Origin of the sequence: Terrabacter aeriphilus (assembly GCF_039542985.1) — a bacterium.
Lineage (GTDB): Bacteria > Actinomycetota > Actinomycetes > Actinomycetales > Dermatophilaceae > Terrabacter > Terrabacter aeriphilus.
On record NZ_BAABIW010000011.1, the window covers coordinates 1 to 56941 of the forward strand.

49 protein-coding genes (1 of these 49 cut by a window edge) are annotated in these 56941 nt (G+C 73.0%); 31 read left to right on the forward strand and 18 right to left on the reverse strand.

Translation table 11 applies throughout. The features are described from left to right. A partial coding sequence (locus ABD979_RS07920; protein ID WP_345507137.1) for an integrase core domain-containing protein occupies positions 1-99 on the forward strand: 99 nt, incomplete at its 5' end. Positions 100-109: 10 nt separating this feature from the next. Here ABD979_RS07920 and ABD979_RS07925 read toward each other — a convergent pair. After that, complete coding sequence (locus ABD979_RS07925) at positions 110-1594, reverse strand: AI-2E family transporter (protein WP_345506921.1); 1485 nt, start codon at positions 1592-1594, stop codon at positions 110-112. A 260-nt stretch (positions 1595-1854) separates the two neighbouring features. Between ABD979_RS07925 and ABD979_RS07930 the strand changes: the two genes are divergently transcribed. After that, on the forward strand, positions 1855-2286 hold the full coding sequence (locus tag ABD979_RS07930) for an SRPBCC family protein (RefSeq protein ID WP_345506922.1): 432 nt from the start codon (positions 1855-1857) through the stop codon (positions 2284-2286). Between the two features lie 65 nt (positions 2287-2351). Here ABD979_RS07930 and ccrA read toward each other — a convergent pair whose 3' ends face one another. After that, entirely contained in the window at positions 2352-3692 is a 1341-nt protein-coding gene (gene ccrA, locus ABD979_RS07935) for a crotonyl-CoA carboxylase/reductase (protein ID WP_345506923.1), read from the reverse strand. Positions 3693-3982: 290 nt separating this feature from the next. On the opposite strand from ccrA, the gene ABD979_RS07940 reads away from it, so the two are divergent. Next, complete coding sequence (locus ABD979_RS07940; protein ID WP_345506924.1) at positions 3983-4654, forward strand: DUF998 domain-containing protein; 672 nt, start codon at positions 3983-3985, stop codon at positions 4652-4654. Positions 4655-4658: 4 nt separating this feature from the next. Continuing rightward, positions 4659-5462: a polysaccharide deacetylase family protein gene (locus ABD979_RS07945; protein WP_345506925.1), complete on the forward strand. Its 804-nt coding sequence runs from the start codon at positions 4659-4661 to the stop codon at positions 5460-5462. A 21-nt stretch (positions 5463-5483) separates the two neighbouring features. Here the strand turns inward: ABD979_RS07945 and mce are convergent, their stop codons facing one another. Beyond that, the gene (mce, locus tag ABD979_RS07950; RefSeq protein WP_345506926.1) at positions 5484-5927 is read right to left on the reverse strand and encodes a methylmalonyl-CoA epimerase; all 444 of its coding nucleotides are present in this window, start codon (positions 5925-5927) and stop codon (positions 5484-5486) included. Between the two features lie 137 nt (positions 5928-6064). On the opposite strand from mce, the gene ABD979_RS07955 reads away from it, so the two are divergent. Beyond that, positions 6065-7270, forward strand: coding sequence for an acetyl-CoA C-acetyltransferase (locus tag ABD979_RS07955; RefSeq protein ID WP_345506927.1), 1206 nt, complete (start codon positions 6065-6067; stop codon positions 7268-7270). A 17-nt stretch (positions 7271-7287) separates the two neighbouring features. After that, complete coding sequence (gene meaB / locus ABD979_RS07960; RefSeq protein WP_345506928.1) at positions 7288-8253, forward strand: methylmalonyl Co-A mutase-associated GTPase MeaB; 966 nt, start codon at positions 7288-7290, stop codon at positions 8251-8253. 55 nt (positions 8254-8308) lie between these two features. On the opposite strand, the gene ABD979_RS07965 is transcribed toward meaB, so the two are convergent. After that, positions 8309-9208 carry a hypothetical protein gene (locus tag ABD979_RS07965; protein ID WP_345506929.1) on the reverse strand — a complete coding sequence of 300 codons (900 nt, stop codon included), beginning with the start codon at positions 9206-9208 and terminating at the stop codon, positions 8309-8311. Between the two features lie 203 nt (positions 9209-9411). Here ABD979_RS07965 and ABD979_RS07970 point away from each other — a divergent pair, with 203 nt between their 5' ends. The 7 genes from ABD979_RS07970 (at position 9412) to ABD979_RS08000 (ending at position 18338) form a co-directional block, all read left to right on the forward strand. After that, positions 9412-10419, forward strand: a complete 1008-nt coding sequence (locus ABD979_RS07970) for a GNAT family N-acetyltransferase (protein WP_345506930.1) — start codon at positions 9412-9414, stop codon at positions 10417-10419. 68 nt (positions 10420-10487) lie between these two features. Then, the gene (locus ABD979_RS07975) at positions 10488-10802 is read left to right on the forward strand and encodes a thiamine-binding protein (protein ID WP_345506931.1); all 315 of its coding nucleotides are present in this window, start codon (positions 10488-10490) and stop codon (positions 10800-10802) included. Further along, positions 10795-11973, forward strand: a complete 1179-nt coding sequence (locus tag ABD979_RS07980; RefSeq protein WP_345506932.1) for a GNAT family N-acetyltransferase — start codon at positions 10795-10797, stop codon at positions 11971-11973. The genes ABD979_RS07975 and ABD979_RS07980 overlap by 8 nt, the downstream gene beginning before the upstream one ends. An 83-nt stretch (positions 11974-12056) precedes the next feature. Next, positions 12057-15221: an FtsX-like permease family protein gene (locus ABD979_RS07985; protein WP_345506933.1), complete on the forward strand. Its 3165-nt coding sequence runs from the start codon at positions 12057-12059 to the stop codon at positions 15219-15221. Continuing rightward, positions 15218-16153: an ABC transporter ATP-binding protein gene (locus ABD979_RS07990; RefSeq protein ID WP_345506934.1), complete on the forward strand. Its 936-nt coding sequence runs from the start codon at positions 15218-15220 to the stop codon at positions 16151-16153. The genes ABD979_RS07985 and ABD979_RS07990 overlap by 4 nt, the downstream gene beginning before the upstream one ends. 230 nt (positions 16154-16383) lie before the next feature. Continuing rightward, positions 16384-17379: a hypothetical protein gene (locus ABD979_RS07995; protein ID WP_345506935.1), complete on the forward strand. Its 996-nt coding sequence runs from the start codon at positions 16384-16386 to the stop codon at positions 17377-17379. A gap of 14 nt (positions 17380-17393) precedes the next feature. Beyond that, positions 17394-18338, forward strand: a complete 945-nt coding sequence (locus ABD979_RS08000) for a tetratricopeptide repeat protein (RefSeq protein ID WP_345506936.1) — start codon at positions 17394-17396, stop codon at positions 18336-18338. A gap of 38 nt (positions 18339-18376) precedes the next feature. On the opposite strand, the gene ABD979_RS08005 is transcribed toward ABD979_RS08000, so the two are convergent. Genes ABD979_RS08005 through ABD979_RS08030 form a run of 6 tightly spaced genes read right to left on the reverse strand, consistent with a single transcriptional unit; the run spans position 18377 to position 28180 of the window. Continuing rightward, a complete protein-coding gene (locus ABD979_RS08005) occupies positions 18377-18868 on the reverse strand; it encodes a hypothetical protein (RefSeq protein WP_345506937.1) in 492 nt (163 codons plus the stop codon). Further along, positions 18865-20511: a phosphoglucomutase (alpha-D-glucose-1,6-bisphosphate-dependent) gene (gene pgm / locus ABD979_RS08010; protein ID WP_345506938.1), complete on the reverse strand. Its 1647-nt coding sequence runs from the start codon at positions 20509-20511 to the stop codon at positions 18865-18867. Before pgm ends, ABD979_RS08005 begins: the two co-directional genes overlap by 4 nt. After that, a complete protein-coding gene (glgB, locus tag ABD979_RS08015; RefSeq protein ID WP_345506939.1) occupies positions 20508-22850 on the reverse strand; it encodes a 1,4-alpha-glucan branching protein GlgB in 2343 nt (780 codons plus the stop codon). The genes pgm and glgB overlap by 4 nt, the downstream gene beginning before the upstream one ends. Continuing rightward, positions 22847-24274: a maltokinase N-terminal cap-like domain-containing protein gene (locus tag ABD979_RS08020; RefSeq protein ID WP_345506940.1), complete on the reverse strand. Its 1428-nt coding sequence runs from the start codon at positions 24272-24274 to the stop codon at positions 22847-22849. The genes glgB and ABD979_RS08020 overlap by 4 nt, the downstream gene beginning before the upstream one ends. After that, positions 24274-25980: a maltose alpha-D-glucosyltransferase gene (gene treS / locus ABD979_RS08025; RefSeq protein ID WP_345506941.1), complete on the reverse strand. Its 1707-nt coding sequence runs from the start codon at positions 25978-25980 to the stop codon at positions 24274-24276. The genes ABD979_RS08020 and treS overlap by 1 nt, the downstream gene beginning before the upstream one ends. 4 nt (positions 25981-25984) lie before the next feature. Continuing rightward, positions 25985-28180: an alpha-1,4-glucan--maltose-1-phosphate maltosyltransferase gene (locus tag ABD979_RS08030; RefSeq protein WP_345506942.1), complete on the reverse strand. Its 2196-nt coding sequence runs from the start codon at positions 28178-28180 to the stop codon at positions 25985-25987. Positions 28181-28313: 133 nt separating this feature from the next. Between ABD979_RS08030 and glgP the strand changes: the two genes are divergently transcribed. Beyond that, the gene (glgP, locus tag ABD979_RS08035; protein ID WP_345506943.1) at positions 28314-30902 is read left to right on the forward strand and encodes an alpha-glucan family phosphorylase; all 2589 of its coding nucleotides are present in this window, start codon (positions 28314-28316) and stop codon (positions 30900-30902) included. Between the two features lie 115 nt (positions 30903-31017). Here glgP and glgX read toward each other — a convergent pair whose 3' ends face one another. Beyond that, positions 31018-33162: a glycogen debranching protein GlgX gene (gene glgX, locus ABD979_RS08040; protein ID WP_345506944.1), complete on the reverse strand. Its 2145-nt coding sequence runs from the start codon at positions 33160-33162 to the stop codon at positions 31018-31020. Between the two features lie 57 nt (positions 33163-33219). On the opposite strand from glgX, the gene ABD979_RS08045 reads away from it, so the two are divergent. The 3 genes from ABD979_RS08045 to ABD979_RS08055 are packed head-to-tail and all read left to right on the forward strand — an operon-like array spanning position 33220 to position 34840. Continuing rightward, complete coding sequence (locus ABD979_RS08045) at positions 33220-33732, forward strand: type III secretion system chaperone family protein (RefSeq protein ID WP_345506945.1); 513 nt, start codon at positions 33220-33222, stop codon at positions 33730-33732. Beyond that, positions 33732-34511: an enoyl-CoA hydratase/isomerase family protein gene (locus tag ABD979_RS08050; protein ID WP_345506946.1), complete on the forward strand. Its 780-nt coding sequence runs from the start codon at positions 33732-33734 to the stop codon at positions 34509-34511. The genes ABD979_RS08045 and ABD979_RS08050 overlap by 1 nt, the downstream gene beginning before the upstream one ends. Then, a complete protein-coding gene (locus ABD979_RS08055; protein WP_345506947.1) occupies positions 34508-34840 on the forward strand; it encodes a YqfO family protein in 333 nt (110 codons plus the stop codon). The genes ABD979_RS08050 and ABD979_RS08055 overlap by 4 nt, the downstream gene beginning before the upstream one ends. A gap of 316 nt (positions 34841-35156) precedes the next feature. On the opposite strand, the gene ABD979_RS08060 is transcribed toward ABD979_RS08055, so the two are convergent. Then, on the reverse strand, positions 35157-35960 hold the full coding sequence (locus ABD979_RS08060) for an SDR family oxidoreductase (RefSeq protein WP_345506948.1): 804 nt from the start codon (positions 35958-35960) through the stop codon (positions 35157-35159). Positions 35961-36220: 260 nt separating this feature from the next. On the opposite strand from ABD979_RS08060, the gene ABD979_RS08065 reads away from it, so the two are divergent. Beyond that, on the forward strand, positions 36221-37003 hold the full coding sequence (locus tag ABD979_RS08065; RefSeq protein ID WP_345506949.1) for an electron transfer flavoprotein subunit beta/FixA family protein: 783 nt from the start codon (positions 36221-36223) through the stop codon (positions 37001-37003). A gap of 43 nt (positions 37004-37046) precedes the next feature. Beyond that, positions 37047-38003, forward strand: coding sequence for an electron transfer flavoprotein subunit alpha/FixB family protein (locus tag ABD979_RS08070; RefSeq protein WP_345506950.1), 957 nt, complete (start codon positions 37047-37049; stop codon positions 38001-38003). Positions 38004-38111: 108 nt separating this feature from the next. On the opposite strand, the gene ABD979_RS08075 is transcribed toward ABD979_RS08070, so the two are convergent. Next, a complete protein-coding gene (locus ABD979_RS08075; RefSeq protein ID WP_345506951.1) occupies positions 38112-38636 on the reverse strand; it encodes a hypothetical protein in 525 nt (174 codons plus the stop codon). Between the two features lie 87 nt (positions 38637-38723). Between ABD979_RS08075 and ABD979_RS08080 the strand changes: the two genes are divergently transcribed. Both ABD979_RS08080 and mnmA read left to right on the forward strand, forming a co-directional pair. Beyond that, positions 38724-39914, forward strand: a complete 1191-nt coding sequence (locus ABD979_RS08080) for a cysteine desulfurase family protein (RefSeq protein WP_345506952.1) — start codon at positions 38724-38726, stop codon at positions 39912-39914. Continuing rightward, positions 39911-41029 (forward strand): tRNA 2-thiouridine(34) synthase MnmA, encoded by a 1119-nt coding sequence (gene mnmA, locus ABD979_RS08085; protein WP_345506953.1) that lies wholly within the window; start codon positions 39911-39913, stop codon positions 41027-41029. The genes ABD979_RS08080 and mnmA overlap by 4 nt, the downstream gene beginning before the upstream one ends. 20 nt (positions 41030-41049) lie before the next feature. Here the strand turns inward: mnmA and ABD979_RS08090 are convergent, their stop codons facing one another. Together ABD979_RS08090 and ABD979_RS08095 are read right to left on the reverse strand one after the other, a co-directional pair. Then, on the reverse strand, positions 41050-41958 hold the full coding sequence (locus tag ABD979_RS08090) for a GNAT family N-acetyltransferase (protein ID WP_345506954.1): 909 nt from the start codon (positions 41956-41958) through the stop codon (positions 41050-41052). Next, complete coding sequence (locus ABD979_RS08095) at positions 41955-42500, reverse strand: MarR family winged helix-turn-helix transcriptional regulator (protein WP_345506955.1); 546 nt, start codon at positions 42498-42500, stop codon at positions 41955-41957. Before ABD979_RS08095 ends, ABD979_RS08090 begins: the two co-directional genes overlap by 4 nt. A 131-nt stretch (positions 42501-42631) precedes the next feature. Between ABD979_RS08095 and ABD979_RS08100 the strand changes: the two genes are divergently transcribed. Together ABD979_RS08100 and ABD979_RS08105 are read left to right on the forward strand one after the other, a co-directional pair. Next, entirely contained in the window at positions 42632-43012 is a 381-nt protein-coding gene (locus ABD979_RS08100) for a DoxX family protein (protein WP_345506956.1), read from the forward strand. A 56-nt stretch (positions 43013-43068) separates the two neighbouring features. Then, a complete protein-coding gene (locus ABD979_RS08105; RefSeq protein ID WP_345506957.1) occupies positions 43069-44049 on the forward strand; it encodes a uroporphyrinogen decarboxylase/cobalamine-independent methonine synthase family protein in 981 nt (326 codons plus the stop codon). Between the two features lie 121 nt (positions 44050-44170). Here ABD979_RS08105 and ABD979_RS08110 read toward each other — a convergent pair whose 3' ends face one another. Together ABD979_RS08110 and ABD979_RS08115 are read right to left on the reverse strand one after the other, a co-directional pair. Continuing rightward, positions 44171-45403: a L,D-transpeptidase gene (locus tag ABD979_RS08110; protein ID WP_345506958.1), complete on the reverse strand. Its 1233-nt coding sequence runs from the start codon at positions 45401-45403 to the stop codon at positions 44171-44173. Between the two features lie 179 nt (positions 45404-45582). Further along, a complete protein-coding gene (locus ABD979_RS08115; protein WP_345506959.1) occupies positions 45583-47091 on the reverse strand; it encodes a long-chain-fatty-acid--CoA ligase in 1509 nt (502 codons plus the stop codon). A gap of 149 nt (positions 47092-47240) precedes the next feature. Between ABD979_RS08115 and ligA the strand changes: the two genes are divergently transcribed. The 6 genes from ligA to ABD979_RS08145 all read left to right on the forward strand — a co-directional run bounded on the left by ligA (position 47241) and on the right by ABD979_RS08145 (position 54660). Further along, positions 47241-49400: an NAD-dependent DNA ligase LigA gene (gene ligA / locus ABD979_RS08120; RefSeq protein WP_345506960.1), complete on the forward strand. Its 2160-nt coding sequence runs from the start codon at positions 47241-47243 to the stop codon at positions 49398-49400. Positions 49401-49772: 372 nt separating this feature from the next. Then, positions 49773-50528 (forward strand): ABC transporter ATP-binding protein, encoded by a 756-nt coding sequence (locus ABD979_RS08125; RefSeq protein ID WP_425583940.1) that lies wholly within the window; start codon positions 49773-49775, stop codon positions 50526-50528. After that, positions 50521-51279: an ABC transporter ATP-binding protein gene (locus ABD979_RS08130; protein WP_345506962.1), complete on the forward strand. Its 759-nt coding sequence runs from the start codon at positions 50521-50523 to the stop codon at positions 51277-51279. The genes ABD979_RS08125 and ABD979_RS08130 overlap by 8 nt, the downstream gene beginning before the upstream one ends. Before the next feature lie 118 nt (positions 51280-51397). Next, positions 51398-52642 carry an ABC transporter substrate-binding protein gene (locus tag ABD979_RS08135; RefSeq protein ID WP_345506963.1) on the forward strand — a complete coding sequence of 415 codons (1245 nt, stop codon included), beginning with the start codon at positions 51398-51400 and terminating at the stop codon, positions 52640-52642. Positions 52643-52774: 132 nt separating this feature from the next. Continuing rightward, positions 52775-53644 carry a branched-chain amino acid ABC transporter permease gene (locus ABD979_RS08140; RefSeq protein ID WP_345506964.1) on the forward strand — a complete coding sequence of 290 codons (870 nt, stop codon included), beginning with the start codon at positions 52775-52777 and terminating at the stop codon, positions 53642-53644. Next, positions 53641-54660, forward strand: coding sequence for a branched-chain amino acid ABC transporter permease (locus ABD979_RS08145; protein ID WP_345506965.1), 1020 nt, complete (start codon positions 53641-53643; stop codon positions 54658-54660). The genes ABD979_RS08140 and ABD979_RS08145 overlap by 4 nt, the downstream gene beginning before the upstream one ends. Before the next feature lie 48 nt (positions 54661-54708). On the opposite strand, the gene ABD979_RS08150 is transcribed toward ABD979_RS08145, so the two are convergent. Then, positions 54709-55242 carry a hypothetical protein gene (locus ABD979_RS08150; RefSeq protein WP_345506966.1) on the reverse strand — a complete coding sequence of 178 codons (534 nt, stop codon included), beginning with the start codon at positions 55240-55242 and terminating at the stop codon, positions 54709-54711. A gap of 101 nt (positions 55243-55343) precedes the next feature. On the opposite strand from ABD979_RS08150, the gene gatC reads away from it, so the two are divergent. After that, the gene (gene gatC, locus ABD979_RS08155) at positions 55344-55640 is read left to right on the forward strand and encodes an Asp-tRNA(Asn)/Glu-tRNA(Gln) amidotransferase subunit GatC (RefSeq protein ID WP_345506967.1); all 297 of its coding nucleotides are present in this window, start codon (positions 55344-55346) and stop codon (positions 55638-55640) included. A gap of 119 nt (positions 55641-55759) precedes the next feature. Then, positions 55760-56941, forward strand: partial view of an Asp-tRNA(Asn)/Glu-tRNA(Gln) amidotransferase subunit GatA gene (gene gatA / locus ABD979_RS08160; RefSeq protein WP_345507138.1) — the 5' portion only. Its footprint extends 348 nt past the window's final position; only the first 1182 of its 1530 coding nucleotides appear in the window; the start codon lies at positions 55760-55762; the stop codon falls past the right edge of the window.

A 56941-nucleotide genomic window follows, 5' to 3' on the forward strand; every position in this document is an offset into this window, starting at 1 on the left:
GCAGCCCTTGCCCCCTGGCTGCAGGCGTACAACACGCGACGACGCCACACCGCCCTGAAGGGACTCCCACCCGTCAGCCGTCTGTCACCAACGTCATGACCTAGTACAGCTAGTGCCGGCGCTGGCGGGGGACGAGGACCTCCTCGTAGAGCAGCAGCGCGCCGGCCGCGAACGGGATGGCGAGGAGCGCGCCCAGCATGCCGAGGAGCGTGCCGCCCGCGAGCGCAGCCACGACGGTGACGGCGCCGGGCACCGCCACGGTGCGCTGCATGACGCGGGGCATCACCGCATAGTTCTCGAGCTGCTGGTAGACGACGAAGTAGATGATGACGATGAGCGCCTTCTTCGGCTCGTCGAAGAAGGCCACGACGGCCACGACGGTGGCCCCGAGCGTCGCACCCACCATCGGCACGAGGCCGAGGAAGCCGACGGCGACGGCGAGCACGGCGGCGAACTTCAGGCCGATGAGGCTCATCATGATCCACGCGAAGCACGCGTTGATGGCCGCGACGGCCACCTGGCCGATCGCGTAGGAGCCGACGCGCCGCATGACCTCCTCGGCGAGCGAGCGCGTGCGGGGCCGGCGGCTCGCGGGCACCAGGGCGTAGGCGGCCTGCTTGACCGCCGGCAGCGAGCTGACGAAGTAGAGGGTGAGCACGAGGACCGTCAGCACGCTGAAGACGCCGGAGGCGATGAGCTTGCCGGCGTCGAGCACGCCGCCGAAGACGCCCGCCCAGAGGTTGCCGTCGGCGACCCGCTTGTTGACCTCCTCGGAGATCCGCTGGACGAGCTGGTAGCGGTGGTCGACGTCCTGCACCCACTGGTTGCGCAGGAGGTCGTCGAGCATGCGCGGGGCGTTGGACGTGAGCTCGCCGGCCTGCTGGGCGACGGGCGGGATGACGACCCACCCGACGAGCGTGAAGACCCCGAGCAGACCGATGAAGACGATGGTGACGGCCCACCCGCGGCGCACGTTGCGCCGGGTCAGCGCCTCGACGAGCGGGTTGAGCGCCAGGGTGAGGAAGAGCGAGATGACGAGCAGGGTGATGACGGTGCTCAGCTGACCGATGGCCTGCACGACGGCGTAGGCCGTCAGCACGCCGATGGCGCCGACGAAGCCGATGTAGAAGGGCGACTGGCGGTTGAACGGGGTGCCGCTCGGCCCGAAGTCGCGCCGACCGGCCTTGCCGCCGCCCGGCTCGGGGTCGGGCACGGGGTCGTCGGGCACGGGGTCGTCGGGCACGGGTTCGTCGGAACCGGGCTCGTCGTCGTGGGCCGTGCGCGTGTCGGTGCCGGTCGTCAGGGCGGGCTCGAGCGGCAGGGCGGTGACCAGCGGGTGCGGCGCCGCGGCCTCGGCCGGGGGGCCGCTCGGCGCGGGCGTCGCCGACGTGGTCGGGGGCTCGTCGCCCGCGGGCGGCTCCGTCGCACCGGTCGGCCGGTTCGTCTCGGTCGCCGGTGCCTCCCCGCCGCGGGGCGCCCGTCCGTAGGCCGCGTGCAGGGCGTCCTCGTCGAAGCCGAGGTCGCGCGCTCGCAGCGCCGCGATCCGCGCGCGCTGGGTGCGGCGGTAGCGCGTCCACCGTCCCCAGATGCTCACCCCGGGGAGCCTACGGCAGCCGCCGGGCGGGCCGGGGCGCGGTGGCCGCGTGTCGGCGACCGGGCGGGCGTGGGCGGGCACCGGGTGGGCGTGGGAGAGGCACCGGGTCGCCCGACGGGTGGGCGGACGGTGGGGGACGAGGAGGTCACGGTTGGGCCCGGTCGGTGCCTCCGGCATACGGCGGGGTGGCAGACGGGTACGACAAGCGACAGCACGACGCCCGCGTCGCCCGTGGGCGCCCGACCACCGAGGAGAGCACCATGCCCAGCGTCTCGCGCACCTTCACCGTCGAAAAGGCCCCGGCCGTCGTCGTCGACTACCTCAAGGACTTCAGCAACGCCGAGGAGTGGGACCCGGGCACCGAGTCCTGCACGCGCATCGGCGACGGTCCCGTCGCCGTCGGCGCGAAGTGGCACAACGTCTCGAAGATCGCCGGCGTGACGACCGAGCTGGAGTACGAGCTCGTCGAGCTGACCGACTCCAAGGTCGTGCTCGTCGGGCGCAACGACAGTGCCACCTCGACCGACACGATCACCGTGGTGCCCTCGGGCACCGGCAGCGAGATCACCTACGACGCCGACCTCGAGATGCACGGCGCGGCCAAGCTGGCGGCGCCGGCGATGAAGCTGATCTTCGAGAAGCTCGCGTCCGACACCGAGGAGCAGCTGACCCGCGCCCTCGAGTCGCGCTGACCGGAGCCCGCCCAGGGCCAACGCCCGCGTGCCCCCGTCGCCCACCGGCGGCGGGGGCACGTCGGCTACTGGTTGCGGAACCGGTTGATCGCGCCCTCGAGGGCGGCCCGCTTGTCGGGGTCGGTGACGCCGAGACCCGCCTCGGGCGCGAGCGTGAGCACGCCGACCTTGCCCTGGTGGGCGTTGCGGTGGACGTCGAGCGCGGCCTGGCCGACCTCGTCGAGCGGGTAGGTCTTGCTGAGGGTCGGCTGGATGAGCCCGCGGTTGATCAGCTCGTTGGCCTCCCACGCCTCGCGGTAGTTGGCGAAGTGCGAGCTGACGATGCGCTTGAGGTTCATCCACAGGTAGCGGTTGTCGTACTCGTGCATGTACCCCGAGGTCGAGGCGCAGGTCACGATGGTGCCGCCCTTGCGCGCGACGTAGACGCTCGCCCCGAAGGTCTCGCGGCCCGGGTGCTCGAAGACGATGTCGACGTCGTAGCCACCGGTCAGCTCGCGGATCCTCTTGCCCAGGCGCTGCCACTCCTTGGGGTCCTGCGCGGTGCCCTCGTCGTTCCAGAAGCGGTAGCCCTCGGCGTTGCGGTCGATGATGAGCTCGGCGCCCATGGCGCGGCAGATCTCGGCCTTCTCCGGGGAGGAGACGACGCAGATCGGCGTCGCGCCGCCCGCGAGGGCCATCTGCGTCGCGTAGGAGCCGAGGCCGCCCGAGGCGCCCCAGATGAGCACGCGGTCGCCGAGCTTCATCGCCGCGCCGTTCTTCGACACGAGCTGGCGGTAGGCGGTGCTGTTGACGAGGCCGGGGGAGGCGGCCTCCTCCCAGGTGAGGTGCCGGGGCTTGGGCATCAGCTGGTTCGCCTTGACGACGGCGAGCTCGGCGAGGCCGCCGAAGTTCGTCTCGAAGCCCCAGATGCGCTGCTGCGGGTCGAGCATCGTGTCGTTGTGGCCCTCGGCGTCCTCGAGCTCGACGGAGAGGCAGTGCGCGACGACCTCGGTGCCCGGCTTCCACTTGGTGACGCCGGGGCCGGTGCGCAGGATGACGCCGGCGAGGTCGGAGCCGACGACGTGGTAGGGCAGGTCGTGGCGCTGGGCGAACTCGGAGGTGCGGCCGTAGCGCTCGAGGAAGCCGAACGTCGAGACGGGCTCGAAGATCGAGGTCCAGACCGTGTTGTAGTTGATGGCGCTCGCCATGACCGCCACGAGCGCCTCGCCGGGGGCGAGCTCGGGCACCGGCACCTCGTCGATGTGCAGCGACCGGCGCGGGTCCTTCTCGCGCGTCGGCAGGCCCTCGAACATGTCGACCTCGTCCTTGTGGACGGTCGCCCCGCGATACGTCGCGGGGATCGCGATGGTCGCGTAGGTCTCCTGGGTTCGGTCGCCGGAGAGGATGGCGTCGCGGATGGCCTGCATTGAAGGTCCTTACGTCGCAGCGTCATTGGTCGGTCGAGGCAGTGCGTGGTGCCACCGAACGTAGCGAGACGTGACCGACGGGTAGCCGGTTGTATGACGGCCACCACAGGTGACCTGGGTCACGAGCCGTTCCGCGGGGTCCCCGGTGTGCCGACCGACCGCCATGAGGCCCTATGCCGTGTGGCCCCCACACCTGGACCGCGCCGCCGCGGCGTGCTCGCGGCGGTCCGTCGGAGCACCGGAAGTCGGGAGCGGGGGAGCGGCGGCGGGAGGGCGGGTAGGTTCTGGGGGTGCGCGGCAGACAGGCGGGGCCCGGGTGCTGGCTCGTGCAGCCGGCATACCTGCTCGTCGAGCTGCTCGTCGCGGCCGCGGCGTCGGTGACCTACTCCCTGCGCGACGACACGATCAGCGCGCTCGGGATGCTCACGTGCGCGCCGGGCCACGGCGGCAGCCCCGTCGACGTGTGCTCGCCGTGGCACGTCGGCATGAACGCGGCGTTCGTCGTCTTCGGCGTGCTCCGTGCGGCCGGCGCCGTGCTGCTGCGGCCGGCGCTCGGGGCCGGGCGGTGGGCGACGGCGGCGGTCGGCCTGTGGGTCGTCTCGGCGCTCGCGGCGGCGGCGGTCGGTCTGGTGCCGGTCGACCAGCAGCCGGGCCTGCACGTCGTGGCGGCGCTGCCCGTCTTCGTGCTGCAGCCGCTTGCCGTCCTCGCGACCGCCGAGGCGCTGCGGCGCTCGGGTGCGGTGGCTCGTGGGGTCGTCGTGGCGGGCTGGGTCGTGGGCGCGGTGACGCTGGCAGCCGCTGCCGGGTTCGGCCTGCGCCTCGGCGGCGCGACGTGGGTCGGGGGCCTGGAGCGCCTGGCCCTGTGGCCGGCCTACCCGTGGCTGGCCGTCGTGGCGGTGGGACTGCTGCGGGTGGGTCGCGGCCGAAACGGCCACGCGCGGGGAGCGGCTGCGCCACACTGACGCCGTGCAGCCGGGGGACGTCGTCGCCGCCGTGTCGCGACGATCGGTCGTGACGGGCGGCCTCGGCCTGTGCGCGCTCGTCGCCTGGCCCCGGGTCGACGAGGCGATGCACCCCGGCGGGCCCGGGCGCGAGACGGACAGCCCGGCCCTGCGGCACGACGTGGACCCGTCCGGTGTGACGAGGGTGCGCACGGCGGAGCGGTGGGTGGCCCTGACGTTCGACGACGGGCCCGACCCCCGCTACACGCCCGCTGTGCTCGACATCCTGCGCGAGTTCGGTTGCCGCGGTACGTTCTTCGCCGTGGGCAGCAACGTCGAGGCCCACCCCGACCTCGCGGCGCGGGTCGTCGCGGAGGGGCACCGGCTCTCGAACCACACCCACGACCACCTGTGGCTCGACCGCCTCGACGGGGCGACGGTGACCGACCAGCTGCGTCGCGGCGGCGCGGCCGTGGCCGCGCACGACCCGGACGGCGCGCGTCTCGTGCGGCCGCCGCGGGGGTGGACGAGCCGGGCGGTCGCCGCGCGCACCCGCGACCTCGGCCTGCGGTCGGTCTTCTGGAGCGCGTGCCTCGAGTCGGCCCTGGCCGACGGGCCCACGCGGGCGGGCGAGGAGGTGGCGGCCCGGCTCCGGCCCGGCGACGTCGTGCTCGCCCACGACGGCGGCCGCATCGCCGGCCCGAACCCGCAGGAGCTGGACCGGTCGCGCACGGTCGAGGCGCTGCCGCGGCTGCTCGAGCAGCTGCGGCGCGACGGCCTCCTCGGGGTGCCGGTGCAGGACCTCGTGGCCTCGGGACGCCCTGCCTGACGGCGTCGTCTCGGTTTCGCGTCAGTGCGTGGCGGTGCCGGCCGGCTCGACGAGCTCGACGAGGACGCCGCCGGCATCCTTGGGGTGGATGAAGTTGACCCGGCTGTCGCTCGTGCCGCGCTTCGGGGTGTCGTAGAGCAGGCGCAGGCCGCGCTCGCGCAGGGTCGCGCAGACGGCGTCGATGTCGGCCACGCGGTAGGCGAGCTGCTGGATGCCGGGTCCGCTGCGGTCGAGGAACTTCGCGATCGTCGACTCGGGGGAGAGGGGCGCGAGCAGCTGGATGCAGGAGCCGGAGCCGCCGACCGCCATCATCGCCTCGCGCACGCCCTGCTCCTCGTTCGTCTCCTCGTGGAGCAGCGTCATGCCGTACGTCTCCGCGTAGAAGGCGATGGCCGCGTCGAGGTCGGGCACGGCGATGCCGACGTGGTCGATGTGCGTGAAGAGGGGCTCGGGAGTGGCGCTCATGGTCCCAACGTAGGGCGGCGACCCGTCCCGCAGCACGGGTATGCCGTGTGCGCTTGGTCATGCACCGCGCTGGGCCGCGGCGGGCCCCGTCTACAGTTGACGGCACATCCCCAATGACGTCGGAAGAGGCTCCACCCATGACTGCTGACCGTCCCACCTCCGTGATCGTCGCCGGAGCGCGCACCCCCATGGGGCGTCTGCTCGGCTCGCTCAAGGACTTCTCCGGATCGGACCTCGGTGGCGTCGCCATCCGGGGCGCCCTCGAGAAGGCGGGCGTCGCCCCGGAGCAGGTCGAGTACGTCATCATGGGCCAGGTGCTGCAGGCCGGCGCCGGCCAGATCCCGGCCCGCCAGGCGGCCCACGCCGCGGGCATCCCGATGACGGTGCCGGCGCTGACGATCAACAAGGTCTGCCTCTCCGGCATCAACGCGATCGCCATGGCCGACCAGCTGATCCGCGCGGGCGAGGTCGACGTCGTCGTCGCCGGTGGCCAGGAGTCGATGACGAACGCGCCGCACCTCATGACGAAGTCGCGCGAGGGCTACAAGTACGGCGACGTGACGATGCGCGACCACATGGCCTTCGACGGGCTCTGGGACGCCTTCACCGACCAGGCCATGGGGCTGCTCACCGAGCAGGCCAACACGGGCGAGCAGGCGTTCACGCGCGAGGAGCAGGACGAGTTCTCGGCGCGCAGCCACCAGCTCGCCGCCAAGGCGTGGAAGGACGGCCTCTTCGACGACGAGGTCGTCCCCGTCAGCATCCCGCAGCGCAAGGGCGACCCGGTCGTCTTCAAGAGCGACGAGGGCATCCGTGCCGACACGACGACCGCCTCGCTCGGCGGCCTGCGCCCCGCCTTCAGCAAGGACGGCACCATCACCGCCGGATCCGCGTCGCAGATCTCCGACGGCGCCGCTGCGGTCGTCGTCATGAGCAGGGCCAAGGCCGAGGAGCTGGGCCTGACGTGGCTCGCCGAGATCGGCGCGCACGGCATGGTCGCCGGCCCCGACTCCACGCTCCAGCAGCAGCCCGCGCGCGCCATCGCCCGGGCCTGCGAGAAGGAGGGCATCACGCCGGCCGACCTCGACCTCGTCGAGATCAACGAGGCGTTCGCGGCCGTCGGGCTGGCCTCGGCCAAGGAGCTCGGCATCGACGTCGACAAGGTGAACGTCAACGGCGGGGCCATCGCGCTCGGCCACCCCATCGGCATGTCGGGCGCGCGCATCGCGCTCCACCTCGCCCTCGAGCTCCAGCGTCGCGGTGGCGGCGTGGGCGCGGCCGCGCTCTGCGGTGGCGGCGGGCAGGGCGACGCCCTGGTCGTGCGAGTGCCCAAGTCCGCCTGAGCGCCGAAACCCTCTCCGTGGCACGCCGATCCGTCGACGTCCCCGCCCTGGTCGAGTCGGCCAGGGCGGGTTCGCCGCGTGCGGTCGCACGCCTCATCTCGCTCGTCGAGGACGGCCACGATGCCCTGCGTGACGTCATGGCCGCGCTGGCCCCCCACGCGGGACGGGCCTGGGTCATCGGGCTCACGGGCTCGCCGGGCGTCGGCAAGTCGACGACGACGACCGCTCTCGTCGGGGCCTTCCGCCAGCGGGGCCTGCGGGTCGGCGTCCTCGCGGTCGACCCGAGCTCACCCTTCTCGGGCGGCGCGCTGCTGGGCGACCGGGTGCGCATGCAGGACCACGCGCTCGACCCCGAGGTCTACATCCGGTCGATGGCCTCCCGCGGCCATCTCGGCGGCCTCTCCTTCACGACGCCCCAGGCGATCCGGGTGCTCGACGCCGCGGGCTGCGACGTCGTGCTCGTCGAGACCGTCGGCGTCGGCCAGTCCGAGGTGGAGGTCGCCGGGCTCGCCGACACCTCGGTCGTGCTGCTCGCGCCCGGCATGGGTGACGGCATCCAGGCGGCCAAGGCCGGCATCCTCGAGATCGGGGACGTCTTCGTCGTCAACAAGGCCGATCGCGACGGCGCCGATGCCACGGTGCGCGACCTCCGGCACATGATCTCGCTCGGTGACCGCACGGAGCCGGGGCTGTGGCGACCGCCCGTCGTCAAGACCGTTGCGGCAGAGCGGATCGGCGTCGACGAGGTCATGGAGGCGCTCGACAAGCACCGGGCGTTCCTCGAGGAGAGCGGCGAGCTGCGCCGCCGCCGGGAGCGCCGGGCGGTGGACGAGATCGAGTCCATCGCGCTCGCGGCGCTGCGGTCGCGGTTCGCGCGCGTCGAGGGCCACGAGGGGGTGGCGGCGCTCGCGCGCGAGGTGCTCGCCGGCCGCTTGGACCCCTACGCGGCGGCGGACCGCCTCGTGGAGCACGTCGGCGCCTGAGCCGACGCCGGGATCGGTCCTCGCCGACACCCGAACCGGCCGGCGCCCGGCCACCTCAGGCGTGGGCCCGTGCCAACGCGACCAGTTCCTGTGTCGCGCGGGCCCGGCGCTCGGCGCGGACGAGCACCGAGCGCACCCACGCCGGCCGGAACATGACCTGGTCCCAGGTGAAACGGTAGACCGCCCAGTCGTCGAGCACGAGCTCGTCGTAGCGCCAGCAGTCGCTCGTCAGCTGCCCTCTGCCCGTGTGGAACTCGTGGCTGTCCGCCTCGACGGCGATGCCCAGCCCGGAGTCCACGAGGTCGGGCACGACACGTGTGCCGTCGGCGAGCGCGATGCCGACCTGCGGCCGCAGGTCGAGTCCGGGCACGTCCAGGGCGATGGCGCGCAGCACGGACTCGAAGGGGTTCGCCGCCTTGCCCGACGCGTGCGACAGGACGCGGAGCACCCGCGGGCGACCGGGTCCTCGGACGTCATGGGCTGCACGGGCCAGGTGGGCGGGGCGGAGGTCCCGGCAGCGCAGCGCCGAGTCGGCGATCGCGAGCGCCTCGTCCAGGGGGAGGTGGCGGGCGCAGTCGACGACGGTGCGCAGCGGTCCGGTCACGCCGGCCACGACGTCCGCGTCCTCGAGCGCCGACGTGAGGACCGACGCCCGCGCTCGGGTCTGCGGGCTGATCTTGCGACCCGGCGGAACGGTGACCTCCGGCTGCGGAGGCACGGTCTTGACCTTCCAGCCGTGGGAGAGGGCGGCGGAGCGCAGCGAGACCACGGCGCTCAGCTCGTGGGCCAGCGCCCGGGTGGTGTCGACCTCGGGGAGCAGGTAGCGCCCGGCCCTCGGGCGCAGCACGACACCGAGCTCGACGGCGCGTCGGAGGCGGCGCTTCGGCACGAGCAGGCGCAGCTCCGCGCGCGTGGCGGTGCCCCCGAGCCTCCGGATCGCTGCCTCCGCCTCCATGCCCGGAAGCGTGCCCGGCTCGGGCGGGCTCGCGAGCGCGTCCTCCACAGGCCGCCCCGACACACCAACCCGTGGGACCCGGCCGTGCGCCTGCACGGCCGGAGTTCGGGGCCCGGCAGGTCCCGTGTCGGGAGGGCCCGGGAGCCGGGTCGCAGCGCGTAAATCGATGGCGCGCCCGGTGAGCGTGGTGCCACCGTCGGGGGATGGACATCCTCCCGCTCGACCGTGACGACGACGTCATGCTCAAGGAGCTGCACGGCCTGGCGGCACGCAGCGAGGCCGTGTCGCGCGTGCAGCCCGTGCGGCGCACCGAGGACGAGTTCCTCAAGATGGTGCGCTTCGAGTTCCCGGGCGAGCGCGAGGAGGCGGCCGTCGCGACCGTCGACGGCGCGCCCGTCGGCTGGGCCCGCCTCTTCGTCCCGGAACGCGACAACCGGGACAAGTGCTGGTCGCACGTCGAGGTCGACCCCGCGCACCGGCGGCAGGGCGTCGGCGCAGCCCTCGCCGACTGGCTGGAGGAGCGCGCCCGGGCTGCCGGCCGAGACATGCTCCTCACCGAGGTGTTCGTCCCGGTCGGCGACCGCGAGACACACGCCAGTCGCGAGTTCGCCCGGCGCAGAGGGTATTCGGTGACGAGCGTCGAGATCGTCCGGTCGCTCCCGCTCCCGGTCGCGCCGGACCTGCTGACGACCGAGCTGCATCGCGCGGCCGAGGCGATGGGCGACGACTACCAGCTCAGCGTGCACGTCGACGGGGTGCCGCCCGAGCTGCGTCAGGGCGTCTGCGACGCGTCCAACCGGCTCATCCTCGACGCCCCCACGGGCGAGGTCGAGTTCGAGCCCGAGTCGATGACGGTCGAGGACTACGAGACGCTCCTCACGCACCTGCGCGACACCGGCCGCACCATGGTGACCGCCGTCGCCGTCCACCGTCCCACGGGCGTCGTCGCGGCCTACACCGACCTCTCCGTGCCGACGGGAGACCCCGACATCGTCTTCCAGTGGGGCACGCTCGTGCTCCCGGAGCACCGCGGCCGCCGCCTCGGCATGGCCGTCAAGGCGGCCAACCTGGCCGAGCTCGCCCGGCTCGCCCCGGGCCGGCGCTCGGTGCAGACGATGAACGACGAGCAGAACCCGTGGATGGTGCAGATCAACGTCGACCTCGGCTTCCGGGTCATCGAGGAGGCCCTGACGGTGCGCAAGCTGCTCTGAGTCGACCGGGTCGACGACGTGGGTGGCCCCGGCCCCACCCGACGGCACCGGCGGCATACGGTGTCGTCATGCTCCTCGCCTTCTCCGTCGCCCCCACCGTCGCGGCCGACGACACCGGTTCCGTGTCCGATGCCGTCGCCCGGGCCATCCGCATCGTGCGCGACTCGGGCCTGCCGCACCGCACCGACGCGATGTTCACGACGATCGAAGGGGAGTGGGACGAGTGCATGGCTGTCGTCAAGCGGTGCTGCGACGTGCTCGCGGAGACCTCGCCGCGTGTCGGGCTCGTGCTCAAGGCCGACATCCGTCCGGGCTTCACGGGCGAGCTCGACGGCAAGCTGGAACGACTCGAGGATGCCCTCGACCGCCAGCGGGATGAGTGAGTCCGACTGGCAGCTGAGGCCGCTCGTCGCCGAGGACTGCGACGAGCTGGCCCGTGTGCACATGGCGGTGTGGCGTGAGGCCTACGCCGACGTCATGCCGGCCGACTACCTCGCGGGCCTGAGCGACGAGCGGTGCGCCGCCGGATGGAGGCGTCGCGTCGACGCAGGCGGGCAGGCCCGCACGCTCGTCGTCGTGGGCCCGGACGGAGGCATCGCCGGCTTCGCGAGCGCCGGGCCGAGCCGCGACGACGACGACGCACCCACGCCGTGGGAGCTCCACGCCATCAACCTGACGTCGGCGGCACGGGGCACGGGCGTCGCCGACCGGCTGCTCGACGAGCTGCTCGGGGACCGGGACTCCAGCCTCTGGGTCGTCGAGGCGAACGCGCGCGCCGTCGCCTTCTACGAACGGCGCGGCTTCGTCGACGAGGGCGGACGCGCGGAGCACGACCCGACCGGGACGGTCGAGATGCGCATGGTGCGTCTCACGCCGCAGGCACTCTCGGCCGGCACCGTCCGCGCCGAGGGGCTCGGGGTCCGCTTCGGAGACGTCGTCGCCCTCGACGACGTGACGGTCGAGGCCGCACCGGGCGGGGTGCTGGCCGTGACCGGTCCGTCCGGCGCGGGCAAGTCCACCCTCCTGTGGGCGCTCGCCGGGGCCCTGGCCGACACGGCGACGTGCGCCGGGCGCGTCACGGTGGGCGAGGAGGAGGTCTCGCCGCAGGCGGCCCGCGACACCACGGTGCGGCTCGGCGTCGCCGTCGTGCCGCAGGGCAACGGCCTGGCCTCGGTGCTCACGGCGGCCGAGAACTGCCTCGTCCCCCTCGTCGCCGCCGGGCTGCCGGCGAGCGAGGCTCGTGACCGGGTCGAGCAGGCGCTGCTCGCCGTGGGCCTCGAGGACTCGGGCAACCACCTCATCGAGGAGCTCTCGGGCGGCCAGCAGCAGCGCGTGGCGGTGGCCCGCGCCCTCGCGTCGCAACCGCTCGTGCTCCTGGCCGACGAGCCCACGTCCGAGCTCGACCACGCGAACCGCGAGCGGGTGCTCGCCCTGCTGCACGACCTCGCCGCCACCGGGAGGACCGTCGTCATGGCGACCCACGACCCGGAGGCGGCCGCCACTGCGGGGCACGAGATCCACCTCGACGAGGGACGGGTGGTGCGGCGCCGGTGAGGATGCGGACGGAAGGAGGCCGGAGCGCCGGTTCGGGCGCGGCGACGAGGACCTCGTCCCGGGCCGCGCGCACGTGGGCGGCCGTGACGCACCGGCGGGCGCAGGCGGTGGCCCTGGTCCTGCTGTCGGCGCTCGTCGTCGGCAGCGCCGTGCTCGGCCCGCTCTATGCCCGCGCCCTCGAGCACGGGCTGCTCCGCGACGCCCTGGCCCGGGCGTCCGTCGTCGACACCGGTCTCGTCGTCGAGCAGGGCAGCACCGAGAGGGCGGTGCCGTCGCCCGCCCAGGTGCAGCGCGTCGTCCCGCAGGCCGTGCGGTCGGCCTTCGACGCCCCGGTGGCGCTCGTGTCGGGGCAGGTCGTGCTCGGCATGTCGCCGGCCCGGGGTGGGCAGGGGGTGCAGACGACGGCCTACGCCCCCCTCGCGGGCTGCGCCGACGTCGAGATCGTCACGGGCCGGTGCCCGACGACGGCCGGCGAGGTGCTCGTCTCGGCCGCCGAGGCGGCGTTCGAGGGCTGGCGCACCGGTGACCGGGTGCCGCTCGTGGCGACGCCCGGCGGCCAGCCGGCGCCGGGTGACGCCGAGCGGCGCGTGCGGATCTCGGGGACCTACGACGCGCTCGACGACGACGGCGCGTGGTTCGGCGTGCGGCTGACCGGGCGGGCGGGCACGCAGGCCGCCGTCGGCCTGGGCTCCGTGCCCCGCGTCGACACCCCCATCGTCGCTCCGGCCTTCTTCGACGTGACGCCGACGGGCAGCACGCTGCGGCTCACCGCGACGCTGCGCCGCGACGACCTCTCCGTCGATTCGCTGCCGGGGCTCGTCGACGCGATCGCCGCCCTGGAGGCGGCGTCCGCGTCGTCGACCGGCGGCTCGACCGCGCCGCGGGTGCAGAGCGGCCTCGACCAGATCGGCCGCACCGTCGTCGCCGGGCAGGCCCAGGCGGCGGTGCTCGTGCCGCTCCTGCTCGGCCAGCTCGCCCTCTTCTCCCTCGTCATCCTCGGCCTCGCGTCGTCGGCGGCCGTCGAGCAGCGTCGCCCCGAGATCGCCCTGGCGCGCCTGCGCGGCGACGGCGTCCGCGGGGCCCGCCGCATGCTCGTCTCGGAGCTCGGCCTCCTCGTGGCCCTCGGCGTGCCGGTCGGCTTCGGCCTCGCCGTCGGAGCCGACCTCGTCGCGAGCCGCGTGTGGCTGCCCGCCGGGGTGCCCTTCGAGGTCCCGTGGACCGCGTATGCCGCCGCCGGGCTCGCGCTCGTCGCCGGGGTGGGTGCCGTCGTCGTCACGTCGCGACCGGTGCTGCGCGAACCGATCCCCTCCCTCCTGCGGCGCATCCCCCCGCGCCAGCGCGGCTTCGCGATCGGGCTGCTCGACGCCGTCATCATCGCCGTCGCGGCCGCCGGCGTGGTCGCCATCGTCACCGGCGACGTGTCGGGGCCGGTCGCCATGGCGACCCCTGCGCTCCTCGCCCTCGCGGTCGGGCTGCTGCTCGCCCTGCTCCTCGTGCCCGTCGCCGGCGGGGTGGGCCGCGTCGCCCTCCGTCGGGGCCGGGCCGTCACGGGACTGACCGCCGTGCAGGTCGCCCGTCGCCCGGCGGTGCGGCGCGTCGTCGCCATCGTCACGGTGGCCACGGCGCTCACCGTCTTCGTCACCGATGCCTACCTCACGGCCGCGCGCAACCGCGACGGGCGGGCCACGCTCGAGGCGGGCGCGCAGGTGGTGCTGCACACCGACTCCGAGGAGCCCGCCCTGCTGCGCTCGACGCTGCGCACGCTCGACCCGTCGTCGAGCTACGCCGTGCCCCTCGCCCGGCTGCTCCCGCCGAACGCGAGCGCCTTCGGCACCGTGGCGGTCGTGCCCAGCGCGATGCCCCGCGTCGCCCTCCCCGCGGGGGGCACGCCCGCGACGCCGGGTGGTGCCGGCTCCTCGGGACCTGCGGGCTCCCCGGCCGGCGCAGCCCCGGACTGGGCGGCCCTCGCGGCGCCTGCCTCACCGTCGACCGTGCTCACCGGCACGTCGGTCGCGGTGACGGTGACGGCCGACGTCGCGGCCGGCGACTCGGGGCTCGACGGCGTGACGCCCGGAGCGCGCCGGCCGCCGGACGCCGTCCCCGTGGCGCTGTCGCTCCAGCGGCCCGACGGCAGCGGGATCACCGTCGCCCTCGGCCTCGTGCCCTTCGACACCTCGCGCCCGCGCACCCTCACCGCACGGGTGCCGTGCGCCGCGAGCCCCTGCACCCTCGTCGGCATCTCCGTCGACCGGCACCCCGACGAGGTGCGCGCCGTCGTCGGACGGCTCACGGTGCTCGGCATCCGGACGGGCACGGCCCCTGCACTGCCGCTCGGCGCGCAGCAGTGGGAGTCGTACGGGTCGCCGTTCGCGCTCGACCGGGCGGACGCCGGCGTGCCCGGCTTCGCGGCGGTCACGGTGAACCCCTCGGCGCCGCAGCGGATGGACCTCCGCTTCGGCTCGACCGGGGGCGTCATCACGGCGACCCTCACCCGACCCCGGCTGCCCGCCGTCGTCGTGCCGGGACCCGGTGGTCCCACCCGGGCGCCCGACGGCGTCACGGGCTTCAGCGGCAACACGGTCCCGGTCGCGGAGAAGGCACGGGCGGCATACGGCCCCCAGGGGGTGACGAACGTCGTCCTCGTCGACTACGACGCGCTCGCCGCCGAGGCCGGGCGTCTCTATGCGACCGGCTCGCTCGACGTCCTCGTCGGCGACCGCTCCCGGGCGCCGGCGGTGACGGCGGCCCTCGAGGGCGCCGGCATCGGTGTGCGCTCGGTGACCGACCGCGCGGAGCTGCTCGACTCCTACGACCGCTCCGCGTCGGCCTGGGGGCTGCGCCTCGGCCTCGTGGTCGGCGGCCTCGCGCTGCTCCTCGCCGCCCTCGTGCTCGTCCTCGTGACCATCACCTCGTGGCGGGGGCGCTCGAAGGACCTCGCCGCGCTGCGGCTGGCGGGCGTGCCCGGGTCGACCGTGCGACGCGTCGGGATCGCCGAGCAGCTCGTCGTCATCGTGCTCGCGGTCGTCGTCGGCGCCCTGTGCGGGGCGCTGGGGTCACGGCTGTCGCTGGGGCTCATCCCGTTCTTCACGACCCCCTCGGACGTGTTCGTCGCCGACCTCACCCCCAACCTCGGGGCCATGGCGCTCGCGGCGCTCGCGACGGTGGTGTGGCTCTCGGTCGTCGCCGTCGTGCTCGGGCTCTGGCTCGCGCGGCGCTCGACCGTCGCGCGCGTGCGGGAGAGCGCATGAGCGCCGCCCGTACGTCGAACCCGCCACGCCCGCCCCGCGACGGGGCCACCCCTTCCGCCGCGGCGGGGCGGGGACTCGACGTGACGACGCGGGGGCTCGTCGTCATCTACCGCTCGGAGGGGCACGACGTCGCCGCGCTCTCCGGCATCGACCTGCGCGTGTCGGCGGGGGAGGTGGTCGGGCTGCTCGGACCGAGCGGGGCCGGCAAGTCGACGCTGCTCACCGTCTTCGGTGGACTGACGGCGCCGAGCGCCGGGGCGGTCCACATCGGCCACCGGGACCTCAAGGCGCTGACGGCCGCACAGCTCGACGACTTCCGCGCGGGCGACGTCGGCCTGCTCCTGCAGGGGGCGGCGCGCAACCTGCTGCCCTACCTCACCCCGCGTCAGAACGTGGAGTTCGCCCAGGCGCGGGCCCGCCGGCTCGGCCGCGACGTGCCGGCCCCCGACGAGGTGCTCGAGCTGCTCGGCATCGGCGGCCTCGCCGGCCGCTCGCTCGCCGGCCTCACCCCCGGCGAGCTGCAGCTGACCGCCATCGCCGTGGCCATCGCCTGCTACCCGGGCCTCGTGCTCGGTGACGAGCCGACGAGCCAGCTCGACCACGAGTCCCGAGACCGGGTGCTCGACGCCCTGCGCGAGGTCAACGAACGGCTCGGCTCCACGGTCGTCGTCGTGACCCACGACCCCGACGTCGCCGCGCGGCTGCCGCGGACCGTGACGATCCGCGACGGACGGGTCGGGGCCGAGGGGCGCCTCGGGGAGGAGTATGCGGTCGTGTCGGCCGACGGGTCCGTGCCGTTGCCGGGGGCGGCGCTCGACGACTTCCCGCCGGGCGCGCTCGTGCGCCTCCGCCACGACGGCACGGGCTGGCGCCTCGAGGCACCCGGGGACGACGGGACGACGGGGACGGGTGAGGACTCCGGGGCCGGGTGAGGACACCGGGGCCGGTGAGGTGGCCGAGGCGCTTGCGGCGACCGACGCCACGCCCGACCGGAGAGTGTGACGCACGCGACATCCGTGCTCGGATCTGTGATCGTTTGTCGGTAAAGTCCGTAATGTCGTTCTCACCTCTCGCGTTCGGTTGGGGAGCCCGGCTACCGGCGCGTATCGTTGACCTGCCGACTGTCATCGGCCATCCCCCTGTGTCATCGAAAGGCCCCTCCATGCCCCGCCCCGCGACCCGACGACGAGTCCTCGCCGCCGCGATCGCCGGCGTCGCGCTCCTCGGTGCGTGCACCGGCAACGCCGACGACGGCGCCGACGGCACGGCCGGCTCCGGTGCCTCGGCGACCCCGGCGGTCGCGCCCGACGCGGCCTCGACCACCTCGACCGGTGTCGTGACCGCTGCTGCGGCGGCCGCCCTGGACGCATCGGCCACCGGTGGCGCGGCCCGCGCCAAGGCGTTCACCGGAGCGGCCCTGCAGTCGGCCAACGCGTACGCGAAGACCCTGCCGGGACGCACCGCCGCGGAGAAGGCCGAGGCCGAGCTCGCGACGACCGGCGTCAAGGTGCTGGCCGTCTCGCGAGCCGGTGACACGCCGCAGCAGATCCTGGCCCAGACGACGCTCAAGAAGACCGGCGCGGCGGTGCTCGTCCTGCTCGTGGGAGACGCTGGAACGTTCAAGGTCGCGGCCGTGACGCCCATGCTCCCCGACGCCAGGCTCGACGCCCTCGACCCGACGAGCGACGGCTCGGCGGCGGTCGCCGACGCCAAGGGCCTCGTGGCGACGCCCGACGACGTCATGGCAGCCTTCGCCGCGTTGGTGCGCTTCCCGACGCCGACGACCTCGAAGCTGCTCGCGGCCGACCCCCTCTCGGAGCAGCTGCGCGCCTCCGCGACGGCGCAGTCGAAGGCCCTGAACAACCAGGGCGCGTTCACCCAGGAGCACCAGCCCAAGGGCGTGCTCGGTGGGCTGCGCCTCAAGGACGGCGCCGGTGCCATCGTCTTCGCCCACCTCGTGCGCAGCGACGCCATCGCCATGCGGACCCCGGTCAAGCTGACGCCGGCCAAGGACCTCACGCTGCTGACCGGCATCAAGACCATCACCACCGAGGCCAACCTGACCTCCAACGAGATCATCGCGTTCGTCATCCCTGCGTCGGGACAGGCTCGCGTCGTCGCGGCCTCCGACCAGCTCGTCGCCGGCTCGGGTCGGTGAGACAGGATTGATCTATGAGTCACCAGCCATTCACCGCAGCAGCACTTCGAGGTGCCGTCGACCTCTCGTCGCTCAAGCGTCCGGCCCCGCCGGCTGGCCCCGCCTCCGGCGCGGCCGGCACCTCGACGGACGGTGCGTCCGTCGTCATCGAGGGCACTGACGCCTCGATCCGCGACGTCATCGCGGCGTCGGCCCAGCACCCCGTCGTCATGGTGCTGTGGTCGCGCCGCCTGCAGGAGTCGGCGGACTTCGTCGCCACGCTCACCACGGTGGCGAACCGGTATGCCGGCCGCTTCCAGCTCGTGACCGTCGACGTCGACGCCAACCCGACCATCCTGCAGGCCTTCCAGGTGCAGGCCGTGCCCGTCAGCTTCGCCTTCGTGCAGGGCCAGCCCGTGCCGCTCTTCGAGGGCGTGCAGCCCGAGGCGCAGGTCACGGCCGTCGTCGACCAGGTGCTCGCGCTGGCGGCCCAGCACGGCGTGACCGGCACGGTCGCGGCCGGCGCCGCGGTCCCGGAGGCCGACGAGGCCGAGGTCGAGCCACCGCTGCCGCCCCTGCACCAGAAGGCGTTCGACGCGATCGAGGCGGGAGACCTCGACGGGGCGGCCGCCGCCTACCGCGAGGCCCTCGCGCAGAGCCCGGCCGACGCCGACGCCAAGCTCGGCCTCGCCCAGGTCGGGCTCATGCAGCGCACGCAGGACGCCGACCTGCAGGCGGCGCGTGCCGCAGCGGCCGCCGACCCGGCCGACGTCGACGCGCAGATCCTCGTCGCCGACCTCGACCTGCTCGGTGGTCACGTCGAGGACGCGTTCGCGCGCCTCGTCGACACGGTGCGGATCACGGCCGACGCCGACCGCAACCGGGCGCGCGAGCACCTCGTCGAGCTCTTCGAGGTCATCGGCACGAGCGACGAGCGCGTCGTCCGGGCCCGCAAGGCCCTGATGAGCGCCCTCTTCTAGGCCGTCCGGGCCCTCCAGGCCGACCAGCCCACTCGGCCTCAGGGCTGGTCGGCGGTGACGACGCGCGCGTCGGGCAGCCGTGCGATCACGTCGTCCGCCACGGCGTCCGTCGGCCGGTCACCGTCGACCCAGACCCCCCAGTGCGGGGTGGCCGGGTCGGCGCCGCCCCGCACGACCACGACGTGCACCGGCTCGGGCGCCGCGAGGTCGAGGAAGTCCTCGAGCCCGTCGCCGAGGGCGTCCTCGACGACGACCGCGTCGAACTCCTCGAGCTGGTAGGTCTCGGCAACGGCCAGCGCGGCCGACCACCGCAGCAGGCGCATCCGCAGCATCGGGCCCGTCGGCGGGCGTGACCACCCGGCGCGGTCGGCAGGGGCGACGACGGCGCGCTCGAGCGCCTCGCCGTCGACGACGACCGCGCGGTCGAGCCGGACCTGCAGCGCCGCGGCGAGCGCACCGCGCTCCTCCGGCGCGGCGGCGGTGACGAGCACGAGCCGGCCGCGGCGCAGGGGCTCCTCGGCCCCGCTCATCCGCCGAGTGCGGCCGAGACGACGTCCTTCGCCTCTGACTGCACGCGCGCGAGGTGCTCGGGCCCCTGGAACGACTCGGCATAGATCTTGTAGACGTCCTCGGTGCCCGACGGGCGAGCCGCGAACCAGGCGCTCTCGGTCGTGACCTTGAGGCCGCCGATCTTGGCGCCGTTGCCCGGCGCTGCAGTGAGCTTGCCCGTGATCGCTTCTCCCGCAAGGGACTCCGCGGTCACGTCGTCGGGCGAGAGCGCGGCGAGCTTCGCCTTCTCCTCGCGCGACGCGGCTGCGTCGATGCGGGCGTATGCCGGGTCGCCGTGTCGCGCCGTCAGCTCGGCGTAGTGCTGGCTGGGGGTCCGGCCCGTGGCCGCGAGGATCTCGGAGGCGAGGAGGGCCAGCAGGATGCCGTCCTTGTCGGTCGACCACACGGTGCCGTCCTGGCGCAGGAAGCTCGCGCCCGCCGACTCCTCGCCGCCGAAACCGACCGAACCGTCGAGCAGCCCGGGCACGAACCACTTGAAGCCGACCGGGACCTCGAGCAGGGTGCGGCCGAGGTCGGCGGCCACGCGGTCGATCATCGAGGAGGAGACGAGCGTCTTGCCGATGGCCGTCGTGGCCGGCCAGCCCGGGCGGGCGCCGCCGTAGAGGTACTGGATCGCGACGGCGAGGTAGTGGTTCGGGTTCATCAGCCCGGCGTCGGGGGTGACGATGCCGTGCCGGTCGGCGTCGGCGTCGTTGCCGGTCGACAGGTCGTAGGAGTCCTTCGCGTGGATGAGCGAGGCCATGGCGGAGGGCGAGCTGCAGTCCATGCGGATCTTGCCGTCCCAGTCGAGCGTCATGAACGCCCACTGCGGGTCGACGCGCGGGTTGACGACCGTGAGGTCGAGCCCGTGGCGCTCGCCGATCTCGCCCCAGTACTGCACCGAGGCGCCGCCCAAGGGGTCGGCGCCGATGCGGACGCCCGCCTCGCGGATCCGTGCGAGGTCGACGACGTGGGGCAGGTCGTCGACGTAGGTACCCATGAAGTCGTAGGAGCCGGCCTCGCCGCGGGCCTGCTCGAACGGCATCCGGCGCACGTCGCGCAGCCCGCCGCGGATGAGGTCGTTGGCCCGCCGGGCGATGACCGAGGTCGCGTCGGTGTCGGCCGGTCCGCCGTGCGGAGGGTTGTACTTGAACCCACCGTCCGCCGGCGGGTTGTGCGACGGCGTGACGACGATGCCGTCCGCGAGGCCGCCGGCGTCGGGGGCCTTCCCGCGGTTGGCCCGCAGGATGGCGTGGGAGACCGCCGGCGTCGGGGTGAAGCCGTCCCGGTCGTCGACGAGCACCTGCACCCCGTTCGCGACGAGCACCTCGAGCGCCGAGCGCCACGCGGGCTCGGAGAGGCCGTGCGTGTCGCGGCCGATGAAGAGCGGGCCGTCGAAGCCCTGCGAGGTGCGGTAGTCGACGATCGCCTGGGTCGTGGCGAGGATGTGGTCCTCGTTGAAGGCCGTGCGCAGGCTCGAGCCGCGGTGGCCCGAGGTGCCGAACGCGACCTGCTGGTCCGGGTCGTCGACGTCCGGGTGCAGGTCGTAGTAGGCGCCGACGAGGGCGTCGACGTCGACGAGGTCCTCGGCCCGGGCGGGCTGACCGGCGCGGGGGTGGGTCATGACGGGTCTCCGTTCGAGGTCGGGGGCACGGTGTCGGGCTGCTCGTCGGTGGGTTCGCCCGGCAGGGCGGGGGCGTGGTCGGGACCGGTGCCGGCCTCCGGTACCACCGTGCCGGCCAGGGCACGGGCCGCAGGCTCGTCGACGGGCACGAGCCACACGGTCGACAGGCGCGGCACCGTCACGTCGACGGCATACGGCTGGTCGTGCCACGCCTCCTCACGTGCCTCGACGACGCGCCCGGTGCTGCTCGGGGCGTCGGGGTGGTAGCCGGCGGTGTCGAGCACGACGGTCCACCGGCCGCCGCGGGGGAGGCCGATGCGGTAGGACTCCTGCGTCTGGCCGCTGAAGTTCATGACGCAGGCGACGACCGGGGCGTCGGTCGCGCGGTCGCCCCGGCCGAGGCGCAGCCACGAGAACGTGTTGTGCGCGGCGTCGTCGGCCTCGAGCCACTCGAAGCCGGCGCGGTCGGCGTCGAGCTCCCAGAGCGCCGGGTGGCTGCGGTAGATGGCGTTGAGGTCCTTGACGAGGTTGTGCACGCGGTAGTGGAGCGGCTGGTCGAGCAGCCACCAGTCGAGGCTGCGGCCCTCCGACCACTCCGACTCCTGCCCGAACTCGCAGCCCATGAAGAGCAGCTGCTTGCCGGGGTGGCACCACAGGTAGGCGAGGAAGGCGCGCAGCGTCGCGACCTGCTCCTCGCGCGGGCCGCGCGACTTGCGCAGCAGCGAGCCCTTGCCGTGCACGACCTCGTCGTGGCTGATCGGCAGCACGAAGTTCTCGTCGAACGCATACACGAGCGAGAAGGTCAGCTTGCCGTGGTGGTGCTTGCGGTAGATGGGCTCCTCGCCGAGGTACTTCAGCGAGTCGTTCATCCAGCCCATGTTCCACTTGAAGCCGAAGCCGAGGCCGCCCTGGTCCGTCGGCTTCGTGACCCCGGGCCACGTCGTCGACTCCTCCGCGATGGTGACGATGCCGCCGACCCGCTTGTAGGCCGTGCCGTTCGTCTCCTTGAGCAGCTCGACGGCCTCGAGGTTCTCGCGTCCGCCGTCCTTGTTCGGCACCCACTCGCCGGCGTTGCGGGCGTAGTCGAGGTAGAGCATCGAGGCGACGCCGTCGACGCGCAGGCCGTCGACGTGGAACTCCTCGAGCCAGTAGATGGCGTTCGCGACGAGGAAGTTGCGCACCTCGGGACGGCCGTAGTCGAAGATGTTCGAGCCCCACTCGGGGTGCCAGCCCTTGCGCGGGTCCGGGTGCTCGTAGAGGGGGAGGCCGTCGAAGCGGGCGAGCGCCCACTCGTCCGTCGCGAAGTGGCCCGGCACCCAGTCGAGCAGGACACCGATGCCGGCCCGGTGGAGCTCGTCGACGAGGAAGCGGAAGTCGTCGGGGGTGCCCCAGCGCGAGCTCACGGCGTAGTAGCCCGTGACGTGGTAGCCCCACGAGGGCACGTAGGGGTGCTCCATGACGGGGAGGAACTCGACGTGCGTGAACCCGAGGTCGCGCACGTAGTTGACGAGGTGCTCGGCCAGGCCCCGGTAGCCGAGCTCCTGGCGCCACGAGCCGAGGTGCACCTCGTAGGTGCTCATCGGCCCCTGGTGGACGTTGCTCGTGCGCCGGTGCTCCATCCAGTCGTCGTCGCGCCACGCGTAGTGGGTCTCGGTGACGATGGCGGCCTGCTTCGGCGCGACCTCCGTCATCCGGGCCATCGGGTCGGTCTTGAGCCGGACGAGCTCGTCGGGCCCGCGGACCGCGAACTGGTAGTTCATGCCCTCCCGGGCGCCGGGGAGGAAGAGCTCCCAGATCCCGCTCTCGCCGAGGGCACGCATCGGGTGCGAGCGCCGGTCCCAGTCGTTGAAGTCGCCGATGACGTGCACGGCCTTGGCCCGGGGGGCCCAGACCGCGAACGAGACGCCCCAGACCTCGCCGAGCGGCCCGGGGTAGTGGCGCACGTGCGCCCCGAGGACCGTCCACAGCTGCTCGTGGCGACCCTCGTTGATGAGGTGCCGGTCGATCTCGCCGAGGGTGGGCGCGAAGCGGTACGGGTCGTCCTGCTCGTGCTCGACGCCGTCGCCGTACTCCACGAGCAGGCGGTAGTCGTGGGCGCGCGTGAAGTCGGGCGAGGTCATCGACCAGATGCCGTCCCGCACGTGCTGCAGCTCGACGCGGTCGCCGGGGTCGAGGCGGGCCGAGACCCGGGTGGCGAAGGGCCGGAACGCGGTGATCGTCAGGCCGCCCGGGCCGAGGTGCTGGCCGAGCAGGTCGTGCGGCTGGCCGTTGCGACCGCCGAGGAACGCGTTGATCGCCGCCTCGTCGAGCGAGGGTGCCTGGCTCGTGTCGGGGGTCATGGGGTGCCTTCCTCGGTGATGAGCCGCTCGACGGCGCCGAGCGGGATCGGCAGCCACGAGGGCCGGTTGCGGGCCTCGTAGACGACCTCGTAGAGCGCCTTGTCGAGCTCGAGGGCCCGCACCAGCGTCGTCGCGTCGGCGTCGGCCGGGCCGGCCACCGAGGCGTAGCCCTCGAGGAAGGCGGCGCGGCAGTCGGCCGCCCAGGCGGTGGCGTCGACCGCCGCGTCGGAGAGGGCCACCGAGCCGGCGGCGTAGTCGAACGAGCGGAGCATGCCGGCCACGTCGCGCGCCGTGAGGTCGGGTCGGACCCGCTCGGCGAGCGGTCGCAGGGGCTCGCCCTCGAAGTCGAGCGCCACCCAGCCGCGCTCGGACACGTCGAGCACCTGCCCGAGGTGGTAGTCGCCGTGGATGCGCTGGAGCGCCGGCCAGGCCGCCGCGCCCACCGAGGCGACGACGCGGTCGACGTCGGCGGCGTGCGAGGCGAGCTCGGGCACGAGGGCCACGGCGGCGGCATACCGCTGCCGCATCGAGGCGGCGACGGCCTCGCGGGCCTCGGGCGTCACGGGGTGGGTGCCGAGGGCGTGGGCCAGGTCGGCGTGGATCTGGGCCGTGACGACGCCGAGGTCGCGGGCCCGCGCCGTGAAGTCCGTGCCGCCCGCCGCGGCGACGAGGGCCACGCGCCAGGCGTCCTCGACGCCGGGGATGAACTCCTGGGCGAAGGCGAGGTGGCCGTGCTGGGCGGCACCGTCCTCGGGGGAGTCCCAGGCCCCCGCGAGGTGGCCGATGGCCATCGGCACCCGGTCGGAGCCCTCGCTCGTCAGGGCCGACTGGACGACGACGTCGGGGTTCTCGCCGTCCTGCAGGGTGCGGAAGACCTTGACGATGATGGGCTCGCCCGGTCCACCGCCGGCGGCCGTCATGCGGCAGATGACGGAGGTGTTGGACTGCTCGCCCGTCAGCACCGTCGAGGAGGACACCGAGCCGGCGACGTGGCCGGTGCTCGAGCCCGTGGCGCGGGCGCTGCTGCCGACGGATGCCTGGGCGTCGTCGGAGACCCCGGCGCTGAGGATCGTCGCGACGAGCTGGGCGACGTAGACCGGGTCGTGGGGCGCGTCGTAGACCCAGCGCGTGCCGAGCACGCTGTGCTCCATCGTGCCGAGCAGCGCGTGCTCGGCCCCCTCGAGCGGTGCCGCGCGGTAGGTGAGCGGTACCTGGTAGACGACGGCCGGGCTGACGGCCTCGTCGGCGAGCAGGAGCGTCTCGCACCCCACCTCGCCCTCGGGGTCCTCGAACCGGAAGCCGCCGACGCGTCGCAGCTGCGGCACGTGGCCCTTGCCGTGGTACCACCGCTGCTGGGGCATCCACGCGGTCACGATCTCGGTCTTCGTCGGCACGATGGACGCGCCGCGGTGGATGGTCGCCATCAGCCGTTGTCCTGCCCGCCGCGCAGCTGGAGCCAGAAGAAGTCGCGTGAGCCCAGGGTCAGGGTCACGCGACCGTCGTCGGCGACCCACGGGAAGCCGCTGCCGCCGAAGAGGTCGATGAGCTGGCGTCCCGAGAGCTGCTCGGGCAGCTGGATCGTCGCCGCCTGCGGCCGGCTCGAGAGGTTGTTGACGCAGAGCACCGCCTCGTCGGGGTGGTCCGGGTCGCCCCGCAGCACGCGGGTGTAGGCGAGCACCGCGTCGTTGTCGGCGCCCACGACGGTGAAGTCACCGAGCCCGAAGACCGGGTGGCGGCTGCGGATCTGGAGCATGCCGCGCACCCAGTGCAGCAGCGAGGCCGACGAGGCCATCTGTGCCTCGACGTTGACGTTGTTGTAGTGGTACACGAGGCTGCTGATGACCGGCAGGTAGAGCTTGCCGGGGTCGGTGCTCGAGAAGCCCGCGTTGCGGTCGGGGGTCCACTGCATCGGCGTGCGCACCGCGTCGCGGTCGTTGAGCCAGATGTTGTCGCCCATGCCGATCTCGTCGCCGTAGTAGAGGCACGGAGAGCCGGGGAGCGAGAGCACGAGCGCATGGATCAGCTCGATCTCGGGCCGCGAGTTGTCGAGCAGGGGCGCGAGCCGGCGCCGGATGCCGACGTTGGCGCGCATGCGCGGGTCGGGGGCGTACCAGCCGTACATCGCGGCGCGCTCCTCCGGCGTCACCATCTCGAGCGTCAGCTCGTCGTGGTTGCGCAGGAAGGTGCCCCACTGGGTGCCGTTCGGGATGGCCGGGGTGTCGGCGAGCACGTCGATGATCGGCTGCGCCTTCTCCTCGCGCAGCGAGTAGTAGAGGCGCGGCATGACGGGGAAGTGGAAGCACATCTGGCACTCGGGCGCGTCGTCGGTGCCGAAGTAGTCGACGACCTCGGCCGGCGGCTGGTTGGCCTCGGCGAGCAGGATGCGGCCGGGGTACTCCGTGTCGACCATGGCCCGCAGCTCGGCGAGGAACTCGTGGGTGCGGGGGAGGTTCTCGCAGTTGGTCCCCTCCTCCTCGAAGAGGTAGGGCACGGCGTCGAGGCGGAAGCCGTCGATGCCGAGGTCCATCCAGAAGCGGACGATGTCGAACATCGCCTCGCGCACGGCCTCGTTCTCGAAGTTGAGGTCGGGCTGGTGGCTGAAGAAGCGGTGCCAGAAGAACTGCCGGCGCACGGGGTCGAAGGTCCAGTTCGACACCTCGGTGTCGACGAAGATGATGCGCGCGTCGTCGTAGGCGTCGTCGGTGTCGGACCACACGTAGAAGTCGCCGTACGGTCCGTCGGGCTCGGCCCGGCTGGCCTGGAACCACGGGTGCTGGTCGCTCGTGTGGTTCATGACGAGGTCGGTGACGATGCGGATGCCGCGGGCATGCGCCTGCGAGACGAGCTCGGTGAACTCCGGCAGCGTGCCGAACTCGGGCAGCACCGCCTTGTAGTCCGAGATGTCGTAGCCGCCGTCGCGCAGCGGCGAGGCGTAGAACGGCGGGAGCCACAGGCAGTCGACGCCGAGCCACTGGAGGTAGTCGAGGCGCTGGATCAGCCCGGTGAAGTCGCCGGCGCCGACGCCCTTGGAGTCGGCGAAGGCCCGCACGAGGACCTCGTAGAAGACGGCCTTCTTGAACCACTTCGGGTCGTGCTTGAGGCCCGGCTGGGAGAGGTTGAGTCCCTGCATGCGGTCAGTGGCTCCTCACGTGGATGATGTGGACGGGCTCGGAGTCCGGGCCGAGCCGCACGAAGTTCTCCGAGCGCCACTCCCACGTCTGGTTGGTGATGTGGTCGTGCGCGTCGAACGTGGACCATGTGGCCATACCCAGCGCCTCCATGTCGAGGTGCACCCAGGTCTCACGCGTCGCGTGCGGGTCGAGGTTGGCGATGACGATGACGGTGTCGCGCTCGCCCGTCGCGTGGTCGACGATCCTCGACTTGCTGAAGACGAGGACGTTCTCGTCGTCGGCCGCGTGGAACCGCAGGTTGCGCAGCCACCGCAGCGCCGGGTGCCACTCGCGGATGTCGTTGAGCCGCTTGAGGTACCACGCGAGCGAGCGGCTCTCGAGCGGGCCGCCGGGCTCGTAGAGGTACCACTGGCGGTCCTTGTACTCGTACTTCTCGTTGTCGACCTGCTCCTCGGCACCGGGGCGCGCGACGTGCTCCATGAGCTCGTAGCCGGCGTAGATGCCGTACGTCGGCGACATGGTCGCGGCCACGGCCGCGCGCAGCTTCCACGCGGTGGGGCCGCCGTACTGCATGTACGGCGTCAGGATGTCGTGCGTCGTGGGCCAGAAGGACGGGCGCATGTAGGCCGAGCCGGTGCCCTCGCCGGCCAGCTCGCGGCCGTACTCCTCGAGCTCCCACTTGGCGTTGCGCCACGCGTAGTAGGTGTAGCTCTGCTGGAAGCCGGCCTTGGCGAGCTGGTGCATCATGGCCGGTTTCGTGAAGGCCTCGGAGAGCCAGATCGTCTCCGGGTGGGTCAGGGCGACGTCGGCGATCAGCCACTGCCAGAAGGCGACCGGCTTGGTGTGCGGGTTGTCGACGCGGAAGATGCGCACGCCGTGGTCGAGCCAGACCTGGATGACGCGCCGCACCTCGGCGTACGCCCCGGCCGGGTCGTTGTCGAAGTTGAGCGGGTAGATGTCCTGGTACTTCTTCGGCGGGTTCTCGGCATACGCGATCGAGCCGTCGGCGCGCGTCGTGAACAGGTCCGGGTGGGTCTGCACCCACGGGTGGTCGGGGGAGGCCTGCAGCGCGATGTCGAGGGCCACCTCGAGGCCGACCCGCCCTGCCTCGGCGACGAAGGCGTCGAAGTCCTCGAAGGTGCCGAGGTCGGGGTGGATGGCGTCGTGCCCGCCGTCGGGCGAGCCGATGGCGTAGGGCGACCCCGGGTCGCCGGGCTCGGCGGTCAGGCTGTTGTTGCGGCCCTTGCGGGCCGTCGTGCCGATCGGGTGGATCGGCGTGAGGTAGACGACGTCGAAACCCATGTCGGCGATGGCCGGCAGGCGCTCGGCGGCGGTGCGGAAGGTGCCCGACACCCACTCGCCGGTCTCCTCGTCGCGGTGCGCGCCCTCGGAGCGCGGGAAGATCTCGTACCAGGCGCCGTAGAGCGCCCGCTCGCGCTCGACGAGGAGCGTGTACGACGGCGAGCTCGACACGAACTCGCGCAGGGGCACGAGCGCGGCGAGCCCGAGGATCTCGGGCGAGGTCGCGGCGCCGAACCGGTGGGCGGCGGGCTCGCGCGTGTCGGCGAGGGCGAGCACGCCCTTGTCGATCTCGCTCGCGTCGACGCCCTGCCCACGCACGGCGGCCGCGAAGCGCTCGAGCACCCGGACCCCCTCGGCGCACATGAGGTCCTCGTCGACGCCCGCGGCGATCTTGATGCCGGCGTCGTGCACCCACGTCGCGTAGGGGTCCGACCAGCCCTCCACCCGGTAGGTCCACCAGCCCGGCCGGTCGGCCGCGACGGTCGCGGACCACTCGGACAGCCCGGGGTTGTCGCTGTGCATGGCGACGTAGTGGTCGCCGCCGTCGGGGTCGGTCAGGACGGCGGTCGCGTTGACGGCGTCGTGGCCCTCGCGGAAGACCTTGGCGCGCACGGTGAACTCCTCGCCGACGACCGACTTGGCCGGCGTCGTGCCGCCGTCGACGAGGGGGCGCACGTCGCTGACGGGGATGCGCCCGAGCGGGAGCGCCCCACCCGGCATCCCGGCCACGGTCGGCGGGGTGCTCACCGGGTGCTCGGGCGCCAGGTGGACGGCACCCGCCTCGGTGTCGTCGACGAATGCCGTGTCTGCGGTCGGGGTGTCGTCGTCGCGTCGGGGTGACGCGCTGCGCACCGGGGTTGGCCTGCTGGAACGGGACTTCTTCGCTGAGCCGGTCACGGGATCGACCGTATCGAAGTTGGCGCGAATCACCAGCGCTCGGCCCACCTCCCGCGCCCGAGGCGTCCGAGGGGCGAAACGTCCCTGCAAGATCTGCAAGAACGCGTCATGGCGCCCCCTATGCTGTCCCCTTGTGAAGGCCATCCGTCGCTTCAGCGTCCGCACCGTCCTGCCCACCCGCATCGAGGGCCTCGGCGTCCTCGCGAGCAACCTGCGCTGGTCGTGGCACCCGCCGACCCGCGACCTGTTCGAGAGCATCAGTCCGCGCAAGTGGGCGCAGGCGGGTGAGGACCCCGTCAAGCTGCTGTCCCGCCTGTCGTCCGACGAGCTGGCGGCGCTCGCCGCCGACGACGACTTCGTCGGCAGCGTCGTGGCCGCGAACGAGGACCTCGAGCACTACCTGACCGACGAGCGCTGGTTCCAGACGTGGAGCCGCGAGCAGGAGGCCGCCGGCAGGGCCGCCCCCGCCGCCGTCGCCTACTTCAGCCCCGAGTTCGGCATCACCTCCGTGCTGCCGCAGTACTCCGGCGGCCTCGGCATCCTCGCCGGCGACCACCTCAAGACGGCCTCGGACCTCGGCGTGCCGATCGTCGGCGTCGGCCTGTTCTACAAGACCGGCTACTTCAAGCAGTCGCTCAACCGCGACGGCTGGCAGGTCGAGACCTACCCGGTGCTCGACCCCGACGGGCTGCCGCTCTCGCTGCTCCGCGAGGCCGACGGCACGCCGGCCGTCGTCACCGTGAGCCTGCCGGCCGGCCGGCTGCTGCACGCCCACGTCTGGAAGGCCCAGGTCGGCCGGGTGCCCCTCCTGCTCCTCGACTCCGACGTGCCCGGCAACGACGAGCAGACCCGCCGGGTCACCGAGTCGCTCTACGGCGGCGGCGGCGACACCCGCCTCGAGCAGGAGCTGCTCCTCGGCATCGGCGGCGTGCGGGCGCTGCGCCTGTGGTCGCGCCTCTCCGGTGCCCCGACGCCGGAGGTCTACCACACGAACGAGGGCCACGCCGGCTTCCTCGGCGTCGAGCGGATCACCGAGCTCGTGCGCGACCACGGCCTCACCTTCGACGAGGCCCTCGAGGCCGTCCGGTCCGCGACCGTCTTCACGACCCACACGCCGGTGCCCGCCGGTATCGACCGCTTCGACGCGGCGAAGATCAACCTCTTCTTCGGGGGCCCGAACGCCATCCCCGGGGTGCCGGTCGAGCGACTGCTCGCCCTCGGCGCCGAGGACTACGAGGGCGGCCAGTCGGGCATCTTCAACATGGCCGTCATGGGCCTGCGCCTCGCCCAGCGGGCCAACGGCGTCTCGCAGCTGCACGGCCTCGTGAGCCGGGAGATGTTCGACGGCCTGTGGCCGGGCTTCGACGACGTCGAGGTGCCGATCTCCAGCATCACCAACGGTGTCCATGCCCCGACGTGGGTCGACCGCTCCGTCTACGAGGTCGCGCGCAAGCACCTCGGCACCGCCGACATCGCCGGCGACGACGCTTGGGAGCGCATCGACGAGGTGCCCGCCGACGCGGTGTGGTCGACGAAGCGCGAGATGCGCGAGAAGCTCGTCGCCGACGCCCGCCGGCGGGTCAAGTCCTCGTGGCAGAAGCGCGGCGCCTCGGACGCCGAGCTCGGCTGGGTCGACGACGTGCTCGACCCCGACGTGCTGACGATCGGCTTCGCCCGCCGCGTGCCGACCTACAAGCGCCTCACGCTGATGCTGCGCGACCCCGAGCGGCTCAAGGCCCTGCTGCTGCACCCCGAGCGCCCCGTGCAGCTCGTCATCGCCGGCAAGTCCCACCCCGCCGACGAGACCGGCAAGCGCCTCATCCAGGAGATGGTGCGCTTCGCCGACGACCCCGCCGTGCGGCACCGCATCGTCTTCCTGCCGAACTACGACATCGCCATGGCCCAGCACCTCTACCCGGGCTGCGACGTGTGGCTCAACAACCCGCTGCGCCCCTTCGAGGCGTGCGGCACGTCGGGCATGAAGGCCGCGCTCAACGGCGGGCTCAACCTCTCCATCCTCGACGGCTGGTGGGACGAGTGGTTCGACGGCCGCAACGGCTGGGCCATCCCGACGGCCGACGGCGTCGAGGACCCCGACCGCCGCGACGACATCGAGGCGGCCGCGCTCTACGACCTCATCGAGCACGACGTGGCGGCCAAGTTCTACGACCGCGACGCCGACGGCCTGCCGCAGGGCTGGATCGCGATGATGACGCACACCCTCAAGACGCTGGGCCCGAAGGTCCTCGCGAGCCGCATGGTCGCCGACTACACCGAGCAGCTCTACAGCCCGGCGGCCGGCGCCGGTCGCGCCGTCGCCGCATCGGACTTCGCCGGTGCCAAGGACGTCGCCGCCTACAAGGCGAAGGTCCGTGAGGCGTGGCCGCGCGTCAAGGTGGAGCACGTCGAGCCCTCCGGCCTGTCGGACTCCCCGCAGATCGGCGACGTGCTCGACCTCAAGGCCTACGTCGCGCTCGACGGTCTCGACCCCGCCGACGTCGACGTGCAGCTCGTGCACGGCCACGTCAACGACGTCGACGAGCTGTGGGGCATGGAGGTCGCGCCGCTCTCGCTCGTCGAGTCCTACGACGACGGCCGCCACCTCTTCGCCGGCTCGCAGCCGCTGCGCCGCACGGGCTCGTTCGGCTACAGCGTGCGCGTCGTGCCGCGCCACGCGTCGCTGGCGAGCGCCGCGGAGATGGGTCTGGCCCGCAACGCCTGAACGGCGCCCCGCGCCCCGGAGGCATCGACGAGAGCCCGGACCCCTGTGCGGGGGTCCGGGCTCTCGGGGTCCGGGGGAGGACGCCGCCGGGCGGGTGCCCGCGGCGGGGCGGGGGTCAGCCGCCCTCGACGACACTCCACACCTGCATCGAGGCGCCCACGGCCGTCACCACGGTCCCGGCGTCCACCGGGCTCCCCGGCGGAGACGGGCGGTCGTCCGCGCTGTCCCAGAGGAGCACGTATGCCGTCGTGCCCGGTGCCGCGGGCAGCGTGACCCCGACCGGGCGCGCCGACCCGTTGAGGGTGATGAGCACGGACTCGTGGTCGAGCCACGCCCCGTTGTAGAGGGCCTGCAGCACCGACACGGCCGGCCCGTCCCACCGGCTGCCCATCGGCTCGCCGTCCGCGCCGAACCAGGCGAGGTCGGTCGAACCGTCCTCGTGGATCTGCCTGCCGGAGAAGAACGCCCGCTGCCGCAGCACCGGGTGTTCGCGCCGCAGTCGCACGAGGTGACGGGTCGTCGCGAGCAGGTCCTCCTGCCACGGCTCGAGGTCCCACGACGTCCAGCTGATCTCGTTGTCCTGCGAGTAGGGGTTGTTGTTGCCCCGCTGGCTGCGCCCGAGCTCGTCACCCGCGTTGATCATCGGCACGCCGGTCGAGAGCAGCAGCGTGCCCAGCAGGTTGCGCATCGACCGGCGGCGCGCGGCCTGGACGTCGCAGGAGTCGGTGCGGCCCTCGACCCCGTGGTTCCACGACCGGTTGTCGTTGGAGCCGTCGGCGCCGGCGTGGCCGTTGGCGCCGTTGTGCTTCGTGTCGTAGGTCGTCAGGTCGGCCAACGTGAAGCCGTCGTGCGCCGTGACGAAGTTGACCGACGCGATGGTGCCGCGGTCGTGCGTGTCGAAGAGGTCCTGCGACCCGGTAAGCCGGGTCGCGAGCTCGCGCACGCCGTGGCCGGCCACCCCGGCCGTCGACGCCGCGAGGTCGCGCAGCCAGAAGGTGCGCGTGGCGTCGCGGTAGCGGTCGTTCCACTCCGAGAAGGGCGGGGGGAACTGGCCGGTGCGCCAACCGTGGATGCCGAGGTCCCACGGCTCGGCCACGAGCTTCGCGCGTGAGAGCACGGGATCGGTGCGCAGCGCGACGAGGAAGGGGTGGTCGCGGTCGAAGCCGTCGTCCTTGCCCCGGCCGAGGGCCACGGCGAGGTCGAAGCGGAAGCCGTCGACGTGGCACTGCTCCACCCAGTAGCGCAGCGAGTCGAGGACCTGGCGGGCGACGACGGGGTGCGTCAGGTCGAGGGTGTTGCCGCACCCCGTGACGTCGATGTCGCGGCCCCGGGCGTCGAGCCGGTAGTAGGCCCGCTGGTCGAGGCCCCGCCACGAGAGCGTCATCCCGTCCCGCTCGTTCTCGGCGGTGTGGTTGTAGACGACGTCGAGCAGCACCTCGATGCCGGCGGCGTGCAGCGCCTTGACCATGCCCTTGAACTCGTCGAGGACGCCCTGCGGGTCGGTCGCCACGGCGTAGGCGGCGTGCGGGGCGAAGAAGCCGAGCGTGTTGTAGCCCCAGTGGTTCGTCAGGCCGCGGAGCACGAGGTCGGGCTCGTGGGTGAAGGTGTGCACGGGCAGCAGCTCGACGGCGGTGACGCCGAGGCCGAGCAGGTGCTCGACGAACGCGGGGTGGGCGAGGCCGGCATACGTCCCGCGGAGCGCCTCGGGCACGCCAGGGTGCAGCTTCGTCGCGTTGACGACGTGCACCTCGTAGATGAGCGACTCGGTCAGCGACCGCCGCGGGAACCGGTCTGTGCCCCAGTCGAACTCGTCATCGACGATGACGCAGCGCGGCATGAACGGCGCCGAGTCGCGGTCGTCGCGCTGCCACAGGTCACCGCGCAGGTCGGGGCCGACGCGGTGGCCGTAGAGCGCGGGGTCGAGGCGCACCTCGCCCTCGATCGCGCGCGCGTAGGGGTCGAGGAGCAGCTTCGCCGGGTTGTGCAGCAGCGCGCGCTCCGGGTCCCAGTCGCCGTCGACGCGGAAGGCGTAGCGCTGCCCGCCGCGCACCCCGGGCACGACGTCGAACCACGTGCCGTGCGCGCGGTGTCGCAGCGGCACGCGCCGCTCGGTCGTCGTGCCGTCCGGGGCGGTGTCGAAGAGGCACACCTCGACCGACCGGGCGTGGCCGGCGTAGACGCTGAACTGCGCGCCGTCCACGGTGAGCCGGGCACCGAGCTCCGGGGGCAGGTCGGGCGTCGGTTCCGGCGGCGGGCACATGTGTCAGAGCGTAGGGGGCGGATCGACCCGCACGCGTGACCTCGTTACGGTTGACGCATGACCGATCCGACTTCGCTGCCCAACTTCATGCCGAGCACGCCCGACGCGGGCCCCAACGGCGCCCCCGTCAGTGACACGCCGGTGCGCGACCGCATCCTGCAGGTCCTCAAGGGACTCGAGCTCGACGCATCCGTCGACGGCGACGGCGACCTCGAGTTCGCCATCGTCGACGACCAGGGCACGAGCACGACCCTCTTCGCGCGCGTCGCCGAGGGTGACCTCGCCCTGGTCCGCTTCTTCGGCCAGTGGCAGCTCGCCGACCCGGTGTCGCCCGACCAGAACGAGCGCCTCGCCCGCTGCAACGACATGACGATGCAGCTCAACATCGTCAAGCTCTCGCTCGTGCAGGAGAGCCTCGTCGTCTCGGCCGAGCACGTCATCACCCCCAACGCCGACCTCGACATCCTCGTGCCGCTCTCGGTCAACCACATCCTGCAGAGCGTCGGGTTCTTCTTCCAGTCCTGGCTGCCGATGGACGACGCGCCCGCGGGCGCGCCCGGCGACGCCTGATGGGCGAGTTCGTCCGGCTCGAGGTCGAGGACGACATCGGCACGATCCGCCTCGACCGGCCGAAGATGAACGCCCTCAACGTCCAGGTCCAGGAGGAGATCCGGGCGGCCGCCGAGGAGGCGACCGCGCGCCCCGACGTCAAGGCGGTCATCGTCTACGGCGGCGAGCGCGTCTTCGCGGCGGGGGCCGACATCAAGGAGATGCAGGGCATGTCGTACACCGACATGGTCGAGCGCTCCGGCCCGCTCATGAGCTCGATCAGCTCGGTGGCCCGCATCCCCAAGCCGGTCATCGCGGCCATCACCGGCTACGCGCTCGGCGGCGGCTGCGAGCTCGCGCTCGCGTGCGACTTCCGGGTCGTCGCCGACGACGCGAAGCTCGGTCAGCCCGAGATCCTGCTGGGCATCATCCCGGGCGCCGGCGGCACGCAGCGCCTCTCGCGCCTCGTCGGCGCCTCGCGGGCCAAGGAGATCATCTTCAGCGGCCGCTTCGTCGACGCGTCCGAGGCGCTCGCGATCGGCCTCGCCGACAAGGTCGTCCCGGCCGTCGACGTCTACACCGCGTCGCGCGAATGGGCCTCGACCTTCGTCGGTGCGGCGTCGTACGCCGTCCGCGCCGCCAAGGAGGCCATCGACCGCGGTCTCGAGGTCGACCTCGAGACGGGGCTCGAGATCGAGCGCCTGCTCTTCGCCTCGCTCTTCGCGACGAAGGACCGCGAGATCGGCATGAGCTCGTTCGTCGAGCAGGGCCCGGGCAAGGCGCAGTTCGAGGGTCGATGACCGAGCCGCTGGACGTCCTCGTGTTCTACTCGCCCGTCGAGTCGACCGAGGACGTCCTCGCGGCGGTCTTCGCCGCAGGCGCCGGAGCCGTGGGCGACTACCGCGACTGCGCCTTCGTCACCGCGGGCACGGGGCGGTTCCGGCCGATGGCCGGCGCCCGCCCCGCGATCGGCTCGGTCGGCGAGCTCGAGCACGTCGCCGAGCACCGGGTCGAGCTCGTGCTGGACCGCTCGCTGCGGGCGGCCGTCGTCGCCGCCCTGAGGTCCGCGCACCCCTACGAGGAGCCCGCCTTCCACCTCCTCGAGACGGCCGACCCCGGCGGCTCCTGACGCGTCGACCGGCCACCCGCGCCACCCGGTCACAGTCCCGCTCGGCTGCAAGTGCGCCACGGCGCGGTTCCGGCCGGCATACGGCCCGGTTCGCGGCTGCAAGTGCGCCACGGCGCGGTTCGGGGGCCCCGCTCGTATGCCGGGTGGCTGCAAGTGCGCCACGGCGCGGTTCCGGCCGGCATACGGCCCGGTTCGCGGCTGCAAGTGCGCCACGGCGCGGTTCGGGGCCCCGCTCGTATGCCGGGTGGCTGCAACTGCGCCACGGCGCGGTTCGGGTTGGAGCTGGGCGGGCGGACGGCGCGGGCCGGCCCCGCGGTCAGGCGGTCTTGAACCCGCCGTTGCTGAGGAGGAGCTGGCCGTTCATCCAGCTGCCCTGCTCCGAGAGCAGGAAGCGGACGAGGTCGGCGGTGTCGCGCGGCGTGCCGAGCCGGCCGGCCGGGGTGTCCGCCACGCCGAGCGCCCGGATCCGGTCGTCCATCCAGCCGGTGTCGATCGGCCCCGGGTTGACGACGTTGGCCCGCAGGCCCCGGTCGGCGAGCTCGACCGCCGCCGCGACGACGATGCGGTCGAGGGCCCCCTTGCTCGAGCCGTAGGGCAGGTTGTGCGCCGTGTGGTCGCTCGTCAGCGCGACGACGTGGGCGGCGGCCGGGCCGCCCGGCGCCACGACGGGCAGGCGCTCGGCGACCGCGCGGATGAGCAGCCACGTCGCGCGGGCGTTGACCGCGTAGTGCCGGTCCCAGCTCTCGAGGGTGGTGTCGAGGATGCTGCTGTCGACCGACTCGCAGTGCGACATCACGAGCCCGGTCACGGGGCCGAGTCGATCGGTCGCGGCCGCGACCAGGGCCTCCGGGGTGGCCGGGTCGGCGAGGTCGCCGGGCAGCAGCTCGACCCGGCTGCCGAGGTCGCGGCACGCCGCGGCGACGGCGGCGGGGTCGTCGGCGCCGCGCTCGTAGCCGAGCCGGTCGTCGTAGGGCTGCCAGTGCGCCAGCGCGAGGTCCCATCCGTCGGTGGCGAGCCCGATCGCGAGCTCGGCCCCGATCGAGCGGCGGCGCCCGACGCCGGTGACGAGCGCCACGCGCGGTCCGGGGGAGCGGGTCGGGCTGGGGGAGGGCTGCGACATGCGCCCATCCTCGGGGGCGGGCTCTCGCGGGGCCAACGCTTTTCGGCCGTGCCGGCCCGCCCGCCCGCCGGCCCGCCGGCACGGTGCGGGCACGGTGCGGGCCGGGTGTCGGTCGCGCCGCCCGCACGCTGGTGGTGAGCGTCACGCCGCCGGCGTACGAACTGAGCGAGCGCTCAGTGAGAGGATGGACGGCAGTGCCGGAGCGACCTCCGGCAGCTCCTTCGAGCACCACCACCAGCAACGGAAGAGAACGTTCACCCATGAACATCGTCGTCTGTGTCAAGTACGTGCCGGACGCCCAGGCCGAGCGCACGTTCAACGCATCTGACAACACGACCGACCGCGAGAACGTCGACGGTCTGCTGTCCGAGCTCGACGAGTACGCGGTCGAGGAGGCCCTCAAGATCGTCGAGGCCGGCGAGGGTGAGGTGACCGTGCTCACGGTCGGCCCCGACGCCGCTGCCGACGCCATCAAGAAGGCCCTGCAGATGGGCGCCGACAAGGGCGTGCACGTCAGCGACGACGCGATCCACGGCTCCGACGCCGTGGCGACCTCGCTCGTGCTCGCCGAGGCCATCCGCAAGATCGGCGACGTCGACCTCGTCGTCACCGGCATGGCCTCGACCGACGGCACCATGGGCGTCGTGCCCGCGATGCTCGCCGAGCGACTCGGCCTGCCGGCCGTCACGTTCGCCTCCGAGCTCACCGTCGAGGGCAGCACGGCGACGATCCGCCGCGACGGCGACGCCTCGACCCAGACCATCACAGCGACGCTGCCGGCGCTCGTCTCGGTGACCGACCAGATCAACGAGCCGCGCTACCCCTCGTTCAAGGGGATCATGGCCGCCAAGAAGAAGCCCGTCGAGCAGTGGTCGCTGGCCGACCTCGGGGTCGACGGCGCACAGGTCGGGCTCGACGCCGCGTGGACGAAGGTCGACGCCTTCGCCGCACGCCCGCCGCGCTCGCAGGGCGAGATCGTCGCCGACGAGGGTGACGGCGGCAGCAAGCTCGCCGCCTTCCTCACCGAGCGCAAGTTCGTCTGACCCGTTCCTGCCCCGACCTTTCCAGCCAGCAAAGGAGATCCCCATGGCTGAAGTACTCGTCCTCGTCGACCACGTCGACGGCAAGGTGCGCAAGACCACGTCCGAGCTGCTGACGATCGCCCGCCGCCTCGGCGAGCCGTCGGCCGTCTTCGTCGGCTCCGGCTTCGACGCCGCCAAGGAGACCCTCGCGCGCTTCGGCGCCGAGAAGGTCTACCGCGTCGAGTCGCCCGAGGTGCTCGAGCACCTCGTCGTGCCGCAGGCCGAGCTGCTCGCGCAGCTCGTCGCCGACAAGGCCCCGGCCGCGGTCCTCGTCCCGTCCTCGCCCGAGGGCAAGGAGATCGCCGCCCGTCTCGCGGTCAAGACCGAGTCGGGCCTCATCACCGACGCCGTCGACGTCCAGGCCGCCGACGGTGGCGTGGCCACGACGCAGTCGGTCTTCGCCGGCTCCTACACCGTGTCGGCCACCGTCACGAAGGGCACGCCCATCGTCGCGGTCAAGCCGAACTCGGCGACGCCCGAGGAGGCCGCGGGCGCGGCCGCCGACGAGGTGCTCGACTTCACCCCGTCCGACGCCGCCAAGGGCGCCAAGATCGTGGAGTCGAAGCCGAAGCAGGCGAGCGGTCGCCCCGAGCTGACCGAGGCGGCCATCGTCGTCTCCGGCGGTCGCGGCACGGCCGGCGACTTCTCCAAGGTCGAGGACTTCGCCGACTCGCTCGGCGCGGCCGTCGGCGCGAGCCGCGCGGCCGTCGACGCCGGGTGGTACCCGCACACCTCGCAGGTCGGCCAGACCGGCAAGCAGGTGAGCCCGCAGCTCTACGTCGCCTGCGGCATCTCCGGCGCGATCCAGCACCGTGCCGGCATGCAGACGAGCAAGACCATCGTGGCCGTCAACAAGGACAACGAGGCCCCGATCTTCGAGCTCGTCGACTTCGGCGTCGTCGGTGACCTCTTCGCGGTGCTCCCGCAGGCCACCGACGCGATCAAGGCCGCCAAGGACTGACCGCACCACACCGCACGCAGGCCGGGTCCCACCAGGGGTCCCGGCCTGTGGCCTGTGCGGGCGAGCCCGTATGCCGTCGGCCCGCTCGCGTCAGGGCGTCGCGTTCGGCTATGTGGCCTCGGCGGGCTCGCCGCCTTCGGTGGGCTCCCCGGCTTCGGTGGGCTCGGCCGGCCGGCGGGGCGTCGACCGTCGCGTCCAGCTCTCGACCCGCTCCCGGTTGTGGGCGTATGCCGACCCCGAAGCCCCGAAGGTCCACCAGGGCGCCGAGAGCGCCTCCGACGGCACCCGCACCGGGCGCCGGTCGCCCCGCAGCCACTCCACCCGCCCCGTCGAGGACACACGCCGCACCGCGGGGCGCTCGATCGTCGTCGTGGCGAGCGTGTTGTGCACCCGCAGGTCGGCCTCGCCGAGCACGACCCGGGCCGACCACGCGCGCCAGCCGAGCAGGAGCGCTGCGGCCAGGCACACGGCATACGGCACGGCGGCGGGCAGGGCGGGGACGAAGCGCACGAGCAGCCGGGCGACGAAGTAGCCGAGCACGGGGCAGGCGAGGGCCGCCAGGGCCCGGTGGACCGTCGGGGCGCGCAGCGTGCCGCGACCGTCGCCCTCGTGCGTGCCGCCCGTGCCGCTCATGGGCCAGATCATAGGTCGGACGTGCGCTGCGGTGCGCGCGACGACGACGGGTTCGGGCGCGTCGCGGGCCCGTCCTAGAATCGGGAGGTGACTGCCTACCTCGACCACGCGGCGACGACCCCGATGCTGCCGGGCGCCCTCGCGGCGATGACCGAGCAGCTCATGGTGGTCGGCAACCCGTCGTCGCTGCACCGCACCGGGCGTGCCGCGCGGCGCGTCGTCGAGGAGTCCCGCGAGAAGATCGCGCGCTGCCTCGGCGCCCGCCCCTCCGAGGTGGTCTTCACCTCGGGAGGCACCGAGTCGGACAACCTCGCCGTCAAGGGCACGTTCCGGGCCCGCCGCGACGCCGACCCCGCGCGGGTGCGCCTGCTCGTCGGCGCGACCGAGCACCACGCCGTGCTCGACTCGGTCGAGCACCTCGTCGCGCACGAGGGTGCCGCCGTCACGTGGCTCGAGCCGACGGCCGAGGGGGTCGTCGAGCCGGCGACCGTGCGCGCGGCGATCGCCGCGGACCCCGGCGCCGTCGCCCTCGTGTCGGTGATGTGGGCCAACAACGAGGTCGGCGCGGTGCAGGACGTCGCGGCGCTGGCCGAGGTGGCCCACGAGTTCGGCGTGCCCTTCCACACCGACGCCGTGCAGGCCGCCGGGCACGTGCCCGTCGACTTCGCCGCGAGCGGCGCGGACCTGATGGCCGTGACCGCGCACAAGCTCGGCGGCCCCATCGGCGTCGGCGCGCTGGTGGCCCGCCGCGAGGCCCGGCTCGTGCCGCTGACGCACGGCGGTGGGCAGGAGCGCCAGGTGCGCTCCGGCACGCTCGACACACCTGCCATCGTCGGCTTCGCCGCGGCCCTCGTCGAGGCGACGGCCACGATGGAGGCCGAGAGCGCCCGGCTCGTGGCCCTGCGTGACGAGCTGATCGAGCGGGCCATGACCGTCGCCCCCGACATCCGACCCACGGGCGTGTGGGAGCGCGGTGACGCGACGCGCCGCCTGCCCGGCAACGCCCACCTGCTCGTGCCCGGCTGCGACGGCGACTCGCTGCTCTACCTGCTCGACGCCGCCGGGGTGTCGTGCTCGACCGGTTCGGCCTGCCAGGCCGGCGTGCCGCAGCCGAGCCACGTGCTCCTCGCCATGGGCATCCCCGAGAGCGACGCGCGCGGTGCGCTGCGGCTCACGCTCGGGCACACCTCGACCCGCGCCGACGTCGACGCCGTCATCGCGGCGCTGCCGGCCGCGGTGGAGCGGGCCCGCCGCGCGCGTGAGGCGACCGCGTCATGAGGGTCGTCGCGGCGATGAGCGGGGGCGTCGACTCGGCCGTCGCGGCCGCCCGGATGATCGACGCCGGTCACGACGTCGTCGGGGTGCACCTCGCGCTGAGCCAGAGCGCCGCCACGCTGCGTGAGTCGGCCCGCGGCTGCTGCACCATCGAGGATGCCGGCGACGCGCGGCGCGTCGCCGACCAGCTCGGCATCCCGTTCTACGTCTGGGACATGGCCTCCCGCTTCTCGCGCGACGTCGTCGACGACTTCCGGGCCGAGTACGCCGCCGGGCGCACCCCCAACCCCTGCCTGCGCTGCAACGAGAAGATCAAGTTCGCGGCCCTGCTCGACAAGGCGCTCGCCCTCGGCTTCGACGCCGTGGCGACCGGCCACTACGCGCAGGTCGTCGAGACCACCGCGCCGGGAGGTGGAGTGGTCCGCGAGCTGCACCGGGCCGTCGACCCCGCCAAGGACCAGAGCTACGTGCTCGGCGTGCTCGACGCCGAGCAGCTGGCCCGCTCGTTCTTCCCGCTCGGCGACACGACGAAGCCGCAGATCCGCGAGGAGGCCGCCGCGCGTGGGTTCTACGTCGCGAAGAAGCCCGACAGCCACGACATCTGCTTCATCGCCGACGGCGACACGCGGGGGTGGCTGACCCGCGAGCTCGGCGAGGCCCCCGGCGAGATCGTCGACACCACGGGCGAGGTGGTGGGCCGACACCGCGGGGCGTTCGCCTACACCGTCGGCCAGCGGCGGGGCCTCGCGCTGTCGCGCCCGGCTCCCGACGGGCAGCCGCGCTACGTGGTCGAGGTGCGGCCCGAGTCGAACCAGGTCGTCGTCGGCACCGCCGACCTGCTCGGCGTGAACGCCATCACCGGCGAGCACGCCCGCTGGTGCGGCCCGGCGCCCGAGGGTGTCGCGGAGGTCGGGGCGCAGGTGCGGGCCCACGGCGAGGAGTACCCGGCCCGGGCGTGGGCGCAGGACGGCCGCGTCGAGGTGCGCCTCGAGGGACGGGTGCGCGGCGTCGCCCCGGGCCAGTCGGTCGTGCTCTACGAGGGCACCCGCGTCATCGGGTCGGCCACCATCACGGCGGCCCGGCTCGAGCGGTCGGACGCGGCCGCCCCGGTCGGCTGAGCCGGTCAGGCGAGCGGGGGTCAGTCGATCGCGCGGGTCCAGGTGACGACGCGGGCGCTGGGACGGAAGCCGATCGAGCGGTAGAGCCGCTGGGGGCCCGGGTAGGCGTCGTCGCCCCGCGGGGTCACCTGCGCCACGACGCCCCCGGCCGCGCGCAGCGCGTGCAGGGCCGAGAGCGTGACCGCCCCGGCGAGCCCCCGGCCCCGGTGCCCGGGCACGCAGCCGACCGGCTCGACGAGGCCGGCACCGGTCGCCGGGTCGAGCCACACGAGGGCCGAGGCGACCATCGCACCGGAGGCGTCGACGGCCACGTGGTCGAGGTCGCAGCGGTAGGGCCACGCGTGGCCGAGCCTCCGGTAGGCGGCCGCGTCGACGCGTGACGGGCCGAGGTCCGACCAGGCGGCCGCGTGGACGGCGGCCCGCTCGGCGGTCTCGTCGGGGCGCACGGCGCGGACGGCGTACCCGGCCAGTTCGGGAACGGCCGGGAGCGACTCGAGGTCCCGCACGTGGTGCGTGAAGAAGGGGTCGTCGGGCCGCTGCTCGAAGCCGGCGTCCGCGAGCGCGGCCTCGACGACGGCGTCACCCTCGACGGCCATCGCCGACTGCTCGTCGGCGTCGCTCCACTCCTCGAACCACTCGAGCACGTCGACGGCCAGCCCGGGGTGGTCGGGGTCGACCTGCAGCTCGAGCCAGTCGGGAGCCTCCGCCCAGCCGAACGCGACGGTGCGGTCACCCACGGTCCACAGCGCGATCGCCTCCGACGCGTCGAGGACGGCGGGGTCGACGGGGCGGTGGTAGCGGCTCCACGCCAGCTGGCCCGGGTGGAAGCGGGTCGTGGGCGACCACACCCGTGAGCAGAGGTCCTGCATGGCGCGCAGGTCGTCCGGTCCGGCGAAGTCGCGGCGTCGGACGGTTCCCGGCTCGCTCATCGCCCGGCGCCCCGGCGCCGACCGCACCCGTCGCCGGGGTCGATGGCGTCGCCGATGCGGTGCCCGATGGTCGCGAGCTGTCGCACCTGGGCGCTGGTGAGCGGGTCGAGCACGAGCCGGCGCACGGTCTCGACGTGCCCGGGGGCGGCCGCGACGACGGTGGCCCACCCCTCGTCGGTGAGCGTCGCGAGCGTGTAGCGCCCGTCCGCCGGGTCGGGCGAGCGCGTCACCCAGCCGCGGCGCTCGAGCTTCGAGACCACCTGCGAGAGCCGCGAGAGCGAGCCGACGGCGAAGGCCGCGAGGACGCTCATCCGCAGGGTGCGCTCGGGAGCCTCGGAGAGACCGGCCATCACCTGGTAGTCGAAGTGGCTCATCCCCGCGTCGCCCTGCAGCTGTGCGTCGAGCGCGGCCGGGAGGCGAATCACGAGGTTTGCCAAGGCCATCCACGTCTCGCGCTCCTCGGCGTCGAGCCAGCGCGGTTCGTCGTCACGCTCGCCGTCGCGCTTCTCGACGCGCTCCTCCGGGGTCGACGACTGCGGCATGGGTTCAGCGTATCCGGCGCGCGCGGCCGTGAGCGCGAGAACCACCTTTCACTTGAACATTGAAGTCACTGGACGTACGCTGACGTCAATCCTCACGTCAATCGCAAGTGAGTCGGAAGGCGTGTGACGCCGTGAACACCGTTCTCTGGATCCTGGCCGGTCTGCTCGCCGTGGCGTTCCTCGCCAGCGGGGGGATGAAGCTCGCCCGCTCCAAGGAGCAGCTCGCCGCCTCCGGCATGGGCTGGACCGAGGGCTTCGGCCAGGGCACGATCCGCCTCATCGGGGTGCTCGAGGTGCTCGCGGCGGTGGGCCTGGTGCTGCCGGCCCTGACGGGGGTGGCCCCCGTGCTCGTGCCCCTCGCGGCGACGGGTCTCGTGCTCGTCATGGTCGGCGCGATCGTGACCCACGCCCGCCGGGGCGAGACGCCCATGATCGTCGTCAACGTCGTGCTCCTCGTCCTCGCCGCCGTCGTCGCATGGGGTCGTTTCGGGCCGTACGCGTTCACCTCCTGAGCGGTCGCCCGCGGGCCGCGGGGCGCGCCGTCCGCACCCACCCCTAGGCTGGCGCGGTGACGCTCGCAACCGGCATCGGCTCCTGGCCCGGCACCTCGGTGCGCGACGCGCTCGCGCAGGTGCGCGAGCTGCTCGACGGGGAGCTGCCCTACCTGCCGGAGCTGCCCGAGCGCGGCCCGGGCGCCGACATGATCGGCCGGACGGCCGGCCTGCTCGTCGAGCTGCCCGTCGACCTCCAGCCGGTCGGCTGGCGCTTCGTCGACCGTCCCGGCCTCGATGCCGCCCGCACCGCCGCGCTGCTCCGGGAGGACCTCGACGAGCTCGCCGAGGCCTTCGACGGGCACACCGGCCCCCTCAAGCTGCAGGTCGTCGGGCCGTGGACGCTCGCCGCGAGCCTCTGGCTCCAGCGGGGCGAGCGCGTCGTCGTCGACGACGGCGCGTGCCGTGACCTCGTCGACTCGCTCGCCGAGGGGGTGCGCCTCCACGTCGCGGCGGTGCGGCGCCTCGTCCCGGGCGCCGAGGTCGTGCTCCAGCTCGACGAGCCGAGCCTGCCGACGGTGCTCGCCGGTCGCCTGCCGACGGCCTCGGGCTTCGGGCGCCTGCCCAGCCTCGACCCGCAGGTCGCTGCCCGCGGGCTCCAGACGGTGCTCCAGGCCCACGACGGCCCGACCGTCGTGCACTGCTGCGCAGGGTCGCCGCCGGTGCCGCTGCTGCGGGCGGCGGGGCCGGGAGCGCTCTCGCTCGACACCTCGCTGCTGCGCCCCCGCGAGTGGGAGGGGGTCGCGGTCGCCGTCGAGGACGGCATCCGGCTGCACGCGGGAGCCGTGCCCACCGGCGGCGGGCGCACCCGGGCGACGCAGCTCGCCGACGACCTCGTCGCGGCCTGGACGCGCGTCGGCCTCCCGCTCGCGCGGCTCGCCGACCTCGTCGTGACGCCGGCGTGCGGCCTCGGGTCGGCCACCCCGCCCGTCGCGCGGGCGGTCCAGCGCGCCGCGGTCGAGACGGCCCGCGAGCTCGAGCAGCGCAGCGCAGCCTGACGCCCAGGGCGCCCAGGCGCCCTGACGCTCTGACGGCATACGTGATCGGGCCCCGAGCGCGACGGAGGCCGGTCACCCGAGGGTGACCGGCCTCCGTCGTACGCCTGGGGCGCTCAGAGGCTCAGAGGGCCGAGCCGGCCTTCCACTTCGCCCAGCTGAGGTTCCAGTCGGAGTAGCCGTTGCCCATCGTCATGGGACGGTCGGTGCCCGTGGTCTCGACGACGTCGCCGATGCGCATCTGACCGAAGAGCCACTCGCCGTTGGCGTCGCTCATGCCGGTGCAGCCGTGGCTGACGTTGCGGCGGCCCTGGTCGGCGACCGACCACGGTGCGGTGTGCAGGAACTCGCCCGAGTTCGTGACCCGCATGGCGTACTTGACCGGGGTGTCGGCGTAGTAGTTCGGGTCGTCCTTCTTCAGGCCGATGGTCTCGGCGCGCATCGTGATGTTCGTCTGCTTGTCCATGATCACCTTGACGCCGGAGCGCGTGGTGAACCCCGGGCGCCCGCCCGTGACGGGGATGCGCTTGACCTTGGACCCGTTGATGTAGACGTCCATCTGGTCGGTCTTGAGGTTGACCTTGGCGATGACCGAGCGGCCGATGGTGAAGTCGGAGGTGCGGCTCATCTGGCCCCATCGGTTGCTGCCGGCGGGGACGCCGTTGAGGTTGGCCTCGACGTGGACCTTGGTGCCGGCCTTCCAGTACGTCTTCGGGCGCCAGTGCGCCTCGCGCGAGCTGAGCCAGTACCACGAGCCGGCCTGGGCAGGGGAGGCCGTGACCGACATGTTCTTCTCGAAGCTCTTCTTGTCGGTGACCGGCAGGTCGAACCGGACGACGACGGGCATGCCGACGCCGACCGTGCCGCCGTCGCGCGGCGAGACGGCCACGTAGACCTGGTCGTCGAGCGTCAGCTTCGCGGTCGAGAAGGTGCGGGTCGACTCGACGGCCTTGCCGTCGGTGTCGGTCGCCTCCATGTCCAGGGTGTAGGTGACACCCGGTTCGAGCAGGTCGCCCGCGGTCCACGTGCCGCCCTCGAGGTCACCCTCGACGTCGACCTTCTTGCCCTTCTTGCTCTCGTAGGAGAGCGAGGCCTTGGTCAGCGTGCCCTTCTCGGCCGCGGCGGTGACGCGCGTGTCGACGGCGACGTCCTCCGCCTGCTCGCCCGGCGTCGTCGTGAAGACGACCGGGTCTGTGGTCGGGGTCGGGGTGGGCGTCTCGGAGGGCGTGCTGTCGGACGACGCGCTCGTGGACGGCTTGCCGTTGTCGGCCGTGGCCGAAGCGTTGCAGGCGCTCGCGCCCAGCACGGCCAGCACGGCCACCCCTGACACTGCGGCAGAACGGATGCTCGACTTCACGCGGAAAACCCTTCGCAGACGTACCGCCGGACGCTCCCGGGCGGGACGGGGCGCGGCACGTCGGTAGTGACCCCACCCCAGTGTCACCCGAAAGGGCCGGATATCCCAAAACCGACGGCGAGTCCAGCCGCCGCGTGTCGCGCCCTCCCGAGGGCGGGTGGCGCGACCGCCGGCGAGCCTCAGGCGTCGACGCCCGGACGCACCTCGCGGCGCAGGATCTTGCCCGTCGGGCCCTTGGGCAGCTCGTCGAGCGACCAGATGCGGCGCGGGTACTTGTAGGCGGCGAGCCGCTCCTTGACGTAGGTCTGCACGTCCTCGAGCGTCGTCGTCGAGCCGGGCCGCAGCACGACCGCCGCGCCCACCTCCTCGCCCATGAGGTCGTCGGGGACACCGACGACCGCGGCCTCGAGCACGTCCGGGTGCGTGTAGAGCACCTCCTCCACCTCGCGCGGGTAGACGTTCAGGCCGCCGCGGATGATCATGTCCTTCTTGCGGTCGACGATGGTGAAGTAGCCCTCGTCGTCGACCGTCGCGAGGTCGCCCGAGCGGAACCACCCGTCGGGGATGGCCTCCTTCGTCGCCTCGGGGCGGTTCCAGTAGCCCTTCATGATGTTCTCGCCGCGGATCGCGATCTCGCCGATCTCGCCGGCCGGGGTGTCGTTGCCCTCGAGGTCGACGAGCTTCATCTCGCACCCGGGGATCGCGCGGCCGATGGTGCCCGGCTTCGTCGGCTTGTCGGGCATGTTGAACGACGCGACGGGAGAGGTCTCCGACAGGCCGTAGCCCTCGAGGATCTGGCAGTGGAACTTCTCCTCGAACGCCTTCATGACGGCCTCGGGCATCGCCGACCCCCCGGACGCACAGGTGCGCAGGCTGCTGGTGTCGGCCTGGTCGGCGTTCGGGTGGTTGAGGATCGCGGCATACATCGTCGGGACGCCCTGGAAGATCGTCACGTGGTCGCGCCCGAGCACCTCGATGGCCTTGGCGGGGTCGAAGCGGGGGATGAGGCTGAGGGTCGACCCGCGCTGCACCGAGGTGTTGAGCCCGCACGTCAGGCCGAAGACGTGGAAGAGCGGCAGGCACCCCATGATGACGTCGTCCTCGGTGATCTGCATGATGTCGGCGGCCGAGCGCTCGGCGTTGCGGTGCAGGTTGAAGTGCGTGAGCTCGGCGCCCTTGGGCTTGCCCGTCGTGCCGCTCGTGTAGAGGATCACCGCCGTGTCGTCGTCGGCGCGCTCGACGGGCTCGAGCACGACCTCGTCGGCGGGCACCTCGGGCAGCTGGCCCTCGGCCGGTCCCGTCGGGCCGCACACGACGATGCGGGTGCCGGTCTGGGCGGCCGCCTTGTGCGCCTCCTCGGCGAAGTCCGGCAACACGAAGCTGACCTTCGCGCCCGAGTCCTCGTAGAAGTACTCGATCTCCCCGGCCTTGAGCAGCGGGTTCATCGGCACGACGACCGCTCCCGCGAGCAGGGTGCCGTAGAAGGCGACGGGGTATGCCGGCACGTTCGGCAGGATGAGCGAGACCCGGTCGCCGGGGGCGACCCCGATCGCCCGCAACTGCGCCGCGACGGCCGCCGCCGCCCGGTGCAGGGCCGACCACGACACCTCGAGCTGGTCGAGGCGGATGCCGACCTTGTCGGGGATCCGCCCGGCGGTGGCGACGAGGTTGGCGGCGAGGTTGGTCATGGGTGCTCCTTTGCAGCGACCTGGGCAGACGACGGCAGCGACGACTGCGGCCATTGTTACCCGTGAGTCGTCCGGTGAACAGGGGAGTGGGCCGGACGTGGCGCACGTCGCCCCGCCCGGGCGTCGGACCCGGCTGGCAGGATGTGCGCGTGAGCGAGAGCAGCGTCCCCGCGCCCGGCCCCACCCCCGTCACCGACGACGTCCCGCCCGAGGTCCACCAGGAGTGGGCCGAGCTCGCCGAGCAGGCCGGCGCCGCGCAGTTCGCCTACCACGTCAAGGACGCACCGACGATCAGCGACGGCGAGTACGACGCGATCATCCGGCGCCTGGGCGAGATCGAGGAGCGGTTCCCCTCGCTGCGCACGCCCGAGAGCCCGACCCAGAACGTCGGCGGGGCCTCGTTCGCGACCGGGTTCGAGACGGTCGACCACGTCGAGCGCATGCTGAGCCTCGACAACGCCTTCTCCTTCGAGGAGCTGCAGACCTGGGCCGAGCGGGTCGAGCGCGAGGTCGGCTCCGGTGCGCACTTCCTGACCGAGCTGAAGATCGACGGGCTCGCCATCAACCTGCTCTACGAGAAGGGCCGCCTCGTACGCGCCCTGACCCGCGGCGACGGCCGCACCGGCGAGGACGTCACCAACAACGTCCGCACCATCGAGGGCATCCCGGACCGCCTCGCCGGCGACGACGTGCCCGAGCTGGTGGAGATCCGCGGCGAGGTCTTCTTCCCGACCGCGGCCTTCGCCGACCTCAACGCGAGCCTCGTCGAGGCCGGCAAGGCGCCCTTCGCCAACCCGCGCAACGCGGCTGCCGGCTCGCTGCGCCAGAAGGACCCGAAGGTGACGGCCACCCGCCCGCTGCGGATGCTCGTGCACGGCATCGGCGCGCGCCGCGGCTTCGACGTCGAGCGCCAGAGCGAGGGGTATGCCGCCCTGCACGGCTGGGGCCTGCCGACCTCCGACGAGGTGCGCGTGCTCGACGACATCGCCGCGGTGCAGGAGTTCGTGACCTACCACGGCGAGCACCGGCACGACCGGGCCCACGAGATCGACGGCATCGTCGTCAAGGTCGACGAGGTGTCGCTCCAGCGCCAGCTCGGAGCCACCTCGAGGGCACCCCGGTGGGCCATCGCCTTCAAGTACCCGCCCGAGGAGGTCAACACCCGGCTGCTCGACATCCGGGTCAACGTCGGGCGCACCGGTCGGGTCACGCCCTACGGGGTGATGGAGCCGGTCGTCGTCGCGGGGTCGACGGTGGAGAACGCGACCCTGCACAACGCGTACGAGGTCGAGCGCAAGGGCGTGCTCATCGGCGACACCGTCGTGCTGCGCAAGGCCGGCGACGTCATCCCCGAGATCGTCGGGCCGGTCGTCGACCTGCGCGACGGCACCGAGCGGGCCTTCGTCATGCCGACGGAGTGCCCCTCGTGCGGCACGACCCTCGCGCCCGAGAAGGAGGGCGACAAGGACATCCGCTGCCCCAACACGCGCTCGTGCCCGAGCCAGCTGCGCGAGCGGGTCTTCGCGCTCGCCTCGCGCAGCGGCCTCGACATCGAGGCCCTCGGCTGGGAGGGCGCGAACGCCCTGCTCGAGTCCGGGGTCGTCACCGACGAGGGCGACCTGTTCGCACCGCCCGAGGGCAGCCCGCACGCGGGGGAGTACGGCATCACCCGCGAGAAGCTGTCGCGCGTGCCGCTCTACACCCGGGCCGCGAAGAAGACCGACCCGGACGACGCCGTCGTCGAGGGTCGGGTGCTGTCGGCCGGCGGGGAGACGCTGCTCGCCGAGCTCGAGAAGGCCAAAAGACAGCCGCTCTGGCGCGTCGTCGTCGCACTGTCGATCCGCCACGTCGGGCCCACGGCGGCGCGGGCGCTCGCGACGCACTTCGGCTCGATGGAGGCCATCCGGACGGCCTCGACGGAGGAGCTCGCCGAGGCCGAGGGGGTCGGCGGGGTGATCGCCGAGGCCGTGACCGCCTGGTTCGCGGTCGACTGGCACCGCGAGATCGTGCGTCGGTGGGCCGACGCCGGGGTCCGCATGGCCGACGAGGTCGACGCGTCGACGCCGCGCACCCTCGAGGGCAGGACGGTGGTCGTGACGGGCTCGCTCGAGGGCTTCTCGCGTGACGAGACCAAGGAGGCGATCATCAGCCGCGGTGGCAAGGCGTCCGGCTCGGTGTCGAAGAAGACCGACTTCGTCGTCGTCGGCGCGAACGCCGGCTCCAAGGCCGCCAAGGCCGAGGAGCTCGGGCTCACGGTGCTCGACGAGGACGGCTTCCGCCGCCTCCTCGAGACCGGTTCCCCCGACTGACCCCGACCGTCGAGAGGCCACCTTCTGTGGGTGCCTCGTGGTCGAGTGGCCACGAGGCTCCGGCGGGTCGTGAGCGTGGTGCGACCGTCGACGCGGGCGTATGCCGTGACGTCCCGGTGGCTGACGCGGACCGGCGCTCGGCCAGACCCGCAAGGAGTGGCCACTCGACGGAGGGGACCCGCACGGAATGGCCACTCGACGGTGGGGGATGGCTCCGTGCATGTGGGCGCAGCCCACTAACCAGGGCCAGGTGTGTGTGTCGCCACCGTCACATCGACGGGCCGTCCTCCTAGGCTTGCCCGAAGTTCCCGCCGCCGGCGTTCTGCCGGCGGCCCCCGCAACCGCGACACGACGCACGAGGAGGTGCTGGTCTTGACGGCTACCCCGTTGCTCGAGACCCGGGCCCTGACCAAGGAGTTCCGTGGCTTCCGGGCCGTCTCCGAGGTCGACCTGACGGTCGAGCGAGGCACCGTCCACGCCCTCGTGGGGCCGAACGGCGCCGGCAAGACGACGCTCTTCAACCTCCTCACCGGCTTCCTCACCCCGAGCTCCGGCGCGGTCGTCTTCGACGGCCGCGACATCACCGGCCTCGCCCCCGAGCAGATCGCGCCGCTCGGCATCGCGCGGTCCTTCCAGATCACGAGCCTCTTCGAGGCGATGACGCTGCGCGAGCACCTCGAGCTCGCCCTCGCCAGCCCGACCGGCATGGGCCGGCAGTGGTGGCGGTCGGTCTCGCGCCTCGCGACCTTCCGCGACCGCGCCCCGCACCTGCTCGACCGGGTGGGCCTCGCCGACCGGGCGGACGCCCCCGCGTCGTCGCTCGCCTACGGCCAGAAGCGCGCGCTCGAGCTCGCCATCGCCCTCGCCCTCGACCCGAAGCTGCTCCTCCTCGACGAGCCGACGGCCGGCATGGGCATCGAGGACGTCGACCGCACCATCGCCCTCGTCAAGGAGCTCGCCGAAGGCCGCACCGTCGTCTTCGTCGACCACAACATGCACGTCGTCGGCTCGCTCGCCGACCGCGTCACGGTGCTCCAGTCGGGCCAGGTGCTCGCCGAAGGGTCCTACGAGCAGGTGCGCGCCGACGAGCGCGTCATCACGGCATACCTCGGAGCAGCGCATGAGTGACGACACCGGCACGACGACGGTCACCACCGACTCCCCGGTGGCGCAGGGGCGCTCGCCGATGCTCGAGGTCTCCGACCTCTCGGCGTGGTACGGCGAGGCCCGGGTGCTCACCGACGTCAGCATCGACGTCGCGCCCGGGGAGGTCGTCACCCTCGTCGGGCGCAACGGCGCGGGCAAGACGACGCTGCTGCGCTCGGTCATGGGTCTGCACCGCCAGATCGAGGGCGCCGTCGGCCTCGACGGCCAGGACCTCACACGGCGCTCGCCCGACGCCCGGGCCCGGGCCGGCATCGGCTGGGTGCCCGACGACCGCGGCATCTACGCCAGCCTCAGCGTCGCCGAGAACCTGTTGCTGCCCCCGGTCGTGCACGAGGACGCGTGGTCGATCGAGAAGGTCTACGACTTCTTCCCCGTGCTGCACGAGCGCCGCGACTTCCCCGGCACCCGGCTCTCCGGCGGCGAGCAGCAGATGCTCGCCATGGCGCGCGTGTTGCGGATGGGCTCGCGGCTGCTGCTCCTCGACGAGCCGAGCGAGGGTCTCGCGCCCGTCATCGTGCAGCGGATCGGCGAGATCATCCGCGAGATCAAGCAGCAGGGCGTCGGTGTGCTGCTCGTCGAGCAGAACGTCACGTTCGCTGCCACCGTCGCCGACCGCCACTACCTGCTCGCCCAGGGCGCCGTCGTCGAGCACCTCGGCAACGAGGAGTTCCGCTCCCGCAGGAGCGAGCTGCTCACCTACCTCGGGATGTAGCGCCGCGCCGCTCCCGCCGCCCGGTCGGCCCCTCGCGGCCCCGGGACCACCCCGCCACACCCACCTCACCCGCCTTCCCGTCACATCTGTCACACCCGTCACAACCCCAGGAGGGGACATGCGTAGCAGGACAGTCCAGGGCACCGTCGCCATCGCGGCGACCGCGTCGCTCGCGCTCGCCGCGTGCGGAGGGGCCGGCGGCCCCCAGTCCGGCGGATCGAGCAAGCTCACCGACGACAAGGTCGTGCTCGGCCTGCTCAACGACCAGTCGGGCGTCTACAAGGACCTCTCCGGCCCGAACAGCAAGGTCGCCATCGAGATGGCGATCGAGGACTACAAGGCCAAGTACGGCGAGAAGGCCGTCGCCCAGACCATCGAGGTCGTCACGGCGGACCACCAGAACAAGGCCGACGTCGCGAACTCGAAGTCGCAGGAGATGTACGACCGGCAGAAGGCCGACATCATCCTCGACGTGCCGAACTCGGCCGCCGCGCTCGCCGTCGCCACGCAGGCCAAGAACAAGAAGAAGCTCTACATCAACATCGGTGCGGGCACGACGGCCCTGACCGGCGCGAGCTGCAACAAGTACACCTTCCACTGGGCCTACAACACGGCCATGCTCGCGCGCGGCACCGCCGGCACGATCACCAAGGAGGGCGGCACGAGCTGGAACATCGTCTACCCCGACTACGCCTTCGGCCAGGACATGAACACGTCCTTCAGCGGTGAGGTGACGAAGGCGGGTGGCACGGTCGGCCAGTCCATCGCCTCGCCGTTCCCGAGCGACAACTTCGCGACCTTCATCACCAAGGCCGGCGAGGGCAGCCCCAAGGTCGTCGGCTCGATGCACGCCGGCGGCGACCTCATCAACTTCGTCAAGCAGTTCAACCAGAGCGCCCTCAAGGGCAAGGTCCAGCTCGCCGTCGGCCTGATGTTCATCACCGACATCCACTCGCTCGGCGTCGACCAGTTCGCCGGCACCCAGTTCACCGACGCCTGGTACTGGAACTTCGACGCCGAGAACAAGAAGTGGGCCGACCGCTTCAAGGAGAAGACGAACACGCGTCCGTCCTTCGCCCACGCCGCCAACTACTCCGCCGCGATGAACTACCTCGAGGCGGTCCAGGAGGCCGGCACCGACGACGCCGACGCCGTCGTGGCCAAGCTCGAGGGCAAGAAGATCAACGACGTCTTCCTGCGCAACGGTGAGGTCCGCAAGGCCGACCACGCCGTGACGCACGACGTCTACCTCGCCAAGGTCAAGAGCTCCGCCCCCGAGGAGTGGGACTACGAGGACATCGAGAAGACCATCCCCGCCGCCGAGGCGTACGGCGAGGCGAACCCGGCCTGCTCGATGAGCTGACCCACCCCGTGGGGCCCGTTCCCCGCGCCCGTATGCCGTCCGGCCGCGTCCCCGCGGACGCACCGGACGGCAGACGGCCGGGGTGGCGACCCCGCACCGTCCGGCCCGATCGACCGCGAACGAGCGAGAGACATGAGCGAATTCATCCAGTACACCCTCCAGGGGCTCGCCGCCGGTGGGTTCTACGCGCTGTCAGCGCTGGGGCTCGCCGTCATCTTCGGCGTGCTCGGAGTCGTCAACTTCTCCCACGGCGCCTGCTACATGCTCGGTGCCGTCATCTCCGCGGTGCTGCTCGGTGAGCTGCACGTCGGCTTCTGGGTCGCGCTCGTCGTCGTGCCGATCCTCATGTTCGGCTTCGGGGTGCTCATGGAGCGCCTCCTCGTGCGGTGGCTGCTCGCGCTCGACCCGCTCTACAACTTCCTGCTGACCTTCGGGCTCACGCTGATCCTCGTCGAGGCCGTCAAGCAGCGCTACGGCGTCTCCGGCCTGCCCTACGAGGTGCCCGCCGGCCTCGGCGGCCAGGTCAGCGTCGGCAGCGTCAACCTCGGGGTCTACGCGATCTTCGCCTGCCTCTTCTCCGTCGTCGTCTGCGTGGCCGTCGGGCTGCTCCTGACGCGGACGCGGATCGGCATGATCGTGCGGGCCTCGACCGAGGCGCCCGAGCGCACCCGCGCGCTCGGCATCAACGTCGGCCGGTGGGTGACCCCGGTCTTCGGCTTCGGCATCGCCTTGGCCGGCCTCGCCGGCGTGCTCGCCGCGCCGACGCGGGCCATCACCGCCGAGATGGGCAGCAACTTCATCATCGTGCTCTTCGCCGTCGTCGTCATCGGCGGCCTCGGCTCCATCCTCGGGGCGGTGGTCGCCGGCTTCCTCGTCGGACTCGTCGAGGCCTATGGCATCGCCTACGCCCCCACCTACGCCCAGATCGTCATCTTCGTGCTGATGGCGCTCGTCGTCCTCGTCCGGCCCTCGGGGCTCTTCGGACGGGAGGAGGTCGCATGAGTGAGCAGCTGACCGCCACGGTCGACGTCGACCTGGCCCAACCCTCGATCCTGTCCCGGCGCAACCCGCTCCGCTACGTGCTGCTGCTGGCTGGCCTCGCCGTCGCCGTGCTGCTGCCGTACTGGGTCTACCCGCCCGTCGCGATGGACATCCTCTGCTGGGGCCTCTTCGCGATCAGCGTCGACCTCCTGCTCGGGTTCACCGGCCTGCTGAGCTTCGGCCACGCCGCGTTCTGGGGCGGCTCGGCCTACTGCACCGGCCTCATCGCGACGCACTGGGGCGTGCCGTTCCCCGTCGCCGTGCTCGGCGGCGCCCTCTTCTCGATGCTCATCGCCTGGCCGATCGGCTACCTGTCGGTGCGGCGCACCGGCATCTACTTCGCCATGGTGACGCTGGCCTTCGCGCAGATGCTCTACTTCGTCGCCAACCAGGCCCGTGACCTCACCGGCGGCGAGAACGGCCTGCAGGGCATCCCGCGCAACTTCTTCGGCATCGAGCTCGTCGAGACCGACCCGTTCTACTTCTACTACGTCGGTGCGGCGATGATCCTGCTCGGCGTGCTGCTCGCCTGGCGCGTCGTCAACTCGCCCTTCGGCCGGGTGCTGACGGCCGTGCGCGACAACCCCGCCCGGGCCCGCGCGCTCGGCTACGACGTCGAGCGCTACAAGATCACCGCGTTCGTCATCTCCGCGGGCCTCGCCGGCCTCGCCGGTGGCGTCTTCGCCGTCAGCCACCAGTTCGCCTCGCTCCAGGAGCTGATGTGGACGACCTCGGGCAAGGTCGTGCTCGTCACGGTGCTCGGCGGCATCGGCACCCTGTGGGGCGGTCTCGTCGGCGCCGGGGTCGTCGTGACCCTCGAGGACTACCTCGCGAGCTCGGGCTTCGAGGGCATCGGCCTCATCACCGGCTCGATCTTCGTGGTCATCGTCCTGCTCTTCCGCCACGGCATCTGGGGCACCGGCCGCAACGTGCTGCGCCGGTGGGTCATCGACCGGCGCCGGAGGTCTCGCGACTGACCCGGTGCGACTGACCGGGCGCGCCTGACCCGGCGCGTCGACGGGGGATCAGCCGCCGAGCACGCGGCGGGCCACCCGCCCGACGGCGAGCCACGCCACCGCGCCGACCCCCCAGTTGACGAGCGCGTTCTTGACGGCCGAGCCCCCACCGGTGAAGTGCTTGATGCCGGCGTCGCGGCTGAAGACCCCGAGGTCGGCCCAGTCTGCGGCGTGCAGCACGGCCGCCACGAGCGCGTTCCGGGTGTTCGCCTGGACCGCGACGAGCAGCGTGCCGAGCAGCAGCGCCGCGGCCGCGAGCAGGCACGCGGTCCAGGCCAGGGTGCCGAGCAGGCGCCGCAGGTGCCGCACACCGGCCCCGACGGTGGATGCCGTCCGGCGCGCGCCCACCCGCACGCCGGGGGAGCGCGACGACGAGAGTGCGGCGACGGCGCGCGCAGAGGCACGATCCTGCGGCGCCGTCGGCGCGGTCTGGGCGGTCTGGGCGGTCTGGGCGGTCGGCGCGGGTGCGTCGGTCGTGACGTCGGTCGAGGTGTCGGTCGAGGTGTCGGGGGAAGGGGCCGCGGGCGTGGTCGGGCTCGTCATCGAGGGGACTCCTTGTGGTTGCGCGTGCCGTGCACAACGAGCGACCCCCCGCGGAGGACACGGTGGAGGCGGCCCGGCCGTGTCCCCATAGACTGACGCCCATGTCATCCCTGTCCCGCGACGACGTCGCCCACCTGGCCGGCCTCGCCCGCATCGAGCTCTCGAACGCCGAGCTCGACCGCATGGTGGGTGAGCTCGGGGTCATCCTCGAGTCCGTGGCCAAGGTCCAGCAGGCCCCCACCGAGGGCGTCGCCCCGATGTCGCACCCGATGCCGTTGACCAACGTGACCCGCCCCGACGTGGTCCGCCCCAGCCTCGGCGCCGACGCCGTGCTCGCGGGTGCGCCCGAGGCCGAGCAGCAGCGCTTCTCGGTGCCGCGCATCCTCGACGAGGACTGAGCCACCGACCTGCTCGCGTGTGCCGTGTCGCCCAGCACCCGGCATACGCCCCCGCCCGTGACGGGCACCCACGAAACCGCTTGTCGCAGCAACGAACCGAAGGCACCGACGTGACCGACCTGCCAACCGACCTGACGAGGGCGACCGCCGCCGACCTGGCCGACGCCCTCGCGAGCAAGACGATCAGCTCCGTGGAGGTGACCCGGGCGCACCTCGACCGCATCGCCGCCGTCGACGGGCAGGTGCACTCCTACCTGCACGTCGACACCGACGGCGCGCTCGCCCAGGCACGCGCGATCGACGAGCGGCGGCAGTCCGGCGAGAGGCTCGGGCCGCTCGCGGGCGTGCCGATCGCCGTCAAGGACGTCATGACGACGAAGGGCGTGCCCACGACGTGCGGCAGCCGCATCCTCGAGGGCTGGGTGCCGCCCTACGACGCGACCGTCGTGACGAAGCTGCGCGAGGCCGGCCTGCCGATCCTCGGCAAGACGAACATGGACGAGTTCGCGATGGGCTCCTCGACGGAGCACTCGGCCTACGGCCCGTCGCACAACCCCTGGGACCTCGACCGCATCCCCGGCGGCTCCGGCGGCGGCTCGAGCTCGGTGCTCGCCTCGTTCCAGGCGCCGCTCGCGACCGGCACCGACACCGGCGGCTCGATCCGCCAGCCGGCCGCCGTGACCGCGACCGTCGGCACGAAGCCGACCTACGGCGGCGTCTCGCGCTACGGGCTCGTCGCCCTCGCCAGCTCGCTCGACCAGGCCGGTCCGTGCGGACGCACCGTGCTCGACACGGCCCTGCTGCACGCCGTCATGGGCGGCCACGACCCGATGGACTCGACCTCGATCGACGCGCCGGTGCCCCCGGTCGTCGAGGCGGCCCGAGCGGCCGACGTGCGCGGCATGCGGATCGGCGTCGTCAAGGAGCTGGGCGGCGAGGGCTACCAGCCCGGTGTCCGCGCGCGGTTCGACGAGTCGGTCGCGCTGCTCGAGGAGCTGGGGGCCGAGGTCGTCGAGGTGAGCTGCCCGAACTTCGAGTACGCCCTGGCTGCCTACTACCTCATCCTCCCGAGCGAGGCCTCGAGCAACCTCGCGAAGTTCGACGCGATGCGCTACGGCATGCGGGTGCTGCCCGAGGGCGTCGACGCCCCGAGCGCCGAGCAGGTCATGGCGGCCACCCGCGACGCCGGCTTCGGCGACGAGGTCAAGCGCCGCATCATCCTCGGCACGTACGCGCTCAGCTCCGGCTACTACGACGCCTACTACGGCTCGGCGCAGAAGGTCCGCGCGCTCATCGCCCAG

Coding starts and splice junctions, on each gene's coding strand:
- ABD979_RS07930 (WP_345506922.1), top strand. CDS start 1,855: ATGCCCAGCGTCTCGCGCACCTTCACCGTCGAAAAGGCCCCGGCCGTC.
- ccrA (WP_345506923.1), bottom strand. CDS start 3,692: ATGCAGGCCATCCGCGACGCCATCCTCTCCGGCGACCGAACCCAGGAG.
- mce (WP_345506926.1), bottom strand. CDS start 5,927: ATGAGCGCCACTCCCGAGCCCCTCTTCACGCACATCGACCACGTCGGC.
- ABD979_RS07955 (WP_345506927.1), top strand. CDS start 6,065: ATGACTGCTGACCGTCCCACCTCCGTGATCGTCGCCGGAGCGCGCACC.
- ABD979_RS07965 (WP_345506929.1), bottom strand. CDS start 9,208: ATGGAGGCGGAGGCAGCGATCCGGAGGCTCGGGGGCACCGCCACGCGC.
- ABD979_RS07970 (WP_345506930.1), top strand. CDS start 9,412: ATGGACATCCTCCCGCTCGACCGTGACGACGACGTCATGCTCAAGGAG.
- ABD979_RS07975 (WP_345506931.1), top strand. CDS start 10,488: ATGCTCCTCGCCTTCTCCGTCGCCCCCACCGTCGCGGCCGACGACACC.
- ABD979_RS07980 (WP_345506932.1), top strand. CDS start 10,795: ATGAGTGAGTCCGACTGGCAGCTGAGGCCGCTCGTCGCCGAGGACTGC.
- ABD979_RS07990 (WP_345506934.1), top strand. CDS start 15,218: ATGAGCGCCGCCCGTACGTCGAACCCGCCACGCCCGCCCCGCGACGGG.
- ABD979_RS07995 (WP_345506935.1), top strand. CDS start 16,384: ATGCCCCGCCCCGCGACCCGACGACGAGTCCTCGCCGCCGCGATCGCC.
- ABD979_RS08000 (WP_345506936.1), top strand. CDS start 17,394: ATGAGTCACCAGCCATTCACCGCAGCAGCACTTCGAGGTGCCGTCGAC.
- ABD979_RS08005 (WP_345506937.1), bottom strand. CDS start 18,868: ATGAGCGGGGCCGAGGAGCCCCTGCGCCGCGGCCGGCTCGTGCTCGTC.
- pgm (WP_345506938.1), bottom strand. CDS start 20,511: ATGACCCACCCCCGCGCCGGTCAGCCCGCCCGGGCCGAGGACCTCGTC.
- glgB (WP_345506939.1), bottom strand. CDS start 22,850: ATGACCCCCGACACGAGCCAGGCACCCTCGCTCGACGAGGCGGCGATC.
- ABD979_RS08020 (WP_345506940.1), bottom strand. CDS start 24,274: ATGGCGACCATCCACCGCGGCGCGTCCATCGTGCCGACGAAGACCGAG.
- treS (WP_345506941.1), bottom strand. CDS start 25,980: ATGCAGGGACTCAACCTCTCCCAGCCGGGCCTCAAGCACGACCCGAAG.
- glgX (WP_345506944.1), bottom strand. CDS start 33,162: ATGTGCCCGCCGCCGGAACCGACGCCCGACCTGCCCCCGGAGCTCGGT.
- ABD979_RS08045 (WP_345506945.1), top strand. CDS start 33,220: ATGACCGATCCGACTTCGCTGCCCAACTTCATGCCGAGCACGCCCGAC.
- ABD979_RS08050 (WP_345506946.1), top strand. CDS start 33,732: ATGGGCGAGTTCGTCCGGCTCGAGGTCGAGGACGACATCGGCACGATC.
- ABD979_RS08055 (WP_345506947.1), top strand. CDS start 34,508: ATGACCGAGCCGCTGGACGTCCTCGTGTTCTACTCGCCCGTCGAGTCG.
- ABD979_RS08060 (WP_345506948.1), bottom strand. CDS start 35,960: ATGTCGCAGCCCTCCCCCAGCCCGACCCGCTCCCCCGGACCGCGCGTG.
- ABD979_RS08065 (WP_345506949.1), top strand. CDS start 36,221: ATGAACATCGTCGTCTGTGTCAAGTACGTGCCGGACGCCCAGGCCGAG.
- ABD979_RS08070 (WP_345506950.1), top strand. CDS start 37,047: ATGGCTGAAGTACTCGTCCTCGTCGACCACGTCGACGGCAAGGTGCGC.
- ABD979_RS08075 (WP_345506951.1), bottom strand. CDS start 38,636: ATGAGCGGCACGGGCGGCACGCACGAGGGCGACGGTCGCGGCACGCTG.
- mnmA (WP_345506953.1), top strand. CDS start 39,911: ATGAGGGTCGTCGCGGCGATGAGCGGGGGCGTCGACTCGGCCGTCGCG.
- ABD979_RS08090 (WP_345506954.1), bottom strand. CDS start 41,958: ATGAGCGAGCCGGGAACCGTCCGACGCCGCGACTTCGCCGGACCGGAC.
- ABD979_RS08095 (WP_345506955.1), bottom strand. CDS start 42,500: ATGCCGCAGTCGTCGACCCCGGAGGAGCGCGTCGAGAAGCGCGACGGC.
- ABD979_RS08115 (WP_345506959.1), bottom strand. CDS start 47,091: ATGACCAACCTCGCCGCCAACCTCGTCGCCACCGCCGGGCGGATCCCC.
- ABD979_RS08130 (WP_345506962.1), top strand. CDS start 50,521: ATGAGTGACGACACCGGCACGACGACGGTCACCACCGACTCCCCGGTG.
- ABD979_RS08135 (WP_345506963.1), top strand. CDS start 51,398: ATGCGTAGCAGGACAGTCCAGGGCACCGTCGCCATCGCGGCGACCGCG.
- ABD979_RS08140 (WP_345506964.1), top strand. CDS start 52,775: ATGAGCGAATTCATCCAGTACACCCTCCAGGGGCTCGCCGCCGGTGGG.
- ABD979_RS08145 (WP_345506965.1), top strand. CDS start 53,641: ATGAGTGAGCAGCTGACCGCCACGGTCGACGTCGACCTGGCCCAACCC.
- ABD979_RS08150 (WP_345506966.1), bottom strand. CDS start 55,242: ATGACGAGCCCGACCACGCCCGCGGCCCCTTCCCCCGACACCTCGACC.
- gatC (WP_345506967.1), top strand. CDS start 55,344: ATGTCATCCCTGTCCCGCGACGACGTCGCCCACCTGGCCGGCCTCGCC.